Source organism: Zoogloea sp. (assembly GCF_041914405.1).
Classification (GTDB): Bacteria; Pseudomonadota; Gammaproteobacteria; order Burkholderiales; family Rhodocyclaceae; genus Zoogloea.
This window is the reverse complement of sequence record NZ_JAYSDK010000025.1, coordinates 1-56,348: the sequence shown is the minus strand read 5'-3', so window position 1 is coordinate 56,348 and position 56,348 is coordinate 1. Positions and strand designations below refer to the sequence as shown.

The following is a 56,348-nucleotide window of genomic DNA, read 5'->3' as shown; positions in this document are numbered from 1 at the left end:
TCCGCCGGCAATCCGGCCAAGCTGTTCGAACGGCTGCAAGGCCTGCTCCGCGCATGGGGCCGCAACAGTGATGAGGAAGGCGGCCCGAGCGTCGGCGACGGGCAGACTGCCGAGGCGGAGGGCCCGGCCACCGTCGAGCAGCCCCCCGTTTCCGGTTCGCCGCCGCCGGCCTACGCAGACCTCCTGGCGACGCTGCTGGACAGCCTGGCTGGCCAGCCCCAACTGGCCAACACCACTGTCGCCGCCGAAGCACGCGAGTTGGCTTGCCTGTTGCGCCAGCCCCCCGACGGGACGCCCTTCGCCACCTTGCTCGAACGCGTGGACAAGTTGCGCACCAGCCTCGAATGGGTTGCGGAAGACCAGCATGCGGTGCGCGACGCGCTGCAGCGGGTGCTGCAGTTGCTCCTCGAGAACATCAGCGAACTGGTTCTGGACGATCGCTGGCTGCGTGGTCAGATCATCCTGATGGGTGAGATGTTCGAGCGCCCGCTGGACGTCCGCACGCTGGGTGAGCTGGAAAGCCGTCTGCGCGACGTGATCCATCGCCAAGGGGCGATCAAGCTCGAACTGAACGACGCCCAGAGCCGGCTCAAGCAGATGCTGGCCAGCTTCGTTGACCGGCTAGGCGACTTCTCCGACGCAACCGGCGAATATCACGACAAGATCGAGCTGTGCGCGAAGCGCATCGAAGGTGCAGCCGACATCAGCGAACTAACCGACGTCATTGCCGAGGTGATGCGGGAAACCCGTACGGTTCAGGAATCTACGCTGCGCTCGCGCAACGAGATCGAGGAACTGCACGCGCGGGTCAATGATGCCAACGCGGAAATCACGCGCCTGCAACTCGAGCTGGAGCAGACCAGCGAACTGATCCGCCACGACCCGCTAACCGGCGTACTCAACCGAAAAGGGCTCGACGAAGCCTTGGCCCGGGAGACCGCCCTGGCCCGCCGCCGCGGCACGGCGCTGTGCATCGGCCTGCTGGACGTGGACAACTTCAAGCAGATCAACGACGTCCACGGCCACCAGACCGGGGACGAAGCCCTCCAGCACCTGGTGGACGTGGTTCGCGAGAACATGCGTCCGCAGGATTCGGTTGCCCGTTACGGCGGCGAAGAGTTTGTCATCCTGCTGCCGGACACCCCGCTGGAGAGCGCCGTGGCCACGCTGACCCGCCTGCAGCGGGCCCTCACCAAACGCTTCTTCCTGGCCCGCCAGCAGAAACTGCTGATCACCTTCAGCGCCGGTGTTGCCGAGCTGTACGAGCACGAGGCCCCCGAGGACGCCATCGACCGCGCCGACAAGGCCATGTACATCGCCAAGCGTTCGGGCAAGAACCGGGTCATCGCCGCCGGCACCTGAAGCCCGGCAAGCAGCGGATCGCGACGGCACCGCCGTCACCCCGCTTATGCTAAATTCATGTCGCAATGAAAATTCATTCGACATGTACCGTGCTGATTGCCGTATGCCTCGCAACGCCTGGACCGGCCTGCGGGGAAGGGCTCGGGCGTCTTTTCTTCTCGCCGGCGGAGCGCCTGCGGATAGACCGTGAACGGCACCTGCCGACGCACACGGAGCCTCCACCCCGGCTCGACGGCTTCATCATCCGCAGCGAAGGGGCACCCACCCTGTTCCTCGACGGGAAGGCCGTTCCCGCCTCTCCACGGCAAATCCACCCGCAGGACGCCTCAGTCAGCCTGACCGGCTCTGACGGACGCAACCATCGCCTGCAGGTCGGAAACCCTTCCCCCACCCCGCAGCCATGACAGCCCCCCGCCGGCAGCGAGGCATGATGCTTCCCATCCTGATCCTTCTACTGTCACTCGGCGGGCTCGGGTGGCTGCTGGCACGGACCGACAGCGGCGCCGATCGGGCGGCACGCCAGCTGCGGCGGGATGCGCAGACCACCCGCGCCCTCGAGACCGCCCGGGATGCGCTGCTGGGCTTCGCCGCCAACTACCGCAACCACGAACACCCCCACGCCGACTTCGGCTACCTGCCCTGCCCCGACCTCAACGGCGACGGCTCCTCGGAAACCTGCGGGACCAAGGATCAGCCGAGCATCGGCCGCTTGCCCTACCTGACCCTCAACCTGCCAGACCTGCGCGACGGCGCCGGAGAGTGCCTGTGGTACGCCGTATCTGGCAGTTTCAAGAACAACCCGAAGGCCGACGCCCTGAACTGGGACAGCGTCGGTCAGTTCCGCCTTCTTGACAGGGACGGCCAGCCGGTCGTGCTCGCCGGCGACCAGCTTGGTCTTGCGGCGGCCATCGTCTTCGCCCCCGGTCCGCCCCTCGGCCATCAACAACGTGGCCCCGGCCAGGGGCGTTGCGGTGATGGCCAGGCCGCCCGGCTCGAAGATTACGTGGAAGCCCTCGGCGCCACCCAAGACGGAATCACCGAAATACGCACCGACACGGCAGCCAGTAATGACCGGCTGATCAGCCTGAGCGGCGGCGAGATCTTCGCGCTGCTCAAGCGGCGGACCGACTACGCTCAGCAGCTCCAGTCCAGCCTGCAGGCCATCGCCGACTGTCTGGAAAAAGGCGGCCTGCCCAGTCCGGCCCAGGCCCAGCCCCACGGCCCCCTTCAACTCGGCAGTGTGCCCGCCCTCAACAAGCTGAACGGCCCGTGCACCGACGTTGAACGGCGCGACGCGTCCGGCAACTGGAGCGAGATGATGCGTTACGGGCGCTGCACCGACGGAAGCCCCTGCCTGGCCTCGCCCCAGGGGCCTTGCCGGGGCGTCCTGCTGTTCGGGGGCGAGCGACGCAGCCTGGCTCCTGTACAGCGCCGGATAGACCCGCAGGACAAGCAGACAACGACCGAGTACCTGGAAGCACCGACCTTGGCCGCCCTGGCTGCAGGCCAGTTCCACGCGCTCTCCCGACAGATCTCGCTGCCGTTCCAGGCCCCTACCGCAGCCACTTCGGAGGACGTAGCCCTGTGTCTGCCATGAAATTCCCGCCACGTCATTTCGCCGATGATCGTTCGGCGGGCTTCACGCTGGTCGAGATGGCAGTAGTGATGCTGATCCTCAGCTTGCTCGCCGGCGGGCTCAGCGCCGGACTGGGCGCCCAACTGGCCCGCCGCGCCGAAGCCAGCACGGATGAAGCCCTGGCTGAAGCCCGGGATGCCCTCCTCGGTTACGTCGTCCGCAAGGGCATGTTCCCCTGCCCTGCCAGGAGCGCGACGGACGGCAGCGAAGGCCGGGAGGCCGGCACCTGCCAGACCCACACCGGCCTGTTACCGTGGGCAAGCCTCGGCATCGCCGGCACCGACGGCTGGGGGCGCCGCCTGCGCTACGCCGTGACGCCGGTCTACACGCGCAAGATCGTGGCGCTGGACGACGGTGACATCGACATCTTCACACGCAACGGCAACGGCGATGTACTCAAGCTGACCACGGAAGGCGGCAGGACGCCGGCCGTGGTCCTGTCGCACGGGGTCAATGGCCTCGGCGCCACAACGCCGGACGGGCAGGTCTATCCACCGCCCGCCGGCGCATCCGACGAAGCCATCAACGCCAATGCCAGCGGACGCCAGTTCTACAGCCGCGTGCTCTCCGAAAACGTTAGCGCGGCCGGCGGGGCCTTTGACGACCGACTTGTCTGGCTGTCCCCCAACCTCATCGCCAACCGTCTCATCAGCTCAGCCCGCTTCCCCTGAAGGCCACCACAGCGCAGCAAAATTATGACATTTACATTATCATAATCACTCCACATCAACTCTGCCCGGAAGCCATATCGAGGCGGCCGGCACATCGGGAGCGCGTTCATGGAAAAAAGGCAGTGCGGCTTCACCCTGGTTGAAATTGCGGTCGTCCTGGTCATCATCGGACTATTGCTGGGCGGGGTTCTGAAAGGGCAGGAGCTGATCAACGGGGCGAAGGTGAAGAACGTGATGAACGACTTCCGCAACACCTCGACCTACGTCTTCGGCTATCAGGACCGTTTCCGCGCCATGCCCGGCGATGACGCGAGCGTCGCGAGTCGCCTTACCGGCGCCGTCAAGGCCAGCACGGGTGGCACGGTTGGCAACGGCCGCCTGGAAGGAAACTGGAACTCCACCACGGCCACCGACGAAAGCGTGCTGTTCTGGCAGCACGTTCGACTGGCCAATTTTGCGGGGGGTGACGGCCGCAATCCGGGTGGCGAGGGCATTACCCTCCAGGACTGGCTGCCCCGCAACGCCGTCGGGGGGCGGCTCGGTGTCACCGGCAGCAGCCCGATCACCGGCTGGGGAGGAAGCCTGTTCGTCTGCCAGGACAAACTCCCCGGCGGTTTCGCGCGACAGATCGACATTGCACTGGATGACGGCCAATCCGACAGCGGCTCGGTCCGCCTGCTGGCCGACGGAGCCGCCAATGGCGTGGCCATCGAGGCGGCCAAGCTAACGGACAGCGAGCTCTATACCGTCTGCGCGAGCTACTGAGGCCGGAAAACAGGACGAAGACGCCGCTTACAAACCCTTGAAGATGCGCGTCTCCGCGTTGGCCAGCTGCGATGGCGTACCGAGCAACACCAGTACGTCATCGAGCTCCAGGGTGGTCTCCGGCGTCGGCTCGTCCACGCGGACCCGCTGCCGCCGCAGCGCGCTGACCTCGACGCCCAGCTCATTCAGGCGCAACTCGGCGAGACTTCGGCCGATTGCATGTGTCCCAGCATCCAGCACCACCGAGTGCAGCCGGGTCTGCTGACGCTCTTCCAGCGCCTCCTCATGCAGATGTTCACCGCCCCGGTAGATGCCGCGCAGCAGGTGGTAACGCTCGGCGCGGATCTCCCGGATCCGCTTGAGGATCCGTGGCAAGGGCACGCCCAGCAGGGCCAGCGCGTGGGACGCCAGCATCAGCGAAGACTCGACCGCTTCCGGCACCACTTCCGCCGCGCCCGCTTGCTGGAGCTTTTCGAGGTCCATCTCGTCGGCCGTGCGGACCACCACTGGCACATCGGGCCGGCAGGAGCGCACCTGGCTCATGGCCCGCAGCGCTGCATCAGTGTCCGCGTAGGTAATCACCACCACTGACGCCCTGGAAATACCGGCCGCCATCAGCGTCTCGCGCTTCGCCGCATCGCCGAACACCACAGTTTCGCCAGCCGCCGCCGCCTCACGCACCCGCTCGGGATCGAGGTCGAGGGCGATGTAGGTGATGCCTTCCTGCTCTAGCAGGCGCCCCAGGTACTGCCCGTTGCGCCCGAAGCCACAGAGGATCGCGTGCTTGTCCACGAACATCGACTGGGTCGCGATGTTGGTGAGTTGCAGGGAGCGGGTCATCCATTCCGACGGCACCAGCCGCAGCACGATCTTTTCGCTGTACTGCACGATCAGCGGGGCAAGCAGCATGGACAGCACCATCGCCGCCACCACCACCTGCGATAAGGCCGGCGGCAACAGATGCGCCTCGTCGATCTGCGACAACAGCACGAAACCGAACTCCCCGCCCGCACACAGCCACAGGCCGGTCCGTGCCGCCGTACCCTGGCCGGCACCCAGCAACCGTGACGCGGCACCGACGATGAGGAATTTGCCGACCAGCAGCGCCGCCAGCATGGCCAGCACCATCGGCAGGCTAACGATGATCTGGCCCACATCGAGGAACATCCCCACCGTCACGAAGAACAGGCCAAGCAGTACATCGCGAAAGGGCTTTATGTCCTCCTCCACGTGATAGCGGTATTCGGTCTCGGAGATCAGCATGCCAGCCAAGAAGGCGCCCAGCGCCATCGACAGGCCAGCCACCTCGGTCAGCCAGGCCAGCCCCAGGGTGATCAGCAACACATTGAGCATGAACAGCTCGGCGGAACGCTGCCGCGCCACCAGGAAAAACCAGCGGCGCATCAGCTTCTGGCCGATGAAAAGAACCAAGCCGAGCACCAGCACCGCTTTGCCGGCCGCCAACGCCAGCGTGCCAAAAAGTTCGTCGGCGGGGCGCGACAGCGCGGGGATCAGGATCAGCAGCGGCACCACAGCCAGATCCTGGAACAGCAGCACGCCGATCGTCTCCCGCCCGTGCTTGGAATCCAGCTCCAGCCTGTCCGACAGCAGCTTGGACAGGATGGCCGTAGACGACATGGCCAGGGTACCGCCCAACGCAAAGCTCGCCCCCCAGTTGAGCCCCGTGATGGTGCCGACCAGCATGGTCAGCAGCGTCGTGCCCAGGACCTGCACGGCCCCCAGCCCGAACACCGTACGCTTCATGCTATACAAGCGCGGCAGTGAAAACTCGAGTCCGATGGTGAACATCAGGAACACCACGCCGAACTCGGCCAGGTAGCGGGCGCCATCAGAATCCTGCATCAGGCTCATGGCGTGCGGGCCGACGGCCGCCCCGACCATCAAGTAGCCGAGCACCGGCGGCAGGTTGAGCGACCGGAGGATACCGACTACCAGCACGGCACCGGCAAGAAGGACGAGCACCAGCTCGAGGGTGTTGATCATAGGCCTGCAAGGGTTCGCCCTGAATGGGCGAATTAGTCGATCTGATATACTGCCGTACCCGATTATACGCACCGTTCCCATGAGCCCAGCCCCGATTGCCGCTGCGCACGCCCGTGTTCTGGAGCTTGCGCGCCGCGTCCTCGACATCGAGGCGGAGGCGGTGCGCCAGCTTTCCATCCGCCTCGATGACAGCTTTGTCCAGGCAGTCAATCTGATCCTTGCCTCCCACGGACGAGTCATCGTGTCCGGCGTCGGCAAATCCGGCCATATCGGCCGCAAGTTCGCCGCCACCCTGGCCAGCACCGGAACACCGGCGTACTTCGTGCACGCCGCCGAGGCCGCCCACGGCGACCTCGGCATGATCACCGCCAATGACGTGCTGATCGCGATCTCCTATTCCGGCACCGGCGAAGAACTCCTGAAGATCGTTCCGCTGGTCAAGCGCCAAGGGGCCCGCCTGATCGCCCTGACCGGCAACCCCGAATCACCGCTGGCCCAGGAAGCCGACGTTCATCTGGACGGCGCCATCAAGGAAGAGGCCTGTCCGCTCAACCTTGCCCCTACCGCCAGCACAACCGCGGCCCTGGCCCTGTCGGACGCGCTGGCTGTGGCCCTGCTCGATGCCCGCGGCTTCGGGCCGGACGACTTCGCCCGCTCCCACCCTGGTGGCGCCCTGGGCCGACGCCTGCTGACCCATGTGGAGGACATCATGCGCAGCGGTGAAGCCATCCCCCGCGTTAGTGAAAACGCCCTGCTCAGCGACGCACTGATGGAAATAACCCGAGCCGGGCTCGGCATGACCGCCATCGTCGCCGACGATGATCACATCATCGGCATATACACCGACGGCGACCTGCGCCGCTCGCTGGCCAAAGGCTGCGACTTCAACACCGCGCGGATCGCCGACGTGATGAGCCGCAACCCCAAGACCATCCAGGCCAGCGCACTGGCGGTCGAGGCCGCCGAGATGATGGAGCGCCTGCGCATCAGCGAACTGCTGGTAACCGGCCCCGACGGCCGCCTGGTGGGCGCCCTCAACCACCATGACCTCATGCGTGCCAAGGTGATTTGATGACACGCACCTGTCGCCCTCCTTCGCCGGGTCAGCCATGAACGGACGCGGCCACAGCTTCTTTCCGCTCATTGTGCTGACCATCATGGCCGGCGTCAGCGTCTGGCTTGATCGGGTCACGCAGCAAGAGCAGGCCATCAAGACCGACAAGAATCGCCATGAGGCCGATTTTTCGGCGGAGAGCCTGACCCTGCGGCGCTTCGACCTGGCCGGCAAGATCCAGTACGTGCTGGTTGCCGACCGCATGGTCCATTACGGCGATGACGAGTCCACCGAGCTCGTCCGACCGCGCCTCGACTACCTGAACCGCCCCGAGCCGGTGCGGATCGAGTCCGAATTCGCGACGGTCAGCAAGGACGGTGCCACCGTCGTCCTGACCGACCAGGTGCTGCTGCGTCGCGCCGCCCATAACGGCAAACCCGAATCCACCCTGCGCACCGACCAGATGACCGTCTGGCCGGACGACGAGAAGATGCGCGCGGATAAACCCGTGAAGCTTACTCAGGGCCAGACCGTGATCACGGCCGAGCACATGGAAAGCGACAACATCGTCGGCGAAGTCCGATTGCACGGCCAGGTCCGCGGCATGCTTTATCGCACCAACCCGACGCCGAAACCATGAACAAGATCCTGCGGCAGCTCGTGCTGCTCACCCTTTCCCTGACCGCCCCACTGGCCATCGCCGAAAAGGCCGACCGCAGCAAGCCGGTCAACATCGAGGCCGACCGGGTAACGGTCGACGACAAGAACAAGATTCATATCTTCGAAGGCCACGTGGCCCTGACCCAGGGCACCCTGACCATCCGCAGCGACAAGCTGGTGGTGAGCCAGGACATGGAGGGCTACCAGCGCGGCATCGCCACCGGTGGTGACGGTGGGCTGGCCCGCTTCCGCCAGAAGCGCGAAGGCAAGAACGAATGGGTCGAAGGCGAAGGAGAGCGCATCGAGCACGATGCCCGCAGCGAACTGTCCCAGTTCTTCCAGCGTGCCCACGTGAAGAATGGCGACGACGAGGTCCGCGGCCAGTACATCCAGTACAACGGTCTGACCGAGACCTACGTGGTCACCAACGGTCCCAACGCAACCACGATACCCAGCCAGCAGGGCCGCGTTCAGGTCACCATCCAGCCCAAGAAGAAAGGCGAAAGTGCCTCGGCACCGTAGCCTGACGCCGCACCGCACGAGGCTGACAACCGCGCCAGCCCTTGCTTCGCAGCACTATTCACAATGCTTTTCAATTTTAAGAAATTTCTTTTTTTTCAATAAGATTAAAAACAGATAAAGATTTTTGTGCGGCGCAACAAATAGGTGTTGACAGCCCTCCCGACGCGAATATAATGGACCGCATGTTGCAACGCACCAACACGGGGCATTGCAAGACCGACGAGAATGCATTCCATCCATTCACTCAAGGAGATTGTTATGACCACCCCCGAGCAAATCGTTGCCGCCAACAAGGCCAATGTTGAATCCCTGCTGACCCTGGCCAACACCGCCTTCGCCAGCGCCGAGCGCATTGCCGCCCTGAACCTGAACACCGCCCGCGCCGTGCTGGAAGACAGCGTCGCCTCCGCCAAGGCCCTGCTGGCCGCCAAGGACGTGCAGGAACTGATCGCCCTGCAATCCTCCCTGGCCCAGCCGGTGGTCGAGAAGGCCGTTGCCTACTCCCGCAGCGTGTATGAAATCGCTTCCCAAACCCAGGAAGAGGTCTCCAAGCTGTTCGAAGCCCAAGTCGCGGAAGCCAACAAGAGCTTCGCTGCTGCCCTCGACAAGGCTGCCAAGTCCGCTCCCGCCGGTTCCGACGTTGCTGTGGCTGCTGTCAAGTCCGCCATCGCCGCCGCCAACTCCGCCTACGACAGCGTGACCAAGGCTGCCAAGCAAGTCGCCGAGATCGCCGAAGCCAACGTTGCGGCCGCCACCAGCGCCACCGTGAAGGCTGTCAGCGCCTCCACCCCGGCCAAGGCTTCCTCGAAGAAGGCTGCCTAAGCTACAAACCAGCGGGGAGGCCTTTCGCCTCTCCAGTCCGGTTGAAAAGCCCGCCCTGCATTGCAGGGCGGGCTTTTTTTTCGCCTGCCGCCCTTCCATTTCGGATGCCGGAAAGACGTTCCGACCGGTGCAATGAATCGGGAAGCATGCTATTTTGGAAGGCGTGCCTGAAAGGACACATCGGGGGGGCTAAGCGGCCCGCACCGTCACTGTCGTGACGCTCAAAATCAAAATTCGCAAGAGGGAAGACACAGAATGAGCACTGGACAATCGAAGATCATCTACACGCTGACTGACGAGGCGCCGCTCCTCGCCACCTGCGCTTTTCTCCCCATCATCCGGACCTTCACCAGCCCGGCGGGGATTGAAATCGAGAAGGCCGACATCTCCGTGTCCGCCCGTGTCCTGGCTGAATTCCCCGAGAACCTGACCCCTGAGCAACGCGTCCCCAACACCCTCGCCGAGCTGGGCAAGAAGACCCTTGAGCCGGACGCCAACATCATCAAGCTGCCCAACATCAGCGCCTCCGTGGCCCAGCTGAAGGCCTGTATCAAGGAGCTGCAGTCCAAGGGCTACGCGATTCCCGATTACCCGGAAAACCCGGCCACCGAAGAAGAGAAGGCCATTGCCGCTCGTTACGGCAAGTGCCTGGGCTCCGCGGTAAACCCCGTGCTGCGCGAAGGCAACTCAGACCGTCGCGCACCGCTCGCCGTCAAGAACTACGCGCGCAAAAACCCCCACTCCATGGGCGAATGGAAGCCCTGGTCGCGGACCCACGTGTCCCACATGCATCATGGCGACTTCTACCATGGTGAGAAGTCCCTGACCCTCGACAAGGCCCGCAACGTACGCATGGAGCTGATCGCTAAGGGCGGCAAGATCACCGTGCTGAAGCCGAAAGTCGCGCTGCAGGAAGGCGAGATCATCGACTCCATGTTCATGAGCAAGAAGGCTCTGTGCGACTTCTACGAGAAGGAACTGGAAGACTGCCGCGAAGCCGGCATTCTGTTCTCCCTGCACGTCAAGGCCACGATGATGAAGGTGTCCCACCCCATCGTGTTCGGCCATTGCGTCAAGATCTTCTACAAGGAAGCCTTCGAGAAGCACGGCCAACTGTTCGACGAACTGGGCATCAACGTCAATAACGGCATGGTCGACCTCTACGAGAAGATCAAGACCCTGCCGGAATCCAAGCGCGACGAGATCATCCGTGACCTGCACGCCTGCCAGGAGCACCGTCCGAAGCTGGCCATGGTGGACTCCGCCAAGGGCATCACCAACTTCCACTCCCCGAACGACATCATCGTCGATGCCTCCATGCCGGCGATGATCCGCCAGGGCGGCAAAATGTGGGGCGCAGACGGCAAGCAATACGACAGTAAGTGCGTGATGCCGGAATCCACCTTCGCCCGCATCTACCAGGAGATGATCAACTTCTGCAAGACCAACGGCAACTTCGACCCGAAGACCATGGGCTCCGTGCCGAACGTCGGTCTGATGGCTCAGAAGGCTGAGGAATACGGCTCCCACGACAAGACTTTCGAGATCCCCGAAGACGGCATCGCCAACATTGTCGATATCGACTCCGGCGAAGTGCTGCTGACCCAGAACGTGGAAGCTGGCGACATCTGGCGCATGTGCCAGGTCAAGGACGCCCCGATCCGCGACTGGGTCAAGCTGGCCGTCACCCGCGCCCGTAACTCCAATACCCCGGCGGTCTTCTGGCTCGATCCCTACCGTCCGCACGAAGCCGAACTGATCAAGAAGGTTCAAACCTACCTGAAGGATCATGACACGACTGGCCTCGAGATCCACATCATGTCCCAGGTTCGCGCCATGCGTTACACCCTGGAGCGCGTGATCCGTGGCCTCGACACCATCTCCGTGACCGGCAACATCCTGCGCGACTACCTCACCGACCTGTTCCCGATCATGGAACTGGGCACCTCCGCCAAGATGCTGTCCATCGTTCCGCTGATGGCCGGTGGCGGCATGTACGAAACCGGTGCTGGCGGCTCCGCACCGAAGCATGTCCAGCAGCTCACCGAGGAAAACCACCTGCGCTGGGATTCGTTGGGTGAATTCCTGGCCCTCGCGGTGTCGCTTGAAGATCTGGGCATCAAGACCGACAACAAGCGTGCGGTCCTGCTCGCCAAGACCCTCGACGCGGCGACCGGCAAGCTACTCGACAACCGGAAGTCCCCGTCGCCGAAGACCGGTGAGTTGGACAACCGTGGTTCGCAGTTCTATCTGGCCATGTACTGGGCCCAGGAGCTGGCCACCCAGACGGAAGATGCCGCACTTGCGGCGCACTTCGCCCCGCTGGCCAAGACCCTGAGCGACAACGAAGAGCATATCGTTGCCGAGCTGAAGACGGTCCAGGGCAAGCCGGCCGACATCGGCGGTTACTACAAGGCCGATCCCGAGAAGTGCAAGGCCATCATGCGTCCCAGCCCCACGCTGAACGCCGCGCTGAAGTCCTTCGGCGCCTGAGACTGACAAGCCCCCGCCCACAAGGCGGACCGGCAAGACAGCAAAAAGCCCTCTCGCAAGCGAGAGGGCTTTTCACTTTTGGGTGCAAGGTAACGTGTCGATGCGTCACCGCACCGGCATTACATCCGTTCGATCATCGCGTCGCCAAAGGCCGAACAGGACACCTCCGTCGCACCATCCATCAGACGCGCAAAATCGTAGGTCACGATCTTGTCGCCGATCGCCGCCTCCATGGACTTGATGACCATATCGGCCGCCTCGGTCCAGCCCAGGTGACGCAGCATCATCTCGGCGGACAGAATGATGGAACCCGGATTGACCTTGTCGAGCCCCGCATACTTGGGCGCCGTACCATGGGTCGCCTCGAAGCAAGCGTACTGGTCAGAAATGTTGGCCCCCGGCGCAATGCCGATGCCCCCGACCTGGGCCGCCAGCGCATCCGAGATGTAATCGCCGTTGAGGTTGCAGGTGGCGATCACGTCGTACTCGGCCGGACGCAGCAGGATCTGCTGCAGGAAGGCATCCGCGATCGCATCCTTGACGATGATCTCGCGGCCGCTCTTCGGGTTCTTGAACTTGCACCACGGACCGCCATCAATCGGCTCCGCACCGAAGTCCTCGCGAGCCACCTTGTAGCCCACGTCACGGAACAGGCCTTCCGTGAACTTCATGATGTTGCCCTTGTGGACGATGGTCACCGACTTGCGATCGTTGTCGATTGCGTACTTGATGGCCGCCCGCACCAGGCGCGTCGTCCCCTCGATAGACACAGGTTTAATGCCGATTCCGGACGTTTCAGGGAAGCGGATCTTCTTGACTCCCATGTCCTCGAGCAGGAACTTGATGACCTTCTTCGCCCCCTCCGACTCCGCCGCCCACTCGACGCCGGCGTAGATGTCCTCGGTGTTCTCACGGAAGATCACCATGTTCACCAGCTCCGGATTCTTCAGCGGCGACGGCACGCCCTGGAAGTACTGGACCGGACGCACGCACTGGTAAAGATCGAGTTCCTGGCGCAAGGCGACGTTGAGGGAACGGATACCGCCACCGACCGGCGTGGTCATCGGTCCCTTGATGGATACCGAATATTCCCGCAGGGCGTCGAAGGTCTCTTTCGGAAACCACTCGTCCGGACCGTAGAGCTGGGTGGATTTCTCACCCGCGTAGACCTCCATCCAGTAGATCTTCTTCTTGCCGCCGTAGGCCTTGCTCACCGCGGCATCGATCACTTTGATCATCACCGGCGTAATGTCCACGCCAATGCCATCACCCTCGATGTAGGGAATGATGGGATTATCGGGAATGGCCTGACCGGGGACGATTTTTGCGCCGCCCGCCGGCACCTTGATCAGAGACGTACTCATTCCAACCCCCTCAACTCGAATTGTGTTGCGGATGTATGGGTGAATCGGCCGGGTCCGGGCTTTCGCGCCGCGCGGCTTTCTGGTTCTTGGAGACACGTGCAACCCGGAGTCCCTCCATGGCCGCCGATCCACTGCCTACCCCACCGCGCCTCCTCCAGGCCGCGGCAAAGTGCGACGATTATGGCCGAAATGCCGGCCTGCTAGAAGCGTCACCGTCTCTCCGAAATCCTTACGGCAGGCCAGGCTCCGCCACCTCCCCCGACCAACCGGAGGGCGGTGCTAGACTCGGCAATCCGCCGCATCCGGCCTGCGCCACGGCTCAGGCGCGCTGCCCGCCCGAGGAGGAAAGATGGAAGCCCACAACACCGAAAACCCCGTCGCCCAGGCCATCGCCCAGGCCATGATCGAGGGTTTCAACAAGCACTACCGGATCTTTCGTGAAACCTCCCGGCGCGCCAAGGAGAGTTATGAAGCCGCCGACTGGCAGGGCCAGCTCTCTGCCGTGCGCGATCGAGTCCAGTTCTACGACGACCGCGTGAATGAAACCGTGCTACGCCTGCACGAGGAATTCGATGCGGAATCCATCGACGACGCCACCTGGCAGGCGGTCAAGCTTTACTTCATCGGCTTGCTGATCAACCACAAGCAGCCGGAACTGGCAGAGACCTTCTTCAACTCGGTAACCACCAAGATCCTGCATCGGGACTACTTCAACAACGCCTACATCTTTGCCCGCCCGGCCATCTCCACGGACTACATCGAGTCCTTTCCGCCCACCTACACCAGCTACTACCCCCAGGACGAAGGGCTCCGCGCCACCATCTGCCGGGTTATCGAGGACTTCGACTGGCAGCGCCCCTTCGAGGACCTCGACCGCGACGTGGACTACGTGATCCGTACCGTCGAAAAACACATCGGCGAGTGGCCGAAGATGGAGGTGAACTGCCAGATCCAGGTGCTTTACTCTGCCTTCTATCGCAACAAGACCGCCTACATCATCGGCAAGGCGATCAACGGCTACCAGGAATACCCTTTCGTGCTCGCCGTACGCCATGGCCAGTCCGGCAAGCTGTACCTGGACACCATCCTGCTCGACACCTGGCGGATCTCGCTGCTGTTCTCCCTGTCCCGGGCTTACTTCCTGGTGGACATGGAAGTACCGTCCGGCTACGTACAGTTCCTGCGCAGCATCATGCCCAACAAGCCGCGTTCGGAGCTCTACACCATGCTGGGCCTCGGCAAACAGGGAAAGACAATCTTCTTCCGCGACCTCATCGCCCACCTGCGCCACTCCAACGACCAGTTCATTGAGGCGCCAGGCATCCGCGGCCTGGTCATGCTGGTATTCACGCTGCCGTCCTACCCTTACGTCTTCAAGATCATCAAGGACGTGTTCGGTAGTTCCAAGAACATGGACCGAGCCACCGTAAAGCGCAAATACCTGCTGGTCCGCCAGGTGGACCGGGTCGGACGGATGGCCGATACCCTCGAGTTCTCCAACGTCGCGCTGCCGCGTAGCCGCTTCCACCCGGAACTGATTGTTCAGCTCAAGGAACTCGCACCGTCGGTTGTCGAGGAGGACGGCGACACCCTGGTCATCAAGCATCTCTACATCGAGCGCCGCATGACGCCGCTCAACCTCTACCTGAGCAAGGCGACGGACCAGCAGATCGACGAAGCCGTACGCGAATACGGCCAGGCCATCAGCGAGCTGGCCATCGCCAACATCTTCCCAGGCGACATGCTGTGGAAGAACTTCGGCGTCACTCGCTACGGGCGCGTGGTCTTCTACGACTACGACGAGATCGAATACATGACGGACTGCAATTTCCGCAAGATCCCGCCGGCGCCCAACGAGGAAATGGAAATGTCCGGCGAGCCCTGGTACTCGGCCGGTCCACGGGACATATTCCCGGAAGAGTTCGCCACCTTCCTGCTCGGCCAGCCAAAGATCCGCAAGGCCTTCCTCACCCACCACCGAAAACTGCTCGACCCCACATTCTGGCAGGACGCCCAGGACAAGATCCGCAACGGCTACGTGGAAGACTTCTACCCCTACCCGCAGGAACTGCGCTTCTGCAACAGCTTCGCCGCACCGGTGCCCCTCGCCACCGCCTCCCGTCCGGCGCCTTGAACGCCCAATAAGTACCTGCCGATTGGCGTAAACCCCAGTGTCATCCGCAGCCCTCTCCAACCAATATGAGTATGAAAAACCCTTCCGGCTTTTCACGCGACATAACAAGGAGGAGACACATGACATATCCTTTGCGCCAGTCAGCCTTGGCCCTCGCGCTCGGCGGCGCCTTGCTCCTGACCGCCTGCGGCGGCGGCAGTGGCGGAGGCAACCACAGCAGCACGGCAACCCTCAGCGGGTTTGCCGCCGAGGGTTTGGCAATCGCCAATCAGACCGTCACCCTCAAGGACGCCACCGGTACGACCCGTCAAGCCATCACCGACGCCAACGGCAACTTCAGCATCGACATCACGGGCCTAAGCTACCCCTTCATGCTGCAAGTCACCGGCAGCAAGGGCATCTGGCACGCACTGGTCACCGCCGAAGATGCCGGCAAACCCACCAACATCAACAATGCCACCAATAGCGTCGCGCTCCTGGCGCTCGGCATCAGCTCCGGCAGCGCCTTGCAGACGGCATTCACAGAGGGCAGCTTCAGAAACGTTAGCGGCACGGCCATCGCCAACGCCGACGGCAAGCTCCTCGATGCACTGGAGGCCGAGCTCGGCAAGCGCCCCGAAAGCCTGCGCAGCGCGCGCTTCACACCCGGCACGGCCGATACCGACGGCGACGAGACCGACCGCTTGCTGACCCTGGCCGATGTCCAGCCGAGCGGAAGCAGCTTCGTCACCTACAACGCGCTGCCCGAACGCGTGTGGGCCGATACCTATACGACCCATACCTACGATGGCAACACAGACGATCTTTTGACCGGCGGCCTCGGCAAATCAGGGCTCGGCAGCGCGACAGCCCCGCTCTATACCAACCCTGCCGCCCCCACCGCAGCAGAGCTGCGCCGCAACGCCATCTACAACAACTACCGGGCCTTGGTCGACGCCAACAAGAACACCGGCGGCTACGGCACTCTGTTCGGTCCCAACATCGACATCCACGGCAACGACACCCTTGGCGAAGGCAAGATCAGCGGCCTGGAAGCCATCGCCTACGCGAGCGACATGAGCGGCAAGCGCAAGGTAACCCTGATGGTTCAGGTCCCCGACAGCTTCGACACCGCCAATCCGTGCATCATCACGGCCACCTCGTCGGGCTCACGCGGCGTATACGGAGCCATCGGCACGGCGGGCGAATGGGGCCTGAAGCATGGCTGCGCAGTCGCCTACACCGACAAGGGCAGCGGCAACGGCATGCACGATCTGACGGCCGACACGGTGACGCTGATCGACGGCACGGTGGTCACATCCACTGCAGCCGGCAAGAGGTCCCTGTTCGCCGCCAACCTCAGCAAGAGCGCACTCGATGCCTTCAACCAGGCCTTCCCGAACCGCATCGCCTACAAGCACGCCCATTCCCAGCAAAACCCCGAGAAGGATTGGGGGCGAAATACCCTCGATGCGATCAGCTTCGCCTTCTATGTACTCAACGAGAAATACGGTACCACCGAAGCCAACGGCAAGAAACGGCGCACTATCCGGCCGGCCAACACGCTGGTCATCGCTTCATCCGTTTCCAACGGTGGCGGCGCGGCCCTGCTGGCAGCAGAACAGGACAAGCTCGGCCTGATCGACGGCATCGCCGCCGGTGAACCGCAGATTCAGCCGAAGGACGTCAGCGGGCTGTCCATCAAGCAGGGCAGCAACACCGTCACAGCCATCGGCAAGCCGCTGCTCGATTACTTCACCTATGCCAACCTGTACCAGCCCTGCGCAGCCCTCTCGTCGAGCATGGCCAACGGATCGCCAGGCGTGGCCTTCGTCGCCGCCTACGGCACCAACCGCTGCAGCGCCCTCAAGGTAAAAGGGCTGCTAAGCGGATCAACCCTGCAGGAACAAGCCGACGAAGCCATGCAGAAGCTGCACACCTACGGCTGGGGCAGCGAGCACGACCTCTACCACGCCTCCCATCACGCCTTCGCCACCACCGCCATCGTCGTAACCTACCTGAATGCCTACGGGCGCTTCAGCGTCGCAGACAACATCTGTGGCTTCAGCCTGGCGACCACAGTCGCGGCCGGCACAGACCTGGGCAAGGTGACAGCCACCAACCCACTCGTTCAGGCCGGCATCTTCGCCAGCGGCAACGGCGTACCGCCGACCGGCGGCATCAATCTGGTCTACAACGATGCAAGCGGTGGCCCGCTACGCGATGTGCTGGCGATCTCGCCGTCCACGAGCCTTGCAGACGGGGCGCTGGACGGGGCACTGTGCGCCCGCGCCTTGGCAACCGGGGTCGATCCGGTGAGTGGCGCCAAGCTCACCGGCACCCAACTGGCCCAATCTGAACGCATCAAGCAAGGCATAACCGAAGTTCAGGCGTCCGGCGCCCTGGGTGGAAAACCGACGATTATCGTATCCGGTCGTTCCGATACGCTGATCCCGGTCAATCACGCCTCGCGCGCCTACTTCGGCGTCAGCCAGAAAGCGGATGGCAACAAAAGCCAGTTGCGCTATTACGAGGTTACCAATGCGCAGCACTTCGACACCTTCATCGACAATGCACTGCTGGCAGGATATGACTCACGCCTGGTTCCCCTGCACGTCTACTTCAACCGGGCACTGGACCTGATGTACGCCCACCTGAAGACGGGCTCGGCCCTGCCGCCCTCCCAGGTGATCAGGACCACGCCGCGGGGTGGCGCGCCAGGCGCTGCGCCGGCGCTAACGGGCAGCAATGTTCCACCGATCGCCACCAGTCCGGCCGCAGCGGATACCATCATCTACAACAACGGGACCGTCAACGTTCCTGAATAGACTGTCGTCCGCCCTTGCTTGCCGGACTCCCCAGGAGCCGGCAAGCAAGGTCACGACCAACCGAATTCGCGAATCCACGGCCCCGCGCCGGCCAGCAGGGCATCTCGCACATAGGGCACGGTCATGGCCGGCAAGGTGCCACGTTCAAACCAGCGCAGATCATCGCACTTGTCCGGCTCCGCGATGTGCGGCGTCCCCGACCAGCGACGGGCACGCATAAAAAAATCGATCCGGTTCGTATCCGAAAGCCGATGCACCACGCCGACGATTTCGAGGTCCGCCACGGCAAGCTCGATGCCAAGCTCCTCGCGCATTTCCCGGACAGCCGTCTCCCGCACGGACTCTCCGTCCTCCACGTGTCCGCCCGGCAGGCTGTAAAGACCGTCGAAGAAACCGGTCCCGGCACGCCGCATCAGCAGCACAGCCTCGCCGTCCTCCAGCAACACATGCACGCCGGTCGGAATCCCCGCGTGGCGCATCAGTGCTTGCCCGTGCTGCCGAAACCACCCGCGCCGCGGTCGCTCTCCTCGAAGTTATCCACCACGTTGAAAGCGACCTGCAGGACCGGCACGATCACCAATTGCGCGATGCGCTCCATCGGCTGGATCGTGAAGCTGTCGTGGCTGCGGTTCCATGCCGACACGAAGATCTGGCCCTGATAATCGGAATCAATCAGCCCGACCAGGTTACCCAATACGATGCCATGCTTGTGCCCCAGGCCAGAGCGCGGCAGGATCATCGCTGCCAGCCCCGGATCGGCCAGGTGGATGGCAATGCCCGTCGGGATCAGCGTGGTATGGCCAGGTGTCAGCACCACCGGCGCATCCAGACAGGCGCGCAGGTCGAGTCCAGCCGAACCGCTTGTGGCGTAAGCCGGTGGTTGTGCCTTCAGGCGTTCGTCGAGAATACGGATGTCGATACGGTGCATAGCGTCGCCTCGCGAGTCGTCAGTGGTTCGGAAGAGATCAGGATGCCGGCAGCAGCGCCGCCAGATGGGCCACGATGGCGCGCGCCACCTCGGGCTTTGGCGCCTTCGGCAAAGGGTGACGCCCCTGTTCGTCGAAGAGCACGACCTGGTTGTCGTCCCCACCCAGACCATCCTGCACCAGGTTGCCGACGATCAACGGCAATTTCTTGGCCTTGCGCTTGCCTTCGGCGTAGGTGTCCAGATCCCGGCTCTCCGCCGCGAAGCCTACGCAGAACGGAGCCTGGGGCAGCGACGCCACTTCGGCGAGGATGTCCGGATTCGGTGTCAGCGTGAGACTCAGCTCCGCGCCGGATTTCTTGATCTTGTGCTCGGCCGACGTCGCCGGCCGGTAGTCCGCCACTGCCGCGACGCCAATGAAGACGTCCGCACCGGGCAGCACCTCGAAAACCGCATCGCGCATCTCCAGCGCACTGCGCACGCCAACCCTTTTCACTCCGGCGGGAACCGCCAGCGCGACCGGACCGCTGACCAGCGTGACCTCGGCACCGGCCTGCGCGCAGGCCCTGGCCAGTCCATAGGCCATCTTGCCGGAACTGGAATTGGTGATGCCACGCACCGGATCAATGGCTTCGAAGGTCGGCCCCGCCGTCATCACGATACGCCGCCCGGCCAGCAGCTTGGGCTGGAAGAAGGCAATTACCGCCTCGCACAACTCTTCCGGCTCCAGCATGCGTCCCAGCCCCACTTCGCCGCAGGCCTGTTCGCCGGCGCCGGGCCCCAGTAAGGCAACACCATCAGCCGCCAATTGCGCGACATTGCGCCGGGTTGCCGGGTTCTCCCACATCTGGCGGTTCATTGCCGGCGCCACCAACAACGGGCACTCCCGGGCCAAACAAAGAGTCGTCAACAGATCATCGGCCAGGCCATGGACCAACTTGGCCATGACATCGGCGGTCGCCGGCGCCACAAGGATGGCATCCGCGTCCCGGGTCAGGTCGATATGGGCCATGTTGTTATCCATCCGCGGATCCCACAGGTCGGACCACACCGGATTGCCGGACAAGGCCTGGAAAGTCACCGCGGTGACGAAACGCGCCCCGCCTTCGGTCAATACGACATGCACATCGGCTCCGGCCTTGCCAAGCAAGCGCACTAGCTCGGCCGCCTTATACGCTGCCACGCCGCCGGTCACGCCCAGCACCAATTTCCTGCCCTTCAGCTCGATCATGCCAATGGTATTATCTGTCACCTACGAAAGATTGGATTGTACACGTCATGGCGATCACCGATTGGCCGGCCGACGAACGCCCGCGAGAGCGCCTGCTGGCGCACGGTGCGGCAGCCCTGTCGGACGCAGAACTGCTGGCCCTGTTCCTGCGCGTCGGCATCCGCGGCAAGAGCGCGGTCGATCTCGCCCGCGACCTGCTTAAGCACTTTGGCGGCCTGTCGGCCCTGTGCAACGCCTCCGCCACCGCCTTCTCGGCCATTCCCGGCATGGGCCCAGCCAAATATGCACAGTTGCAGGCTGTCCTTGAGTTGTCACGGCGGGCCCTCGGCGAAGAAATGGCCAGACGTGACGTGCTCGATTCGCCCTCAGCTGTGCGGGACTGGCTGCGCCTTAAACTCGGGCAACTACCCCACGAAGTCTTCATGATCCTGCTCCTCGATGCCCAGAACCGCGTGATGGCATGCGAAGAGCTGTTCCGCGGCACGCTCACACAGACTTCGGTCTATCCCCGGGAAGTCGTCAAGCTGGTCCTCCAACGCAATGCCGCTGCAGTCATCCTGGCCCACAATCATCCGTCGGGCATCAGCGAGCCCAGCGCGGCCGACCAGGCCCTGACCCGCAGTCTCAGCCAGGCCCTATCCCTTGTCGACGTGCGGGTGCTGGACCACTTCATCGTCGCCGGCAACGCCCCACCGCTATCCTTCGCCGAACGCGGGCTGGCGTTACGCTGAACACTCGGAGCGCGCAGATCGACACGTCGAAGGTACCAAAGTATTGATTTGAGTACACATAGTTGTCTATAATCGACGGTCTTATCGAATCAAACCAGTTTGGAGCAACAAATGGCTCGCGTTTGCCAAGTGACCGGAAAAGCACCGATGGTGGGCAACAACGTTTCCCACGCGAACAACAAGACCAAGCGCCGCTTCCTGCCGAACCTGCAAAACCGCAAGTTCTGGAGCGAGGCTGAAAACCGCTGGGTGCGCCTGCGCGTATCCAACGCAGCCCTGCGCACGATTGACAAGAAGGGCATCGACGCCGTCGTCGCCGAGCTGCGCGCTCGCGGCGAAAAGGTCTAAGCCTTTTTAACCAGGAGATAAATCGAAATGGCAAAAGGCGGCCGCGAAAAGATCAAGCTCGAGTCCACTGCTGGCACCGGGCACTTCTACACCACGTCCAAGAACAAGCGCACCACCCCGAACAAGCTGGAATTCAACAAGTACGATCCTGTTGCCCGCAAGCACGTGCCGTACAAGGAAGTGAAACTTAAGTAATTGCTTCCGGCACGCGATTACCGCTTGTTGCACAGTCAAAAAACCCGCTCTTGAGCGGGTTTTTTGTTGCCGTTTTTCCGGCGCCCCTTTCTTACCCCTTACCCACCGCACACCCCGCTGTCGCCTTTCGTACAATACGCATCAAAAATGTGCGAAACCCTGTCGTTGGCGCACCACTCGACAGCATGCAATTACCAATAAGGACTCATCGGTGACTGCATATCCACGAGAGGCTATTTCAACCCGAATTAGACATACGCCAATTCATCCTGCGAAAACCCCAGAATAGGCGCCACAAAAAAAGAAACCGCCGATGCGCTTTCACGCATCGGCGGTCCAGGTCACGACGTCGGAGCGATTAACTCCAACAGGTCGGGAGCATCAAGCGCGCTGGATGTTCGACGCTTGCTTGCCCTTCGGGCCCTGGGTAACTTCGAATTGGACCTTCTCCCCCTCTTTCAGCGACTTGAAGCCGTTCATGTTGATTGCGGAGAAGTGGGCGAACAAGTCTTCGCTACCGTCATCCGGCGTAATGAAGCCGAAACCCTTGGCGTCGTTGAACCACTTAACAGTACCAGTTGCCATATTGCAAATTCCTTCTTGATTTCAGTAATACGTTCCGGACATCCAGCGTGCAATCGAGCCAAGACAAGCAAGAACTTTCGAAGGCATATATTCATATGCGCGACGCGAACCCGTCACCTAAAACTTGGCGCGAACACAGTTTTGCTTTTACGTGACTTGATTGACGTCGTCAACGCATTTATGAACCGGCACGGTTGTTGCAATACAGCATTCGAGCGGGCCTTATTTGTCACGTTTAATCCCACCCAGGAATAAAACCCTGTTTTTTTCGTGACTTAATTCCCTCTTGCAGCGCACCACGAAACGGCCGATGCGCTGCCCCAGGTTCCCTGGATGAGCGTGCAGGGTGGCTCTTGCACAATCATCGGGGTTGTTTAGAATGGTTCGCATGGTCATCAAAAAGCAGGAAGAGTCGGTCCTTGATACAGAGGTCACGCGGGTCAAGCCGCCACCGCTGTTCAAAGTCATGCTCCTTAACGACGATTTCACCCCGATGGATTTCGTGGTGACCGTGATTCAGAAATTCTTTGGGATGGACCGCGAACAAGCCACGCGGATCATGCTCAAAGTGCACAGAGAGGGCGTTGGTGTATGCGGAGTCTTCCCGCGGGACATCGCAGCCACCAAGGTCGAGCAGGTCATCGCGTACGCACGCCAGAACCAGCATCCCTTGGCTTGCGTCATGGAGGAAAACTGAAATGATCGCGCAAGAGCTTGAAGTCAGTCTGCACATGGCCTTTGTCGAAGCCCGGCAGAAGCGCCATGAGTTCATCACCGTGGAGCACCTCCTGCTTGCGCTCCTCGACAACCCTTCCGCTGCTGAGGTGCTGCGCGCCTGCGCCGCCAAGACCGACGAGCTGCGCAAGGAACTGACGAACTTCGTCAATGAGCACACGCCGAAAGTGGAAGGCACCGAGGACATCGACACCCAGCCGACCCTCGGCTTCCAGCGGGTCATCCAGCGGGCCATCCTTCACGTGCAGTCGTCCGGCAAGAAGGAAGTCACCGGCGCCAACGTGCTGGTGGCGATCTTCGGCGAGAAGGACTCCCACGCCGTGTACTTCCTCCAGCGGCAGAACATCTCCCGCCTGGATGTGGTGAATTTCATTTCCCATGGCATCACCAAGACGCCGCAGCAGGGTGCCAACCCGTCGCGTCCGTCGGGTGACTCCGAACAGGGCGAGCAGGAACAGGAAGGCGCAAGCCCCGGCGGCGCCCTCGACAACTACACGCAGAACCTCAATCAGCAGGCCTTGCTCGGCAAGATCGACCCGCTGATCGGCCGCGAGAAGGAAGTCGAACGCGTCATCCAGACCCTGTGTCGCCGCCGCAAGAACAACCCGCTGCTGGTCGGAGAAGCCGGTGTCGGTAAGACCGCGATCGCCGAAGGCCTCGCACGCCGCATCGTCGAAGGGCGCATCCCGGACATCCTGGCCGACGCCCAGGTCTACGCCCTAGACATGGGCGCCCTGCTTGCCGGCACCAAGTACCGCGGCGATTTCGAGCAGCGCCTGAAGGCTGTATTGAAGCAACTGGTCGAACACCCGAATGCGATCCTCTTCATCGACGAGATCCATACGCTGATCGGCGCCGGCGCGGCTTCGGGTGGCACCCTAGATGCATCGAACCTGCTGAAGCCGGCCCTCTCGTCCGGGCAACTCAAGTGCATCGGTGCCACCACCTACACCGAGTTCCGCCAGATCTTCGAAAAGGATCATGCGCTGTCGCGGCGCTTCCAGAAGGTGGACGTCGTCGAGCCATCGGTGCCGGAAACCGTCGAGATCCTCAAGGGCCTCAAGTCGCGCTTCGAGCAGCACCACGGCATCAAGTACTCCGCCTCGGCGCTGTCCAGTGCGGCAGAGCTGTCGGCACGCTACATCAATGACCGTCACCTGCCCGACAAAGCCATCGACGTCATCGACGAAGCCGGTGCCGCCCAGCGCATCCTGCCAAAGTCGCGCCAAAAGAAACTCATCGGCAAGGCCGAGATCGAGGAGATCGTCGCCAAGATCGCCCGTATCCCGCCACGCAGCGTCTCCAACGACGACCGCGCCTCACTGAAGACGCTCGAACGGGACCTGAAGAACGTCGTGTTCGGCCAGGATGCAGCCATCGAGGCTCTCGGCAAGGCCATCAAGATGTCCCGTTCAGGCCTCGGCAATCCGCAAAAGCCGATCGGGTCCTTCCTGTTCAGCGGCCCGACTGGCGTCGGCAAGACCGAAGTCGCCCGCCAGCTCGCCTACACGCTGGGCATCGAGCTGGTGCGCTTCGACATGTCCGAGTATATGGAGCGCCATGCGGTGTCCCGCCTGATCGGCGCCCCGCCGGGCTACGTCGGCTTCGACCAGGGCGGCCTGCTTACCGAGCAGGTCACCAAGAAGCCGCATTGCGTGCTGCTTCTCGACGAGATCGAAAAGGCCCACCCGGACATCTACAACATCCTGCTGCAGGTGATGGACCACGGCACCCTGACCGACAACAACGGGCGCCAGGCGGACTTCCGCAACACCATCATCATCATGACCACCAATGCCGGCGCAGAAACCATGCAAAAGGCAGTCATCGGCTTCTCTGCGAAGCGCGAGCAGGGTGACGAGATGTCCGACATCAAGCGCCTGTTCACGCCGGAGTTCCGCAACCGCCTTGACGCGATCATCTCCTTCAAGAACCTGGACCACGACATCATCACCCGCGTGGTCGAGAAGTTCCTGATGCAGCTGGAAGCTCAGCTGCACGAGAAGAAGGTCGAAGCCCACTTTACCGACAAGCTGCGCGACTGGCTCGGCGAGAAGGGTTTCGATCCACTGATGGGCGCCCGCCCGATGGCCCGCCTGATTCAGGACACCATCCGCTCGGCACTGGCCGACGAGCTGCTGTTCGGCCGTCTGGCCAACGGCGGCACGGTCACCATCGACCTGGACGCAGATGGCAAGGTGAAACTCGTGTTCGAGGAAATGGCGGAAGCTACGGTATAGTTTTTCCAACTGAGCTTTGCACCTTTGACGGGCGGCTGAGAGGCCGCCCGTTTTCATTTCACCGCTCTGATGGAGTCAACATGGAATTCCAGACCACCGATCTCTGCGACGCCAACGAAGGCAAGGTCCGCGCAGTCGCCCCAATGTTCCGCAGCTTTGGCGGCAAAACCCGTTTCGCCGGCCCGATCCGCACCCTGAAGGTCTTCGAGGACAACGCCCTCGTGCGCTCGACACTCGACACTCCGGGTAACGGCAACGTGCTGGTCGTGGACGCCGGCGGCTCCCTGCGCTGTGCGATGCTGGGCGATCAGCTCGCCCTGCTGGGCGTCAAGAACGGCTGGGCCGGCGTAATCATGTATGGCTGCATTCGTGACTCGGGCCCGATCGCCGGAATGGACATCGGCGTTTTCGCACTGGCCACCCACCCGATGAAGAGCGTCAAGAAGGGTGCCGGCGACGTGGACATTCCCGTCACTTTCGGCGGCGTAACCTTCGTTCCCGGACAGTGGTTATACGCTGACGAGGACGGGGTGATCCTGTCGGAAACCCCATTGCTGTAAACCCGTAGAAGGGACCGCAGCGCAGCGAGGCTTCATTTCACAATCGCCGACACCGTTTCACCATACAAAAAACGGGGCACAAGCCCCTGTTTTTTTGAATAAATTTATTTCTTATATCTTATATAAGACCTATTGCTGCCATGCACGATCATGCCTATACTTTCACTCACTGATCGACGTTTCCGAAGCGCTCCAAAGCCTACGGCAGCAGGATCAAGCGGCTCAGGAGTGAGCGCGAAGCACAGCCCGCAAGAGCAGACTTCCGCACCCCGGCTTCCCCTCCCCACTTGGTTAGAAAAGGATTACGTATGTCTCTGACTCGCGAACAGCAAATCGCCGCTCTGGAAAAAGACTGGGCCGAAAACCCCCGCTGGAAGGGCGTCAAGCGTGGTTACTCCGCCGCTGACGTCGTGCGCCTGCGTGGCAGCCTGCAGCCTGAGTACACCCTGGCCCAGCGCGGCGCCAAGGTCCTGTGGGATAAGGTGAACGGCGGCGCAAAGAAGGGCTACGTCAATGCTTTCGGCGCCATCACCGCCGGTCAAGCCATGCAACAGGCCAAGGCTGGCCTGGAAGCCGTGTATCTGTCCGGCTGGCAAGTTGCTGCCGACGGCAACACCTCCGAAACCATGTACCCGGACCAGTCGCTGTACGCCTACGACTCCGTGCCGACCATGGTTCGCCGCATCAACAACACCTTCAAGCGCGCTGACGAAATCCAGTGGTCGCGTGGCATCAACCCGGGCGACAAGGACTTCATCGACTACTTCCTGCCGATCGTTGCCGACGCTGAAGCCGGTTTCGGCGGCGTGCTGAACGCCTTCGAACTGATGAAGAACATGATCGCCGCCGGTGCTGCCGGTGTTCACTTCGAAGACCAGCTGGCTGCTGCCAAGAAGTGCGGCCACATGGGTGGCAAGGTGCTCGTCCCGACCCGCGAAGCCATCGAAAAGCTGATCTCCGCTCGTTTCGCCGCTGACGTCATGGGCGTTCCGACCCTGATCCTGGCCCGTACCGATGCCGAAGCTGCCAACCTGATCACCTCCGACTACGACGAGAACGACAAGCCGTTCCTGACCGGCGAGCGCACCCAGGAAGGTTTCTTCCGCGTCAAGAACGGTCTGGAGCAGTCCATCTCCCGCGGCGTGGCTTACGCTCCGTACGCTGATCTGGTCTGGTGTGAAACCGGCGTGCCCGACATCGGCTTCGCCCGCGAATTCGCCCAAGCCGTGCTGGCCGCCTGCCCGGGCAAGCTGCTGTCCTACAACTGCTCGCCGTCCTTCAACTGGAAGAAGAACCTCAACGACTCGCAGATCGCCTCCTTCCAGGAAGAGCTGTCCGCGCTGGGCTACAAGTACCAGTTCATCACCCTGGCTGGTATCCACGTCAACTGGTACAACACCTTCAAGTTCGCCCACGCTTACGCTCGCGGCGAAGGCATGAAGCACTACGTTGAAATGGTTCAGGAGCCGGAATTCGCTGCTCGCGAACAGGGCTACACCTTCGTGTCCCACCAGCAAGAAGTGGGTACCGGTTACTTCGACGACGTGACCACCGTGATCCAGGGCGGCTCCTCCTCCGTGAAGGCCCTGACAGGCTCCACCGAAGAAGAACAGTTCCACTAAGAAATCCGGTTGCCGGCATCCCTCGCCGGCACGCTTGGTTGAAAACCCCCGCGGGCTCACGCCCCGGGGGTTTTTCACGTTGGCGCCGGGCCGGAGCACGTTCATTCAGTAAAATGCCGAGGTTTCCTTCCACCGAAGTTCCCCATGCAATCCCTCTGGATGATCGTTGCCAGCCTGCTGTTCGCGTGCATGGGGGTGTGCGTCAAACTCGGCTCCGCACTGTTTTCCACCGGCGAACTGGTCTTCTACCGGGGGCTCGTGGGCCTGCTGATGATGATTGTCCTGTTGCGCCTGCAAGGCACGTCCTACGCTACCTCGCACTGGCGCCTGCAGTTGTCGCGCGGGCTGTCGGGCACCATCGCGTTGATGTGCTACTTCTTCTCACTCGGCATCCTGCCCCTCGCGACGGCCGTCACTCTCAACTATACCTCGCCACTGTTCGTCGCCCTGTTACTTGCCCTGTGGTTCAAGGAGCGCATCAGCCCCGCGCTGTTCGGCGCTGTCAGCCTGGGTTTTCTAGGCGTGGTCCTGCTGCTCAAGCCGACCCTGCAACCCAGCCAGTGGCCCGGGGCGCTGGGCGGCCTGGGGGCCGGTCTGATCGCCAGCCTGGCCTATGTCAACGTCCGCGAACTGGGGCGGGCCGGAGAGCCGGAGGCCCGCACGGTGTTGTGGTTCTCGCTGATCACCAGCCTCTTCGGCCTGACCTGGGCGCTGCTTGCCGGAGGACTGCATTCCATCTCGCTCGAAGGTGCGGCCATCCTGCTCGGCGTGGGCGGCTTCGGCGGCTGCGCCCAACTCGCAATGACCCGCGCCTACCGCTACGGCAAGACGCTGGTCTCGGCCAACCTCGCCTACAGCACGGTAGTCTTTTCCAGCCTGTTTGGCGTGCTGCTCTGGCAGGAGCACCTGCCGTGGACGTCGGTACTGGCCATCGTCATCATTATTTCCAGCGGCGTCCTGGTCTCACTGGCCTCCCGCAAACCCAACCCCGCGCTTGAGGCCGATTGAAGCGGGGCGCCGTCCGGCGCTACACTGCCACCATACTAGTCAGCCCAGAAAGGAAGCAGGCGATGATCACCACCGACAACAAGGACAGCCGCATCAACGTGACTGTCTTTGGCGAATTCACCCTGGCCGACTACAAGGAATTCGAAGAGCTCGTCAATTACAAGGTACAGTTCGAAGGCCCGGTCAGCCTGTTCTTCGACCTGCGCGAGATGACCGGCTTCACAGTAGACATGGCCCTCGAGGAGATCCGCTTTGCCCGTGCGCATGCGAACGACTTCGCACGCATTGCGATCGTCACCGACGACCAGTGGGTGACTTGGAGCGCCTGGCTGTCACAGATCTTCGTCAATGCCGACGTACGCGTCTTTGAAGACGCCGACGATGCCGAAGCCTGGATCAGCGGCATTCCGTCGCCGGTCGCCGACTGAGGATGCCTGGGGACATCGCCACCGTGCTACCGCTTTTCACGACGCTCATCACGGCGCAGGAACTGGCTGAGTCGGCTACGCCTGCATGGCGCATCTTCGATTGCCGTTTCGATCTACGCAACCCGGCCTTCGGACGACAAGCCTACGCCGACGGACACCTGCCGAACGCCCTCTTCCTCGACCTGGAAGAGGATCTGTCGGGCCCCTGCACCGGACACAATGGGCGCCATCCGCTGCCCGATCCGCAACTACTGGCCGACAAACTGGGCGCGCTCGGGGTTTCCAGCAACACGCAGGTCGTCGCCTACGACGACGTCGGCGGTATGTTCGCCGCTCGCCTTTGGTGGCTGCTGCGTTGGCTGGGCCATGATCGTGTCGCCGTGCTGAATGGGGGCCTGCAAGCCTGGACCGGGGGATGCCACCCACTCACCACCGTGCAGCCCGCCGTGGGGGAAGCACAAGCATTCCCCCTGAAGCGGCAGGACGCCATGAAGGTGGACGCTGACTACGTGCTCAGCCACCTGCACAGCCCGGAAATGCTGCTGATCGACGCCCGCGCGCCAGACCGCTTCCGCGGCGAGAACGAAACCCTCGACCCGGTCGGCGGGCACATCCCCGGCGCCCTCAACCGCTTCTTCAAGGACAACCTCAACGCCGACGGCTGTTTCAAGCAACTGTCTGAACTCCAGGAGGAGTTCGGCGCGTTGATCAAGGGTGGCGACGCCCACAACGTGGTGCTCCAATGCGGCTCAGGCGTCACAGCCTGTCACAACCTACTCGCCATGGAGGCTGTCGGCCTTGACGGCGCCAAGCTGTACGCCGGCTCCTGGAGCGAATGGTGCTCCGATCCGGCACGGCCGGTGGCAAGCGGTCCTGCCTGATCACGACGCCGGATCGGCTCGTCCCGGTTAAAATCATGGTTTTGCCTCCCGGCTGCACATCATGACCCAGGACGAACTCAAGCAACAGGCCGCGCTTCGCGCACTCGACTACGTTATCGAAGGCGAGGTGGTCGGCGTCGGCACGGGCTCGACGGCCAACTTCTTCATCGACGGCCTGGCCGCCCTGAAGGATCGCATCGCTGGCGCCGTGCCCTCCTCCGAGGCTTCGGCCCGCCGCCTGGCCGCCCACGGCATCCGCCTGCTCGACCTGAACGACGTCACCACCCTGCCGGTCTACATCGACGGCGCCGACGAAATCGACCACTCCCTCGCCATGATCAAGGGCGGTGGCGGCGCCCAGACCCGTGAGAAGATCGTCGCTGCCGTTGCCGGCAAGTTCATCTGCATCTGCGACGCCACCAAGCGCGTCGCCCAGCTCGGACGCTTCCCCCTGCCGGTTGAGGTCATCCCGATGGCCCGCGCCCAGGTCGCGCGCGAGCTCACCCGCCTCGGCGGCCGGCCGGCCCTCCGGGAAGGCTTCGTCACTGATAACGGCAACTTGATCCTCGACGTGCATGGTCTCGCCATCAGCGACCCGGTCGCCCTCGAGACCACCATCGACGGCATCGTCGGTGTCGTAACCAGCGGTCTTTTTGCCAAGCGCGGTGCCGACGTCCTGCTCCTGGCCACCGCCGAAGGCGTTCAAACCTTCGAACGGGCCTGACTGACACAAAAGAATCATATTTCCCTGTTAGCCTTCGGCAGTTTTCATTGCCTTCACCCACAGGACTTTCCATGACCGAGCACACCTCCAAGAAGTTTGATTCCGAGCTGGAAGGAATCCGCAACCGGGTTCTCCAGATGGGAGGCATGGTCGAACTGCAGATCGTGAAGGCAATGGAAGGCCTTGCCGAAGGTGATTTGCTGCTGATCGACCAGGTCATCGAGAATGACAACCGGGTCAACATCCTGGAAATCGAACTCGACGAGGCCTGCAATCAGGTCATCGCCAAGCGCCAGCCGACAGCGGTGGACCTGCGCATGATCAGCACCGTACAGAAGACCATCACCGACCTGGAGCGCATTGGCGACGAGGCCAAGAAAATTGCCAAGACCGCCAAGCAGCTCCACACCGGCGGCGCCGCCTTCATGCCGCAGATCCGCCTCGGGCACATTGCCGACGCGGTAGTGGACATGCTGCGCACCTCCCTGGACGCCTACGCCCGCCTCGACACCATCGCCGCAGCCCAGGTGGTGCGCCAGGACAAGGAGGTGGATGCCGAATTCAAAGGCATCATGCGCCAGCTCATCACTTACATGATGGAAGACCCGCGCACCATCTCCCAGGCCATCGAACTGATGTTCGTCGCCAAGTCGGTGGAGCGCATTGGCGACCACGCCAAGAACATTGCCGAGTATGTGGTGTACATGGTCAAGGGGCGCGACGTCCGCCACACCAGTCTCGAAGAGATCGAGCGCGAAGCCACCCGCTAAGCGCTGACGCAGGATCCTTCGCGGGCCCGGGGCGCCATTGCCCGGGCCCGCGAGCCATTTGGCGGCTCGCAAGCGCTCGGAGCAAGGAACGGACTGCTAAAATCCGTGCACTTCCCGCTCGCGGATCAACCACCGACACCATGCCGCTCAAGTTCGAACTCCTGCAGGCCGACGACTATTCCCGCTATCTGCTGCGCGGAAAAACAGACATCCTCTACAACCTGCGAGGACTTCTGCACAAGCGTGCAATGGTGAGCGCCTTCATCGACGCCAGCGCCGACTCCTTCCTGACGGCCATTCTGGCGATCACCCCGGACGAGCGCCACCTGATCCTGGACTCGACGAACGACGAAGCCATCAACCGGCGGGTTGCCTCGGCGGAACAGCTCATCTGCGTCACCCAGCTCGACAAGGTCAAGATTCAGTTTGCCGCACGCCAGATCGAGCGCTTTCCATTCGAGGGGCATGAAGCCTTCCGGGTCCCCCTGCCGGACGTCCTGCTGCGCCTGCAACGACGCGAGTATTTCCGCCTGACAACACCGAGCCAGCAAGGTCTGTCGTGCCTCATTCCGGTCGGAGAGGCGGAAGGCGACAAGGTGGTCTCGATGGAGGCCAATGTGCTCGACATCAGTGGCGGCGGACTGGCGATCGTGATCCCGCCCAATGGCGTGCAGTTTGCCGCCGACATGGAGTTCCACGATTGTCGCCTGATGCTGCCGGAGACCGGTCCGATCGCAGCCTCCCTGCGCGTACGCAACGTGTTCCGCATCACCAACCGGGATGGCAGCGTCACCGTGCGTGCGGGCTGCGAATTCATCAACCTGGCCAGCAACATGGCGTCTACCATCCAGCGTTACATCCTGAAGGCTGAACGCGAGCGCAATGCCCGCGAACGACAGCACTTCTGATGGCATGAACGAACAAAAATATAGCCGGCATTGCCGGCTATATTTTTGTTCGTTCCGTGGAACCCTGAGGCTACACTGACATATTCATGATGTCCTGGTAGGCCGTGACCAGCTTGTTGCGAACCTGCACCATCTGCTGGAAGGACAGGTTGGCTTTTTGCAGATTGACCATGACGTCCTGCAGATTGACATTCGGGTCCCCCGAGGAAAACCCCTTGGCCATTTCCTGGGCTTGCATCTGGGCAGAACTCACCTGGTCGATTGCGCTCTGTAGAACCTGACCGAAATCCGTTTCACCAGCGGCACTCGGCGCCTGGGCAGGCTTCCCCGACGCCACTTGGGAAGTGGCGCGCAGCTCCGACAACATCTGATCGATTCCGCGGGTATCCATGGTTCGGCTCCTTTTTCTCCACTATAGCAGAGCAAAGCACGTGCCAAGCGGCAGGCATCGGTCTCAGTCGCTGAAAAGCCCTTCTTCCCGATACTGCTGCAGCTTGTAACGCAGAGTCCGCTCGGAGATCCCAAGCTGCGCCACAGCGCGCTTGCGCGACCCCCCGACGTCCTTGAGCACCTGCAGGATATGCTCTCTTTCCAGATCCTTCATGTTGGCGGGACGGGATGCTTCCTTGCCTGCCGGTGGCGGCAAAGCGGCACCATTTGCCGCCTCACCGGCAAACGCCGCCGGCGCAACGGGGGCCAGCGGCACCATGCGCAGGGGCTCGCCGTTCCAGTGGGGCAGGCACAAGCGAATGGTGTCCGCCGACACGGCCTCGCCGCCACTGAGGATCAAAGCCCGCTGCACGGTATTTTCCAGTTCCCGCACATTACCCGGCCAATGGTAGGTCACCAGCACCGACTCGGCTTCCGGCGACAAGCGGGCTGTACGCCTGAGACGCTCGCCATGCATCGCCGCAAAGTGCCGCGCCAGCGGGATGATGTCGCCGGGGCGCTCGCGCAGGGACGGAATCTGCAGCGGAAAAACGTTGAGCCGGTAGAACAGGTCTTCCCGGAAGCGCCCCGCTGCCACTTCCTTGGTCATGTCCCGGTTGGTCGTGGCCAGTACCCGGATGTCGAGGGGGATCGCCTTCTTGCCACCAACCCGCTCCACTTCCCGCTCCTGCAGCACCCGCAACAGCTTGGCCTGCAAGCCAAGGGGCATCTCGGATATCTCGTCGAGCAACAGCGTACCGCCCTCTGCCTGCTCGAACTTGCCGGCCTGGGAGGTCGCCGCCCCGGTGAAGGCGCCTTTCTCATGGCCAAACAGGGTCGCCTCCAGCAGGGAATCGGGAATGGCTGCGCAATTGATCGCCACGAAGGGACCATTGCGACGCGGCGAGTGTTCGTGGAGGTAACGGGCGAAGACCTCCTTGCCGGTTCCGGACTCACCGTTCAGCAAGACCGTTGCATCGGTTTCTGCCACCTTGTCGGCCAGCGCGAGGAGATTGCGGGTGTGCGGGTCGGCCGCCACCATCCCCTCTTCCTGGGGCGTGCGCGCATAGCGCTGCACATGCTCCAGCAAAACCTTCGGCTCGAAGGGCTTCATCAGGAAATCGCAAGCACCGCCGCGCATCGCGTCGACGGCCTTCTCCACGTCACCAAAAGCCGTCATCAGCAACACAGGCAACTGCGGGACGCGCTGGCGCAACTCGGCAAGCAGCTGCAGGCCATCCATCGGCTGCATTTTCAGGTCTGACAAGACCAGGTTGAAGGCCTGCCGCTCCACCTCGACCATCGCCGCCGGCCCGTCACCCACACCGGTGACGTTGTGACCGGCCACTTCCAGCGTCAAGCATACCGCGTCGCGCAGAGGCGCATCATCTTCGACAACCAGGATGTTCAGCGTATCGGGCATCGGACTTCTCTCAAAAACTGGGGGTGCAACAGGGCGTCAGCCGCCCGTGGCGAGGGTCAGGGTGAAGGTGGTGCCACGGCCGGGCTCGGACTGGATGCCGATGTCCCCGCCATGGGCACGGGCCACCCCCCGTGCGATCGCCAGACCCAATCCCGTACCATCGGGTCGCGTTGTAAAAAACGGCTCAAAAAGCCTCGACTGAAGGGCCGGATCGATGCCCTTGCCGGTATCGGTCACGCTGAAGCGCACCAGCCCATCGTCGAGTGCCGCGTCGAAACGGATGCTGCCGCCAGCATCGGTAGCCTGCACGGCGTTCTCCAGCAGATTAGTCAGCGCCCCTGTGATGGCCTTGCGGTCACCCACCACCTGCGATACGCCACAGTTACAGTCCGGCTCAAAAGCCAGCCCTTTGGCACGGGCCACCGGCTCCAGCGTCTGCGCCAACTCGGCCACCAGTTCGCAGATGGCGAAGGGCTCGCGTCCCAGCGCCTCACCGCGCGCAAACAGCAGCATGTCGCGGATCAGCTTTTCCAGATGCCGCAGACGCTCGATGGCCCGGTTGCCGATCCGTTCCCGGTCGGCCGGCCCCATCTCCTGCTGGACCAAGGTCGCCGTGTAAAGCAAGGCAGCGGACAGCGGCGTGCGCAGCTGGTGGGCCAACCCGGCAACCATCTCACCCATCGCAGCCAGGCGTTCCTGGCGTTCAGCCGTCAAGCGCATGCGATGGGCCTCGGTCACGTCGGTCAGCAGCACAATGTGGCCGTCGCCGGACTCCAGCGGTGCATCAACACGGGTGACCCGCAGGGTGTCGCCACCGCTGACCAGCTGCCACTCGCCCGGCGTCTCGGTGGCCTGCAGGTGAGTCGCACAGAACGCCTCCCAGGGCACGCCGGCCAGCGAGGTCGCAAACATCGCCTTGACTGCCCGGTTGGCCTGCATGACCCGCCCTTCCCGGTCGAGGACCACAACCCCGGCCGGCAACGCGCCCATCAGCACGCTCAGGCGCTCGGTCAGTTGGCCGACCTGGGTCTGCAGGCCGGCATAGGCACCGGTCAGCGCCTCCGAGGCCTCGCTGAACTGGCGAAAGGCTTCGGCCAGCTGACGGGCGTCGAGACGGTCATCGGTGGCAGGCAAGGTCATGGGTAATCCGGGACGTTATTCACCGCCTCGCAGCTTAGGCCTGCCCAGCGTACGACAAGGCGGCAAATAAGCGGCAAAAAACGCCGCTTATCGCCGCCTTGAAACGGGCTAGCTGAAGGACAATGCGAGCATCCGATAAGAGGAAGTGTGTCCATGGCAGCAGAAGACGCCGCCGCTGCTCCCGTTCCGCCGCCCGCTTCGCCGCTGGCCCAGGTACTGGAAAACATCCGCAATCTGTCCCAGCGCCAGAAGATCGCCGCCGGCGCCGCGCTGGCGTTCGGCATTGCGTTGATCGTCGGCGTGCTGCTGTGGAGCCGGCAGCCGGAGTATTCCGTGCTGTTCTCCAACCTGGCCGAAAAGGACGGCGGCGCCGTCGTGACCAGCCTCCAGCAACAAAACATCCCTTACAAGTTCTCCGACAACGGCAACGCCATCCTCGTCCCGGCCACCCAGGTCCATGACCTGCGCCTGCGCCTCGCCGCCCAGGGCATCCCCAAGGGCGGCCTGGTGGGCTTCGAGCTGATGGAGAACCAGAAGCTGGGGCTGTCCCAGTTCCACGAGCAGATCAATTACCAGCGCGCCCTCGAAGGGGAGCTGTCGCGCACCATCTCGTCCATCGCCAGCGTCGCCGGTGCCCGCGTGCACCTCGCGATCCCGAAGCAGACCGCCTTCCTGCGCGACGAGCAGAAGCCCACCGCCTCGGTGATGGTCAACCTGCACACCGGCCGTGCCCTCGATCCATCCCAGATCGCCGGCATCGTGCACCTGATCGCCTCCAGCGTACCCAACCTGACCAACGACAACGTCAGCGTCATCGACCAGGACGGCAACCTGCTCACCAAGAAGCCCGATCCCTTGCGCGGCAATCTCGACGCCAGCCAGCTCAAGTACACCCACGAGCTCGAGGAAGGCTACATCGAGCGGGTGAACTCGATCCTCACCCCGCTGTACGGCAAGGGCAACTTCCGGGCCCAGGTGTCCGCCGACGTGGACTTCAACCAGACCGAGCAGACCGCCGAGACCTATCGCCCCAACCCATCGCCGGAACAGGCCATCCGCAGCCAGCAGAGCAACGAGAGCCAGACCCGTGATCAGGGACCTCAGGGTGTGCCGGGGGCGCTGACCAACCAGCCGCCGGTTCCTGCCACCGCGCCGGTCACCACCCCGGCGGTGCCGCCAACCACGGCCAGCGGCCAGGCTCCACTTACTTCCACCAAGAGCGCCACGATCAACTATGAAGTGGACAAGACCATCCAGCACACGCGCAAGGCGATGGGCCAGATCAAGCGCCTGTCGGTGGCGGTGGTGGTCAACAACAAGGAAGAAAAGGACAAGAACGGCAACGTTAAGTCAGTACCGATCCCGGAAGAAGAGCGCCAGCGGATCGAGAACCTGGTGCGCGAAGCCGTTGGCTACAGCAAGGACCGGGGTGACACCATCAGCGTGGCGAGCAGCGCTTTCGTCGTTTCCGACAAGGACATGCTGGAGACGCCGTTCTGGAAGGATCCGGACAACGTCGCCCTGTTCAAGGAACTGGCCAAGTACCTGGTCATTGCTGGCGTGATCGCCTTTGTGGCCTTCGGCGTCATCCGCCCGTTGATGAAACAGGTTCTGCCTCAACCGGAAGTCAAGGAAGAGGAAGAAAACGAAGGCGCCGCCGCCCGCACCGGGGAAGAAGGCGAAGAGGGTGAGGAAGGCGAGGAAGGTGAGGAAGGCGCTCAAGTCGCCCTGTCGCCGGAGGCGGCCGCACGCCTCGCCTACGACGAGAAACTCGCCAAGGCACTGGCCCTCGCCAAGGAAAATCCGCGAATGGTGGCGAATCTGATCAAGGAATGGATGGGAGCCAATGAGCAGCAACGATGAAGGGCTCGAAAAGGGCGCACTGCTTCTCTTGACCCTGGGTGCCGACGAAGCGGCCGAAGTGCTCAAGCAGCTCGGCCCCCGGGAAGTGCAAAAGCTCGGCGCCTCCATGGCCTCCATGCCGGCCCAGCCACGCGAACGGGTCGAGGGCATCCTCGACGAGCTGATCTCCTACGCGGAGAAGGGTTCGCCGATCGAGGCCGACCACGAGCACATCAAGGAAATGCTCACCAAGGCCCTCGGCGACGAGCGCGCCACCCACCTGATCAGCCGCGTGCTGCAGGGCTCCGACACTGCCGGCATCGAGAGCCTGAAGTGGATGGACGCGGCCACCGCCGCCGACCTGATCAAGAACGAACACCCGCAGATCATCGCCACGATCCTGGTGCACCTTGAGTTCGACCAGGCCGGGGACATCCTCAAGCACTTCACCGACCGCCTGCGCAACGACGTACTGCTGCGGATCGCCACCCTCGACGGTGTCCAGCCGATCGCCCTGAAGGAGCTCAACGATGCACTGACCCGCATGCTCTCCGGTGCGACGGTCAAGAAAACCGCCATGGGCGGCGTTCGCCACGCGGCCGAGATCCTCAACTTCGTCGGTTCGGCGGCCGAAACCGCCATCCTCGACAACGTGCGCGAGTACGACCCGGACCTGGCCCAGAAGATCCTCGACGAGATGTTCGTCTTCGAGAACCTGCTCGATCTGGACGACCGTGGCATCCAGACCCTGCTGCGGGAAGTCCAGAGCGACTCCTTGGTGGTCGCCCTGAAGGGCGCCCCGCCCGAACTGCGCGAAAAGATTTTCAAGAACATGTCCCAGCGGGCCGCCGAAATGCTGCGCGAAGATCTGGATTCCCGCGGGCCGGTGCGCCTGTCGGAGGTCGAGGCCGAGCAGAAGGAAATCCTCAAGACCGCCCGCCGCCTGGCGGAAGAAGGCCAGATCGCGCTGTCCAGCGGTGGAGGCGACGATGCCTTCGTATAATCCCGGGGTCCGCTCATGAGCATGGACCGCCACCAGGCCGTCGGCATCTACCGGCGCTGGACACCACCCTCCTTCGACGCCCCAGAGGCGCCGCCGGCCCCGCCCGAGCCGGCCCCGCCCCCCCCGGAAGTGGAGCCGGTCCTTGACGCCGCCCCGCTTGAACCGCCAGAGATGGACCTGGCGCCGGAGCCCGAGCCTGCTCTCGAAATGGCCGCGGACGAACCCCTGGACGACTCCCCCGTCTTCCAGCTCCCCACCGCCGAGGACATCGAACGCATCCACGAAGAGGCGCGTAAGGAAGGCTACGCCGCCGGCTACGAGGAAGGCACCGCCCGCGGGCGCTTGGAAGCCATGCATTTCCATAGCATGGTCGAAGGACTGGAAACGTCCCTGACCTCTCTCGACAAGGAAGTCGCCGAGGAAATCCTCGCGATGGCAACCGAGCTCGCCCGCCAGATGGTGCGTCACGCCATCGCCACTCACCCGGACGTGATCACCGACCTGCTGCGCGAAGCCCTCGGGCAAATGCCCCAGACCCATGCCCAGATCCACCTCAACCCGGAGGACATGGCGATGGCACGGGACTACCTCGGCGAGCACATGGCCCATGCCGGGCACCGCCTGGTCGAAGATGTGAGCATCAGCCGTGGTGGCGTGCGCATCGAAGCGGCTGGCAGCCAGATCGACGCCACCGTGCAGACCCGCTGGCGTCGCATCATGGACAGTCTCGGCCGTCACATCCCCTGGGAGGGGGAGGCGCCCTGATGAACCACGGCACCGAAACCTGGCGTACCTTCCTGGGTGACGCGCGCAAGCTCATCGGCGCGACGCCCCCTTATCAGGTGGCCGGCCGCCTGACCCGCATCAACGGCCTGGTCATGGAGGCCTCCGGCCTCAAGTTGCCCCTCGGCTCGGGCTGCCGGATCGTCATCCCTGGCGGCAGTTCGGTTGAGGCGGAGGTCGTCGGTTTCAACGGCGAAAAGATCTTCCTGATGCCGACCGACGATGTCTTCGGCCTGTCGCCGGGCGCCCAGGTATTCCCGATCGAGCCGACCCAGCCCCCTCTGATCGCCGGCGAGCGCATCGAGCCGCGCCGCCGCGCCTCCGACCGCGCCAAGCACCTGCCGATGGGCGACGAACTCCTCGGCCGTGTCGTCGATGGCGCCGGCCGGCCGCTGGACGGCCTCGGCCCGCTAAACACCCGCCATTCCCGCTCCCTCCAATCCCGCCCGATCAATCCCCTACAGCGCGCGCCGATCAGCCAGTCCCTGGACGTCGGCATCCGCGCCATCAACGGCCTGCTGACCGTCGGCCGCGGCCAGCGGATGGGCCTGTTCGCCGGCTCCGGCGTCGGCAAGTCGGTGCTGATCGGCATGATGGCGCGCTTCACCGCCGCCGACGTGATCGTCGTCGGCCTGATCGGCGAGCGGGGCCGAGAAGTTAAGGAATTCATCGAGCACAACCTCGGTGCCGACGGCCTGGCCCGCTCTGCCGTCATTGCCGCCCCAGCCGACTGCAGCCCACTGATGCGCCTGCAGGGCGCCTCCTACGCAACCGCCGTGGCTGAATTCTTCCGTGACCAGGGCAAACAAGTGCTGCTGATCATGGACTCCCTGACCCGCTACGCCATGGCCCAGCGCGAGATCGCACTGGCGATCGGCGAACCGCCGGTGACCCGCGGCTACCCCCCGTCGGTTTTCGCGCGCCTGCCGGCCCTCGTCGAACGGGCTGGCAACGGCCCGGACGGCGGCGGCTCGATCACCGCCTTCTACACGGTGCTGGCGGAAGGCGATGACCAACAGGATCCGATCGCCGACTCGGCCCGGGCCATCCTCGACGGTCACATCGTGCTGTCGCGCAACCTTGCCGACCAGGGCCATTACCCGGCCATCGACATCGAGCAATCGATCTCGCGGGCCATGCACAACCTGGTCAAGAGCCAGCATTTCGACGTCGTGCGTCGCTTCAAGCAACTGTTCTCCCGCTACCAGCGCTCCCGCGACCTGATCGCCGTCGGCGCCTACCAGTCCGGCGCAGACCCGATCCTCGATCAGGCGGTGGCCATGTACCCCCGCCTGGAAGCCTTCCTGCAGCAACGCATCGATGAGTGCGAACCCTACGACTCGGCGGTCGAGAAGCTCTACACACTCTTCGGCGCAACGCCGTAACAGGGCGGCGGACGCGAGGCGATGCTTCGCCCCCGTAAAGATTCCGACCCACGGTCCGATAACGCAGAAAGCATCTGAAAATGCCCGAGCCTTTCCCGCTTCAGCCCTTGCTGGACTTGGCCACCAACCGGATGGACGAGGCTGCACGCAAGCTGGGCGAACTGATCGCCAGCGAACGGGCCGTCGAGGAGAAACTCGCCCTGCTGGTGGACTACCGCAAGGAATACCAGGCACGCTTCGTGGAGGCCGCACGCAATGGCATCGGCCCGGACGCCTGGCGCAACTACAGTGCCTTCCTCCTCAAACTCGACGATGCGATCTCCGTCCAGCAGCGAGTGGTGGACGACTCCCGGCGGCGCGTCGAACTGGGGCAGCAAGCCTGGGTGGACCAGCGCAACAAGGTCAAGGCCTTCGACACCCTGTCCCAGCGCCACCAGAGCCAGCAGGCCCGCAAGGAAGCCCGGCAGGAACAGAAGCTCACCGATGAACATGCCGCCAAGCAGTTCCGTGACCGGGGCCAGGACGACTAAGATCCGCCCGGCCGGCCTCTGGCATGGCGTTTGCTGGGAACCGGTGTCTGCATCCTTTTCGGGAATACAATCATGTCCGGACCGGCTTTGAACCCTCTCGCGAACATTGCCACTGCGGCCAAGAGCACCGACGTATCGCGGAGCGACAGCGCCCTGACGTCCTCGACTGACGCCGCCGACTCCGGCTTCGCCCGCGAACTGCAGCGCCAGATCGATCGAGACACCAAGCCGGCCAGCAACACCGGCTCCGCATCCCCCACCAAGGCCGACAACAGCACGCCCCCTGCAACCGGCAAGACAGCCGGCGAGGCACAGGACGCCAGGGAAAAAGCCCCCGAGGATGCGCAGGCCGCGGACGTGGCTACACTGCTGGGCAGCCTGCTGGTCCAGAACGGCGCCGGCGGCCAGCCTGGCGATAATACAGCCACCACCGAAGACACCACGCAGGCCACCTCGCTCCCCTCCGACACAGCGCTCGCCGCCCTGGTCGCGGCCAACGAACGCCCGCTGCAAGCCCCCCCGACGGTCACGCTGGCCGGCCAGGCCTCCGACGCCGCCGGTGACAGCCGGAAAGGCCCCACCGTCACACTGTCAGGGGCTACCTCGGATACGCTTGCCGGCGGGCTGGACAGCGGTGCCGGCAAGCGCTGGTTCGCCAACGCGGACCAGCCTGCCGGCGCTGCGGCAGGCCACGATGCGTCAGCCATCGCGGCACCTGCGGACACCGCTGCGGCAAGAATTGCCGCCACGAGCGAAACTGCCGGCAAAAACCCGGAGCTCACAGCGGAATCCACGCCCGTCAACAACTTCGCCGGCATCCATGCCGCGGCCCTGGCCCATCTACGCGGCGAGGCGACACCCCAGGCTCCGTCACCCGTCCCCCTCCACGTGGCCACCCCGGCAGGCAGCCCCGGCTGGCCCGAAGAAGTGGGCAGTCGCGTCAGCTGGATGGTCGGCCACGACGAAAGCCACGCACAACTCACCCTTACCCCGCCGCAACTGGGCAAAATCGAGGTGTCGATTACTGTCAGCGGCGACCAGACCAGTGCACAATTCGTGGCCGCGACCCCGGCGGCCCGGGAACTCATCGAACAGAGCCTTCCGCGCCTGCGCGAAGTGCTCGAACAAAGCGGGATCAACCTCGGTCAGACCGACGTCGGCACTTCGAGCCAGTCGAACAACTCCGGCGACGAACAGCGCCGCAACGGCTGGGGCGCCCCGCGCAACAACGATGACGGGACGGCCCCCCGGAGCATCTCCCCGCAGTGGAGCCGGCGCGGGGACGGACTGGTAGACACGTTTGCCTGAAACACGGTAAATGGAGGGCGATCACGCCCCTATTTACGGCTTGGCAGGTGGACGTGATGGATAACAATGCAATGAAATAAGGAGCGATCCAGCATGTCGAAAGCACCGGCCAAGGCGGAAGCCGCCGAAGGCGAAGTGCCTGCCAAAGGCGGCAAGAAGAAACTCATCGTCATTATCGCGGCGGTGCTGATCCTGGCGATCGCCGGCGGTGGAGCCTTCCTGCTGCTGGGCAAGAAGAAGCACGCCGAGGGCGAAGAAGGCGAGGAGGAAACCGCGCACGAGCCGCCGAAGGTCAAGGTCGACCCGGCTCACCCGCCGGTCTTCGTCCCGCTGGAGCAGTTCACGGTCAATCTGGCACCGGAAGAAGGGGAGCACTTCCTGCAGTCGACGATGGTGCTGCGGGTCGCGGATGCCAAGATCGGTGACTCCCTGAAGCTCTACATGCCGGAACTGAAACACCGCATCATCATGCTGCTGTCTTCCAAGAAGCCCTCCGAGCTGGCCACGGCGGAAGGCCGGGAACAGCTTGCGGACGAGGTCAAGGACGAGGCCAACGACGTACTCGGCTATGCGCCCAACCCCAAAAAGAAGAACAAGCGCAACCGTCCCGAGGACGATGGCCCGGTACTGGCCGTCCTGTTCAACCAGTTCATCGTGCAGTAACGGGGTTTCATCATGGCCCAGGATTTTCTCTCCCAGGAAGAAGTTGACGCCCTGCTGAAGGGCGTCACGGGGGAGAGCGAGGAAACCGACGTCGCCGAGGAGCACGGCAGCGGAGTACGCGATTACAACCTCGCGACCCAGGAGCGCATCGTCCGCGGGCGCATGCCCACGATGGAGCTCATCAACGAGCGTTTCGCTCGTTATCTCCGGGTGGGCCTGTTCACGTACATGCACCGCAACGTCGAGGTGTCGGTCGGACCGATCAAGGTCCAGAAGTTCAGCGAGTTCGTGCGCAACCTGGTGGTGCCGACCAACCTCAACCTCTTCATCGCCAAACCCCTGCGCGGCACGGGACTGATCGTCCTCGATCCGAACCTGGTCTTCCTGGTGGTGGACAACCTGTTCGGTGGCGACGGGCGCTTCCACACCCGCGTCGAAGGGCGCGACTTCACGCCGACCGAACAGCGGATCATCCAGGGCCTGCTGAAGGTCGCCTTCAGCGAGTACGAGAAAGCCTGGCTGCCGGTCCGGAAACTGGAATTCGAGTACGTCCGCTCGGAAATGAATCCCCAGTTCGCGAACATCGCGACCCCCAGCGAAATCGTTGTGGCCGCATCGTTTACACTGGAATTCGGCGGCTCCCAGGCGGAAATGCATTTCTGCTTCCCGTATTCGATGCTGGAGCCGATCCGTGAGACGCTCTACTCGACGATGCAGAGCGACCACATCACCCAAGACAACCGCTGGGTCAGCATGATGGGCAAGCAGCTACAGAGTGCCGAAGTCACGCTGACGGCACGCCTTGGCTCGGCCCGGGTGACCCTTGGCGACATCGTCAACATGAAACCAGGCGACGTCATTCCACTGACGATTCCGCCCCTCATCCAGGCCGAGGTGGATGGCATTCCGTTCATGGAATGCCACTATGGCGTGCAGCGCGGCCAATACGCCCTCAAGGTGGAGCGTTTCCTGGCGCAGGAAGAAGAAGTAGCCCCCAAGGGCTAGGAGCACGAGATGTCAGAAACAGACACACCAGACGACGACAACCAGATCAGTGACGACGATTGGGCGGCTGCCATGCAGGAGCAGGCCGCCGCGGAAGGCCTGACCGACCCGGCCCACCCCGGCCTGGCCGAAGAGTCCCCCTACCAGGCCAAGCCGGCCAGCCAGCTATTCCCTGACTTCGGGCAGGCGGGCACCAAGGCGGGCTCCATCAACGACTACGACATGATCCTGGACATCCCGGTGCAACTCACCGTGGAACTGGGGCGCACCAAGATCGCGATCCGCAACCTGCTTCAGCTCGCCCACGGCTCGGTGGTGGAACTCGACGGACTGGCCGGCGAACCGATGGACGTGCTCGTCAATGGCACGCTGATCGCCCAGGGTGAAGTGGTCGTGGTGAACGACAAGTTCGGCATCCGTCTGACCGACATCATCACGCCCGCGGAACGGATCCGCAAACTGCGCAACTGATCAGGCAAACGCACACAACAATACCGGCCCCCGCGGCCGGTATTTTTTCATTCAGCCCCCACAAGCAACACTCAAGGCATCGCCGCATCCCCGTGCAGACGGGACAGCACGGAGCGCACCGGTCGCCGGTCCGGCGCATTGGCCCGGTGGAGCAGCCAGCGTTCGCCCAGGATCTGCAGCGCCCGCTGACGCTTGGCTTCATAACCCACGGAAGGCTCGACCGCCTCCGCTTTTCCTTCAGACGCGCCAGCCTTTGGCTGGATGTCACGATGCCAGAGCAGCATGATCACACCTCCAGGACGTGTTATGCGTTGTTTGAGTGTAGGGATAGCATGCGGTTCTGAGGCATGAACTGAAAAGCATGAAAAAATACCGTTTTGGGCGCTTAATCCAGCCTTCACTTCGAAGCCGCCCCGACTAATCTCGTCTATTAGACTCCCATCGTGCATCAACCCACCATGCGCCCCACCCCGCTCGCCATTGGCCTGCTGGCTCCGAGCACGCTTGCCCTGGCCGCCGACGGCACCCTCGACGTCGCCGGCAGTGTCCTCCAGATGTTCCTGGGGCTAGCACTGATCCTCGGGCTGCTCTATGCCACGCTGCTCTTTCTGAAGCGCTTCGGCGCCGGTGCGGGCGGTGGCGCCAACCTGCTGAAGGTCCGTGGTGCCGCCCCGGTCGGCCCGCGGGAACGGGTCGTACTGGTGGAAGTGGCGGGCAAGGTGCTCGTCCTCGGTGTCGCCCCGGGGCGGATAACCCAGCTGCACACTCTCGATGCAGCCGAACTGCCCCCGGCTACGAACGAGACGACACGGCTCCCCGGCGGCAAGGATTTTCAGACCTGGCTGAAGCAGACCCTGGAGCGCCGGCCATGATGCGCCTGCTTACATTGATGCGCCGCCTCGCGCCCCTATGCCTTCTTGCGCCCCTGCCGGTCCTGGCCCAGGCCATGCCTGCCGTCACCAGCACGCCGGCGGGCGGTGGCGGCACCCAGTACAGCCTGTCGATCCAGACCCTGCTGCTGCTCACATCCCTGAGCTTCCTGCCGGCCATGGTGCTGATGATGACCTGCTTCACACGCATCATCATCGTCATGTCCCTGCTGCGCCACGCCCTCGGCACCCAGACCTCGCCGCCTAACCAGGTGATGATCGGCCTGTCCCTGTTCCTGACGTTCTTCATCATGTCGCCGGTGGCCGACAAGGTCTACACCGATGCCTGGGTACCGCTGTCGGAAAACCGCATCACCTTCAATGAAGCCCTCGACCGCGCCACGGTGCCGGTCAAGAGTTTCATGCTCAAGCAGATCCGCGAGCCGGACCTGAACCTGTTTGCCAAGCTGGCCAAGACCCCCCGCGTCGAGAAGGCGGACGATCTGCCGATGCGCGTGGTAATTCCGGCCTTCGTCACCTCCGAACTGAAGACCGCCTTCCAGATCGGCTTCATCGTCTTCATCCCCTTCCTGATCATCGACATGGTGGTCGCCTCGGTGCTGATGTCGATGGGTATGATGATGATGAGCCCGGCCACCGTCGCCCTACCCTTCAAGATCATGCTTTTCGTGCTGGTGGACGGCTGGGATCTGCTGATCGGCTCCTTGGTACGTAGTTTCGGCTGAGCGAGGACTCCACCATGACCCCCACCACAGTCATCGACCTGGGTCGGCAGGCCCTCGAGCTCACCCTGCTGGTATCGGCTCCACTGTTCATCGCCGCCCTCGTCACCGGCCTGATCGTGTCGATCTTCCAGGCTGCCACACAGATCAACGAACAGACCCTGTCCTTCGTACCCAAGCTGATCGCCACCTTCATCACCCTGGTGCTGGCGGGTCCGTGGATGATCACGATGATGACGGACTTCATCCGCCGCCTGTTCGACAGCATTCCCACACTGATCGGCTAAATCCGCCGTCCCGCGATGCTGTCCCTCACCTCCGCCCAGCTCGACGCATGGCTGGCCATGCTGGCCTATCCCCTGGCACGCATCCTCGGGCTGGTCAGCACCGCACCGATTTTCGCTAACGACGGGATTCCGCGGCGGATGCGGCTGCTGGCCGGCCTGGCCATCGCCATCGGCCTGGCTCCGGCCCTGCCTGCCGTGCCCAGCGTTCCGCTAGGCTCGTGGGACGGTCTGCTGATCATCGGCCAGCAAAGCCTGATCGGCCTTGCGATGGGGCTGACAATGCGGATCGTGCTGGCGGCCCTCGAACTGATGGGGGAACTGGTCAGCCTGCAGATGGGCCTGTCCTTCGCAACATTCTTCGATCCGATGGCGGGCGGCCAGACCGCGGTCGTCGGCCAGTTCCTGACCCTGATGTCCTCGCTGATTTTTCTGGCCCTCAACGGCCACCTGCTGCTGGTAGACGCATTGGCGCGCAGCTTCGAATGGCTGCCCATCACCGCCGCCCCGGTGCGCGGCGACGGCTGGCTGTTGCTGGCCCGCTCCGGCGCCATCATCTTCGGCAGCGGCCTGCTGATGGCCCTACCCATCGTCACCGCACTGCTGATCACCAACATCGCCCTCGGCATCCTCACCAAGGCCGCCCCCCAACTCAACCTCTTCGCCATCGGCTTCCCGATCACCCTGACCGTGGGTCTCGGCATGCTCGTCATGACCCTGGAACGCATGGCGCCCCTGCTGCAACGCCTATACGACATGGGCTTCGAAAGCATGGCGCAAGTAGTGCGTGGCACACTGTGAAACCGACGACAGGCGAGAAATCAGCGATACTTAATTTCCCGGGGCATTGACCGATATCCCCTCTTGTACGCGCCACGCTTCACAAAGCAGCGCACCTGCGGAGCCCCCATGGCCATAGTCATCGTCGACGACACCCCTATCAACCTGACCCTGATCCAAGCCCTGGTACGCAAACTCACACCGGCCGGCACGGAAATCCACGCCTTCATCTCTCCAGTAGAAGGTCTGAAGTGGTGCGAGGACAATGAACCCGACCTGATCATCGTTGATTACATGATGCCCGACATCAACGGCATCGAATTCATCGAGACTGTCCGCCGGAGCCACCCTGCCGACGCAGTCCCCATCCTGATGGTGACGGCCGCCCACGAGAAGGAAATCCGCTACCAGAGCCTGACCGCGGGCGCCAACGACTTCCTGACCAAACCGATCGACCGCCACGAGTTCGACCCCCGCGTCCGGAGCATGCTGGCCCTGCGTGAAAGCCACAAGCGCATGCGCACCTGGAACGCCGACCTCATCGAGGCGGTCACGCGCAAGACGGCGGACATCATCGCCCGCGAACGCGAAACGGTTACCCGGCTGGCCCGCGCCGCCGAATACCGCGACCCGGAAACCGGCGCCCACATCCTGCGCATGGCCCACTACTCCGAACTGATCGCCCGCCAGCTGGGCCTCGACGATGAGTATTGCGAACGCATGCTCAGCGCGGCCCCCATGCACGACGTGGGCAAGGTTGGCACACCGGACAACATCCTGCTCAAGCCGGGCCGCCTCACCGATGAGGAGATGGCCATCATGCGCCTCCATGCGACCATCGGACACGACATCCTCAGCGGATCCAGCTCGCCAATGATCCAGCTCGCTGCCGAGATCGCCCTCAACCACCACGAGAAATTCGACGGCAGCGGCTATCCAGCCGGGCTGGCCGGAGAGGCGATTCCCCTGTCGGGACGCATTGTGGCAGTGGCCGACGTGTTCGACGCCCTCACCTCCGCCCGCCCCTACAAACAGGCCTGGGAGCTGGACCGGGCGGTCAGCTTCCTGAAGGACGGACGCGGTACTCACTTCGATCCGTCGTGCGTCGACGCCTTCCTTGAGCAATGGCCCGCCGTGCTGGCTATTCGTGAGCGCTACCAAGACCAGGAATGAGCGCACCGTTCCATAACCTGGCCTCCCGCCTCGGGCTGCGCTCCCTTGGCCAGCAGCTCACCTTCCTGTTCGCGGTCCTACTGACGCTGTCGATCGGCGCTTACTCCCTCTATATCGGCCTCGAACAGGCAGCCTACGTGGAGCGCCTCGAACGCCGCCACGCGGACGAGCTCGGCCAGCAGATGGCAACGGCCCTGGAGCCGCACCTGGCGACCGGCAACGCCCCCCAGGTTCTGTCCCACCTGCTCCAGCTCAAGACGTCCCCGAGCATCCGGCGCGTGACGGTCACGGACCGTCAGGGCGTCCCCATCGCCAGCGCCATCCGCAAGCACGAGCAGGCACCGCTGGAGGCCGAGGCCATTGACGCCACACCGCTGATGCCCCCGACTGACAACCGCCAGGCGACCACCCTGCCCGCCGACACCAGCGCCCAAACGCTGCTGTCCTGGTCGGGCATCGGCGAACATGCCCCGCTCGGCTGGCTGCGTGTCGAGATGAAACCGGTTGCCGCCAACGAGAGCTTCCAGCACATCATCGAGGACAGCGCCCTGGCCAGCCTGCTGACGCTGCTCACCGGCACGATAGCGATCCTGTATTTCCTGCGCCCGCCGCTGCGCAGCCTCGAGCGCGCCACCAATTTCGCCGAATCCCTCGAGAACAGCCAGGGAGCCGTGCTGGCCGAATCCAGCAGCATCAACGAGATCCGCAAGCTGGTGGACGCCCTCAACTGGACATCCATCCGCCTCTTCGACGGTCAGGCCGCCCTCAGCGCCAGCGAGTCCCGCAACCGGGCAATCACCCAAGCGGCCCTCGACTGCATCATCACGGTGGACAGCGAAGGGCGCATCATCGAGTTCAACCCGGCCGCCGAACGCACCTTCGGCATTCCACGCAGCGAGGTGCTGCACCAGTCCTACACCCGCCTGTTCTTCCCCGAACGCCTGCGCGACGCTCAAAGCGCCGAACTTGCCAAGCTGCTCGCCGACACCCGCCCAGAAGGCATCGGGCAACGCATCGATGGCATCGCAGTGCGCCAGAGCGGTGAAGAATTTCCGGTCGAGGTGGCCTTGGTTGCCGTGGAAAGCGACGGCCAGCGGCTCGTCACCGCCTACCTGCGGGACATCAGCGAGCGCAAGGCGGCCGAGGCCTACATGCGTGAGGCCAAGGAAGCAGCCGAAGCCAACAGCCGGTTGAAGGGCGACTTCCTGGCCAACATGAGCCACGAGATCCGCACCCCGATGAACGCGATTCTCGGCATGACCGACCTGGCCCTCGACACCGAACTGGACCAGGAGCAACGGGAATACCTGCTGCTGGTCAAGAGTTCCGCCAATGCGTTGCTGGGCATCATCAACGATATCCTCGACTTCTCGAAGATCGAGGCCGGCAAGCTGGATTTCGAGCACATCGACTTCAGCCTGCGCGACTGCATCGCCCTGGCGGTGCGCACGCTGCAGCAGAAGGCTGCCGAGAAGGACCTGCAACTCACCGCCCAGGTCTCGCCCGACGTACCGGACAATCTGGTCGGCGATCCCCATCGCCTGCGCCAGGTGCTCATCAACCTGCTCACCAACGGCATCAAGTTCACCTCGGTCGGCGGCGTGACGCTGATCGTTCAGCCTGGCCAGGTACCCAACATCGATGGCAAGGCCGCGATCCACTTCCGCGTGCAGGACACCGGCGTCGGCATTCCCGCCGAAAAACAGAGCCTGATCTTCGATGCCTTCTCCCAGGCCGACACCTCCACGACCCGCCGCTACGGCGGCACCGGACTGGGCCTGACGATCAGTGCCCAGCTGGTCCAGGCCATGGGTGGCCGCATCAAGGTGGAAAGCACGCCCGGCGAAGGCAGCACCTTTCACTTCACGGCCCATTTCGATCACGGCCAGCAACTCGCTCCGATCGACGAGGATGCACATCTGGACAATCTGCCGGTGCTCGTCGCGGTGGACAACCCGTCGGAGCGAGCCATGCTGGTAGAGCTCCTCAATCAGTGGCGGATGTCGCCACTGGCGCTGCCTGACGCGGCCAGCAGCCGCCGCCAGCTGGGCGATGCTTGCGCCGACGGACATCCGTTCCGCGTCGTCATCGTCAGCACCCAACTCCCCGATGCCGAGGGCTTCGAGCTAGTCCAGGAGATTCCGCGAGTCACCACGCCGCAACCGTGCATCATCATGCTGGCCGGCGAAGGCCGGCGCGGCGATGGGGCACGCTGCCGGGAACTGGGGGTCTCTGCCTACCTGCCGATGCCCGTGCAGGCATCTGATCTGCTCAACGCCATCCTGCTATCGGTCGAACCCATAGAGGCGGCAGAGCAGGAACGCTCGCTGATCACCCGCCATAGCCTGCGCGAACAGCGGCGGCAGTTGCGTATTCTGCTCGCCGAGGACAACATCGTGAACCAGACGCTCGCCCTGCGCCTGCTCGAGAAGCTCGGGCACCAGGTCGAAATCGCCAACAACGGGGCGGAAGCCGTCGAACTGCATGCCAGCGGACATTTCGACATCATCCTGATGGATGTCCAGATGCCCGTCATGGGCGGCGTCGAGGCCACCGCCAGGATTCGTGAGAGAGAGAGCGCCGGCATGCCCCGCACGCCAATCATTGCAATGACCGCCCACGCCATGAAAGGCGACCGGGAACGCTGCCTGGAGGCCGGCATGGACGGCTACCTGTCCAAGCCCGTCCACGCTCCCGACCTGGTCGAGGTGTTGATCAACAACGTCGGACACGACGAGCCGTCGCCGCCACCTGCGCCAGAATCGGCTCCAAGTGGAGCCCCGGTTTTCGACCGGGAAAAGGTCCTCGCCAACCTGGGCGATGATGAAGAGTTGCTGAACCAGCTGATCGAGATGTACAGCGAGGACGAGCCACGCATGCTGGCCAGCGTGGATGCTGCCGTCGCCGCCGGCGACGCGGAGTCGCTATACAGTTCGGCTCATGCGCTGAAGGGCGCGGTCTCCAATTTCTGCGCCGAGCGCGCCCAGGCCAAGGCCCAGCAACTGGAGCGAATGGGGCGCGAGAAACAACTGAACGATGCGCCCGCCGTCCTTGCCGAATTGCACGACGAGCTCATCGCCCTGCGGGAAGCCTTCGGTCTCCCGCCCCGGTAACAGGTTCAGGTCTTCGCCTGGATCAGTTCGACCTTGTAGCCGTCCGGATCCTCGACGAAGGCAATCACCGTGGTGCCGTGTTTCATCGGGCCGGCCTCGCGGACGACCTTTCCGCCGCGTGCCTTGATCGCCTCACAGGCGGCGTAGGCGTCGGGCACTTCCAGCGCGATGTGCCCGTAGGCCGTGCCCAGCTCGTAGGACTCGACGCCCCAGTTGTGGGTCAGTTCGAGAACCGCCCCTTCCGATTCCTCCTGATAGCCGACGAAGGCCAAGGTGAATTTGCCTTCAGGATAGTCATGCCGGCGCAGCAGGCGCATGCCGAGCACCTCGGTGTAAAAGGCAATGGAGCGGTCGAGATCGACGACGCGGAGCATGGTGTGCAAAAGGCGCATGGAGCTTTCCTCGGTTCAAATGTGTGGAAGGGAAGCCGCCACCTGGCGGAGCGCCTGGCGGGCGGCAAGGTGATCGGGATACAAAGACTCCACTACGGACCAGAAGCGCGGCGAGTGGTTCATCTCGACGAGGTGGGCCACCTCGTGAGCCACCACGTAGTCGATCAGGCCCAGCGGCAGATGGATCAGCCGCCAGTGCAGGCGGATGCCGCTGCGGCTGCTGCAACTGCCCCAGCGCGTACGCGCATTGGTCAGCCCAACGACCGGCACCGGACGCCCGAGACGCAGGCAGAACTCCTCTACCCGATTTGAAAATAGTTCCAACCCGCGCTGCTGCAAGCCGCGCAGCAGTAACTGGCGGGCATCGCCGCCGCTACGTAGGGCCAGCTCAAGAATTCGTTCGGAACCGGACTCATGCCACAAGACCCGGTTGTTACCCCGCCCGAGGCGGAGATGCCAAGTATCGCCGAGCAGCGGTAGGGTTGCCCCCTCCTCGGGAACAAAAGCGGGCCGCTGGCTGGCTGGCGGACGCTTGTGCAGCGTGTCCAGCACCCAGTCGGCGTGGCTGCGGATGAAGGCCTCCACATCCCGCAGCAAGACCCTCAGCGGGACGCCGACCGTCAGACCACGATCGTCGATACGCAGCCCGAGGGTCTTGCGCACGCTGCGCCGCAGCCGATAAACAACCCGCTGCCCGTTAAGGACAATTTCGCGGGTCTCGACAGCGGCAGAAGTCACGCCTGGGCCGGCTCCTTGCGGGAGTGGCCGCGATAGTGGTGCGGGAACAGACGGCGCATCTCGGCCTCGATCCACTTCTCGGCACGGGCATTGATCTCATCAGCAGTCAGGCCAGTGGTATCGATCACCGGCCCGACGCTCACAACGACCTCGCCCGGACGCTTGAAGAAGGCGTTGCGCGGCCAGAACTCGCCGGCATTGTGGGCCACCGGCACGACCGGCGTACCGGTCTGCGCGGCCAACCAGGAGCCACCGGCCTTGTAGCGCTTCTTGCTGCCCGGCGCAACGCGGGTGCCCTCCGGAAAGATCGTCACCCACAGACCGTCGGCCAGGCGCTCACGCCCCTGGGCTTCGACCTGGGCCAACGCATCCTTGCCGGCGGCCCGGTCGATGGCGATCATCGGCATCTGCGCAATACCCCAGCCAAAGAAGGGCACCTTGTGGATTTCCTTCTTCATCACGAAGACCATCGGCGGGAAGATGTCCTGCAGCATGATGGTTTCCCAGGCCGACATGTGCTTGGACACCACGATGGCCGGGCCCTTGGCCGGAATATTCTCGGCACCGATCAGGCGGTAGGGAATCCCCAGTACGTGCTTGATCACCCAGCCCATGATGCGTGGCCAGCCACGGATGATCTTGTGGCGGGTCTTCGGGCCGAAAGGAAAGGTGGCCATGGCAATCACCGCATACAACGGGGTGAAGACGCCCAGGGCCAGCATGAACAACAGATTGCGGATTAGAACCACGGAACGAACACCTTCAGGCGGTAAGCTGCGCGACGACGGCCGCCAGATCGGGGTGGATTTCGGTGCCCTCGGGCAGCGCCGGATCGGACTGGGTCTTGGCGCCCTTGCCGGTCAGCACCAGATAGGGCTTGCACCCCACCGCGACACCGGCCTGCAGGTCGCGCAGACTGTCGCCAACCACCGGCATACCGGTCAGGTCCACGTTGAAGCGCTCGGCGATCTGGATGAACATGCCCGGCTTGGGCTTGCGGCACTCACAGGTGGAATCCGCCGGGTGCGGGCAGAAGAAGATCGCGTCCAGCCGGCCGCCGACCTGGGACAAGGCCTTCGTCATCTTCTCGTTGATGGCATTGAGGGTGTCCATGTCGAAGAGGCCGCGCCCGACCCCCGACTGGTTGGAGGCCACCACCACCCGCCAGCCCGCCTCGTTGAGGCGGGCGATGGCTTCCAGGGAACCCGGGATCGGCTTCCACTCCTCGGGTGACTTGATGAACTGGTCGGAGTCGAAATTGATGACCCCGTCCCGGTCGAGCACGATCAGCTTCATGAACAGGCCTCAGGCGGACAGGCGGGAAATGTCGGCCACCTGGTTCATCAGGCCGGCCAGCTGGTTCAGCAGGGCCAGGCGGTTCTGACGCACCAGCGGCTCCTCGGCCATCACCATCACCTCGTCGAAGAAGCGGTCCACCGCTGCACGAAGGCCGGCAAGGACACGCAACGCGTCGGTGTAGGCCTCGTTCTGAAAGTGGGAGCGAGCCAGCGGCGCGACGTCGACGATGGCGTGGAACAGGGCCTTCTCGGCCTCTTCCACCAGCAGCGCCACGTCGGGCTCGCCGATCGGACCTTCGGCCTTCTTGAGGATGTTGACGATCCGCTTGTTGGCGGCAGCCAGCGCAGCCGCTTCGGGCAGCTGCTGGAAGGCCACGACGGCTTCGAGCTTCGGCACCACCAGGTCGATGCGGGTCGGCTTGAGGGCCAGCACCGCGTCCACCACATCCTGAGCGTGGCCGGCATCGCGCAGGGTGTTGCGCAGGCGCTCGAGGATGAAGTCGTACAGCGGGCCATCCACCTCGGCGGTCAGCACGCCGGGCTTGAAGGCTGCAGCGGACAGCTGGATCAGCTCGGCCAGGTCGAGGGGCAACGGCGCTTCCATCAGGATACGCAGCACGCCGAGGGCCGCACGGCGCAGGCCGAACGGGTCCCGATCGCCGGTCGGGATCTGGCCGATGCCGAAGAAGCCGATCAGCGCGTCCAGCTTGTCGGCCAATGCCAGGGCGCGGCCGATGTTGCTGTCGGGCAGCGCATCGCCGGCGAAACGCGGACGGTAGTGCTGCTCGATGGCCTCGGCGACCACCGGCGCGGCACCTTCAGCCAACGCGTAGTAGCGGCCCATGGTGCCCTGCAGCTCGGGGAACTCGCCAACCATGTCGGTCAGCAGGTCGGCCTTGGAGAGCAGCGCAGCGCTGTTGGCCTGGTTCTCGTCAGCGCCCAGCAGGCCGGCGATCTTGCGCGCCACGGCGGAGAGGCGCTCGACGCGCTCGCCGAGGGAACCCAGCTTGTTGTGATAGACCACCGAGCCGAGCTTGACGACACGCGGCGTGAGGCCGGCCTTGATGTCCTGCTCGAAGAAGAAGCGTGCATCGGACAGGCGCGGACGCACCACGCGCTGGTTGCCGGCGATGATGTTGGACGGATCGGCCAGCTCCATGTTGGACACGATCAGGAAGCGGTTGAGCAGCTTGCCGGCCTCGTCGAACAGCGGGAAATACTTCTGGTTGGCGCGCATCGTGAGGATCAGGCATTCCTGCGGCACGGCCAGGAACTCGGCCTCGAACTCGCCGACGTAAACCGTCGGGTGCTCGACCAGCGCAGTGACCTCGTCCAGCAGGTCGGCGTATTCGCCCAGCGTGGCATGCTGGCGGCCGGCTTCAGAGACGAGTTGCTTCTCGATGTTGGCGCGGCGCTCGGCAAAGTCGGGGATGATCTTGCCTTCGGCCAGCAGCGTCGGCTCGTAGGCGTCGGCAGTGGCGATCTCGATGTCACCCTTGCTCATGAAGCGGTGGCCGCGGGTCGTGCGGCCGGACTGGACGTCGAGCACCGAACCGGGCACCACGTTGGCGCCGTGCAGCAACGTGAGCTTGTGGGCGGGACGCACGAAGGTCGCATCGCCGTCGCCCCAGCGCATCACCTTGGGAATCGGCAGCTGCTTCAGCGCATCCTGCACGATACCGGCCAGCACGTCGGCCAGCTTGGCGCCAGCCACGGTCGAGGTATAGAACAGCGCTTCGGCCTTGCCATCCATGCGGCGCTCGAAGTTCGCCACGGCGGACAGCGGAATCCCCTTGGCTTCCAGCTTCTTGCTCAACGCAGGGGTCGGCTGACCGTCGGCGGAGAGCGCCACGGACACCGGCATGATCTTTTCGGTGACGTCCTGGGCGGCAGCCTCGGGCAGCACATGGGCAATGCTCACCGCCAGCCGGCGCGGCGTGGCGAACCAGCGGAAGGCGCCATCGGCGGCAGCAAGGCCGCGCGCGCGCAGGCCGGCGACGATGCCATTTGAGAAGGCCTGGCCAAGCTTGGGCAGGGCCTTGGGCGGGAGTTCTTCGGTCAGCAGTTCAACGAGCAGGGTCGCGCTGGTCATCACGCGGCCTCCTTCTTCAGCATCGGGAAGCCGAGGGCTTCACGGGAGTTGTAATAGGCCTGGGCCACTTCACGCGCCAACGCACGCACGCGGCCGATGTAGGCGGCGCGCTCGGTGACGGAGATCGCCCCGCGGGCATCGAGCAGGTTGAAGGTGTGGGAACACTTCATGACCATCTCGAAGGCCGGCAGCACCAGCGGCACGGCCAGCAGACGCTTGGCTTCGGACTCGTACTCGCCGAACAGGCGGAACAGCCATTCCACGTTGGAGTGCTCGAAGTTGTAGGTGGATTGCTCTACCTCGTTCTGGTGATAGACGTTGCCGTAGGTAACCGGCGTACCATCGGGGCCGATCGACCACACCAGGTCATAGACGTTCTCGACGCCCTGCAGATACATCGCCAGGCGCTCGAGGCCGTAGGTGATCTCGCCGAGCACCGGCTTGCAGGACAGGGAGCCGACTTCCTGGAAATAGGTGAACTGGGTGACTTCCATGCCATCCAGCCAGACTTCCCAGCCCAGGCCCCAAGCGCCAAGCGTGGGCGACTCCCAGTCGTCCTCGACGAAGCGGATGTCGTGGGCGTTGGGATCGATGCCCAATGCGCGCAGACTGTCGATGTAGAGCTCCTGGATATTGGCCGGCGACGGCTTGAGCACCACCTGGTACTGGTAGTAGTGCTGCAGGCGGTTGGGGTTCTCG

The 56,348-nt window shown here is 63.5% G+C and carries 55 protein-coding genes (1 of these 55 running past the window's edge); 39 read left to right on the top strand and 16 right to left on the bottom strand.

The window, feature by feature from the left end:
- The 4 genes from ACE3RX_RS15370 to ACE3RX_RS15355 all read left to right on the top strand — a co-directional run.
- Positions 1-1,362: the 3' portion of a diguanylate cyclase gene (locus ACE3RX_RS15370; RefSeq protein WP_374485550.1), read on the top strand. 405 nt of this gene lie to the left of the window's left edge; only the last 1,362 of its 1,767 coding nucleotides appear in the window; its start codon lies off the left edge, out of view; the stop codon is at positions 1,360-1,362.
- A 427-nt stretch (positions 1,363-1,789) separates the two neighbouring features.
- Positions 1,790-2,959 (top strand): hypothetical protein, encoded by a 1,170-nt coding sequence (locus ACE3RX_RS15365; RefSeq protein ID WP_374485548.1) that lies wholly within the window; start codon positions 1,790-1,792, stop codon positions 2,957-2,959.
- A complete protein-coding gene (locus ACE3RX_RS15360; protein ID WP_374485546.1) occupies positions 2,956-3,669 on the top strand; it encodes a type II secretion system protein in 714 nt (237 codons plus the stop codon). The genes ACE3RX_RS15365 and ACE3RX_RS15360 overlap by 4 nt, the downstream gene beginning before the upstream one ends.
- Positions 3,670-3,777: 108 nt before the next feature.
- Complete coding sequence (locus ACE3RX_RS15355) at positions 3,778-4,434, top strand: prepilin-type N-terminal cleavage/methylation domain-containing protein (protein ID WP_374485544.1); 657 nt, start codon at positions 3,778-3,780, stop codon at positions 4,432-4,434.
- 27 nt (positions 4,435-4,461) lie between these two features.
- Here the strand turns inward: ACE3RX_RS15355 and ACE3RX_RS15350 are convergent, their stop codons facing one another.
- Positions 4,462-6,438, bottom strand: coding sequence for a monovalent cation:proton antiporter-2 (CPA2) family protein (locus ACE3RX_RS15350; protein ID WP_374485539.1), 1,977 nt, complete (start codon positions 6,436-6,438; stop codon positions 4,462-4,464).
- Positions 6,439-6,517: 79 nt separating this feature from the next.
- Here ACE3RX_RS15350 and ACE3RX_RS15345 point away from each other — a divergent pair, with 79 nt between their 5' ends.
- The 5 genes from ACE3RX_RS15345 (at position 6,518) to ACE3RX_RS15325 (ending at position 11,989) form a co-directional block, all read left to right on the top strand.
- Positions 6,518-7,510 (top strand): SIS domain-containing protein, encoded by a 993-nt coding sequence (locus ACE3RX_RS15345; protein ID WP_374485535.1) that lies wholly within the window; start codon positions 6,518-6,520, stop codon positions 7,508-7,510.
- 37 nt (positions 7,511-7,547) lie between these two features.
- Positions 7,548-8,132: an LPS export ABC transporter periplasmic protein LptC gene (gene lptC, locus ACE3RX_RS15340; RefSeq protein ID WP_374485530.1), complete on the top strand. Its 585-nt coding sequence runs from the start codon at positions 7,548-7,550 to the stop codon at positions 8,130-8,132.
- Positions 8,129-8,674, top strand: coding sequence for a lipopolysaccharide transport periplasmic protein LptA (lptA, locus tag ACE3RX_RS15335; RefSeq protein ID WP_374485527.1), 546 nt, complete (start codon positions 8,129-8,131; stop codon positions 8,672-8,674). The genes lptC and lptA overlap by 4 nt, the downstream gene beginning before the upstream one ends.
- Positions 8,675-8,932: 258 nt before the next feature.
- Positions 8,933-9,496: a TIGR01841 family phasin gene (gene phaP, locus ACE3RX_RS15330; RefSeq protein WP_374485525.1), complete on the top strand. Its 564-nt coding sequence runs from the start codon at positions 8,933-8,935 to the stop codon at positions 9,494-9,496.
- Positions 9,497-9,751: 255 nt separating this feature from the next.
- Positions 9,752-11,989 (top strand): NADP-dependent isocitrate dehydrogenase, encoded by a 2,238-nt coding sequence (locus tag ACE3RX_RS15325; protein ID WP_374485523.1) that lies wholly within the window; start codon positions 9,752-9,754, stop codon positions 11,987-11,989.
- A 119-nt stretch (positions 11,990-12,108) separates the two neighbouring features.
- On the opposite strand, the gene icd is transcribed toward ACE3RX_RS15325, so the two are convergent.
- Positions 12,109-13,353 (bottom strand): NADP-dependent isocitrate dehydrogenase, encoded by a 1,245-nt coding sequence (icd, locus tag ACE3RX_RS15320; RefSeq protein WP_374485521.1) that lies wholly within the window; start codon positions 13,351-13,353, stop codon positions 12,109-12,111.
- A gap of 349 nt (positions 13,354-13,702) precedes the next feature.
- On the opposite strand from icd, the gene aceK reads away from it, so the two are divergent.
- A complete protein-coding gene (aceK, locus tag ACE3RX_RS15315; RefSeq protein ID WP_374485519.1) occupies positions 13,703-15,487 on the top strand; it encodes a bifunctional isocitrate dehydrogenase kinase/phosphatase in 1,785 nt (594 codons plus the stop codon).
- 119 nt (positions 15,488-15,606) lie between these two features.
- Complete coding sequence (locus ACE3RX_RS15310; protein WP_374485517.1) at positions 15,607-18,294, top strand: 3-hydroxybutyrate oligomer hydrolase family protein; 2,688 nt, start codon at positions 15,607-15,609, stop codon at positions 18,292-18,294.
- A 50-nt stretch (positions 18,295-18,344) separates the two neighbouring features.
- Here ACE3RX_RS15310 and ACE3RX_RS15305 read toward each other — a convergent pair whose 3' ends face one another.
- Genes ACE3RX_RS15305 through coaBC form a run of 3 tightly spaced genes read right to left on the bottom strand, consistent with a single transcriptional unit; the run spans position 18,345 to position 20,450 of the window.
- Positions 18,345-18,773, bottom strand: a complete 429-nt coding sequence (locus ACE3RX_RS15305; RefSeq protein ID WP_374485515.1) for an NUDIX domain-containing protein — start codon at positions 18,771-18,773, stop codon at positions 18,345-18,347.
- On the bottom strand, positions 18,773-19,222 hold the full coding sequence (gene dut, locus ACE3RX_RS15300; protein WP_374485513.1) for a dUTP diphosphatase: 450 nt from the start codon (positions 19,220-19,222) through the stop codon (positions 18,773-18,775). The genes ACE3RX_RS15305 and dut overlap by 1 nt, the downstream gene beginning before the upstream one ends.
- Before the next feature lie 37 nt (positions 19,223-19,259).
- Positions 19,260-20,450 (bottom strand): bifunctional phosphopantothenoylcysteine decarboxylase/phosphopantothenate--cysteine ligase CoaBC, encoded by a 1,191-nt coding sequence (gene coaBC / locus ACE3RX_RS15295; RefSeq protein ID WP_374485511.1) that lies wholly within the window; start codon positions 20,448-20,450, stop codon positions 19,260-19,262.
- Positions 20,451-20,497: 47 nt separating this feature from the next.
- Here coaBC and radC point away from each other — a divergent pair, with 47 nt between their 5' ends.
- From radC to rpmG, 3 genes are all read left to right on the top strand, one after another.
- Positions 20,498-21,181 carry a DNA repair protein RadC gene (radC, locus tag ACE3RX_RS15290; protein WP_374485509.1) on the top strand — a complete coding sequence of 228 codons (684 nt, stop codon included), beginning with the start codon at positions 20,498-20,500 and terminating at the stop codon, positions 21,179-21,181.
- Positions 21,182-21,292: 111 nt separating this feature from the next.
- Positions 21,293-21,529: a 50S ribosomal protein L28 gene (gene rpmB / locus ACE3RX_RS15285; protein ID WP_079433361.1), complete on the top strand. Its 237-nt coding sequence runs from the start codon at positions 21,293-21,295 to the stop codon at positions 21,527-21,529.
- A gap of 27 nt (positions 21,530-21,556) precedes the next feature.
- Positions 21,557-21,724, top strand: coding sequence for a 50S ribosomal protein L33 (rpmG, locus tag ACE3RX_RS15280; protein WP_015434855.1), 168 nt, complete (start codon positions 21,557-21,559; stop codon positions 21,722-21,724).
- Between the two features lie 381 nt (positions 21,725-22,105).
- Here the strand turns inward: rpmG and ACE3RX_RS15275 are convergent, their stop codons facing one another.
- Positions 22,106-22,309: a cold-shock protein gene (locus tag ACE3RX_RS15275; RefSeq protein WP_079433360.1), complete on the bottom strand. Its 204-nt coding sequence runs from the start codon at positions 22,307-22,309 to the stop codon at positions 22,106-22,108.
- Between the two features lie 388 nt (positions 22,310-22,697).
- Between ACE3RX_RS15275 and clpS the strand changes: the two genes are divergently transcribed.
- The 10 genes from clpS (at position 22,698) to ACE3RX_RS15225 (ending at position 32,185) form a co-directional block, all read left to right on the top strand.
- A complete protein-coding gene (clpS, locus tag ACE3RX_RS15270) occupies positions 22,698-23,006 on the top strand; it encodes an ATP-dependent Clp protease adapter ClpS (protein ID WP_374485506.1) in 309 nt (102 codons plus the stop codon).
- Position 23,007: 1 nt separating this feature from the next.
- A complete protein-coding gene (gene clpA / locus ACE3RX_RS15265; RefSeq protein ID WP_374485504.1) occupies positions 23,008-25,284 on the top strand; it encodes an ATP-dependent Clp protease ATP-binding subunit ClpA in 2,277 nt (758 codons plus the stop codon).
- Positions 25,285-25,364: 80 nt separating this feature from the next.
- Positions 25,365-25,844: a ribonuclease E activity regulator RraA gene (gene rraA, locus ACE3RX_RS15260; RefSeq protein WP_374485502.1), complete on the top strand. Its 480-nt coding sequence runs from the start codon at positions 25,365-25,367 to the stop codon at positions 25,842-25,844.
- 308 nt (positions 25,845-26,152) lie between these two features.
- Positions 26,153-27,466: an isocitrate lyase gene (aceA, locus tag ACE3RX_RS15255; protein ID WP_374485500.1), complete on the top strand. Its 1,314-nt coding sequence runs from the start codon at positions 26,153-26,155 to the stop codon at positions 27,464-27,466.
- A 144-nt stretch (positions 27,467-27,610) separates the two neighbouring features.
- Positions 27,611-28,474, top strand: a complete 864-nt coding sequence (locus ACE3RX_RS15250) for a DMT family transporter (RefSeq protein ID WP_374485498.1) — start codon at positions 27,611-27,613, stop codon at positions 28,472-28,474.
- A gap of 62 nt (positions 28,475-28,536) precedes the next feature.
- Entirely contained in the window at positions 28,537-28,902 is a 366-nt protein-coding gene (locus ACE3RX_RS15245; protein ID WP_374485496.1) for an STAS/SEC14 domain-containing protein, read from the top strand.
- A 2-nt stretch (positions 28,903-28,904) separates the two neighbouring features.
- Positions 28,905-29,783, top strand: coding sequence for a sulfurtransferase (locus tag ACE3RX_RS15240; RefSeq protein WP_374485494.1), 879 nt, complete (start codon positions 28,905-28,907; stop codon positions 29,781-29,783).
- Positions 29,784-29,844: 61 nt separating this feature from the next.
- Positions 29,845-30,507 (top strand): ribose-5-phosphate isomerase RpiA, encoded by a 663-nt coding sequence (rpiA, locus tag ACE3RX_RS15235; RefSeq protein ID WP_374485492.1) that lies wholly within the window; start codon positions 29,845-29,847, stop codon positions 30,505-30,507.
- 71 nt (positions 30,508-30,578) lie between these two features.
- A complete protein-coding gene (phoU, locus tag ACE3RX_RS15230) occupies positions 30,579-31,277 on the top strand; it encodes a phosphate signaling complex protein PhoU (protein ID WP_374485490.1) in 699 nt (232 codons plus the stop codon).
- Between the two features lie 140 nt (positions 31,278-31,417).
- The gene (locus tag ACE3RX_RS15225; protein ID WP_374485488.1) at positions 31,418-32,185 is read left to right on the top strand and encodes a flagellar brake protein; all 768 of its coding nucleotides are present in this window, start codon (positions 31,418-31,420) and stop codon (positions 32,183-32,185) included.
- Between the two features lie 70 nt (positions 32,186-32,255).
- On the opposite strand, the gene fliE is transcribed toward ACE3RX_RS15225, so the two are convergent.
- From fliE to ACE3RX_RS15210, 3 genes are all read right to left on the bottom strand, one after another.
- On the bottom strand, positions 32,256-32,576 hold the full coding sequence (gene fliE / locus ACE3RX_RS15220) for a flagellar hook-basal body complex protein FliE (RefSeq protein WP_374485485.1): 321 nt from the start codon (positions 32,574-32,576) through the stop codon (positions 32,256-32,258).
- A gap of 63 nt (positions 32,577-32,639) precedes the next feature.
- Complete coding sequence (locus ACE3RX_RS15215) at positions 32,640-34,037, bottom strand: sigma-54-dependent transcriptional regulator (RefSeq protein WP_374485480.1); 1,398 nt, start codon at positions 34,035-34,037, stop codon at positions 32,640-32,642.
- A 36-nt stretch (positions 34,038-34,073) separates the two neighbouring features.
- The gene (locus ACE3RX_RS15210) at positions 34,074-35,177 is read right to left on the bottom strand and encodes a PAS domain-containing sensor histidine kinase (RefSeq protein ID WP_374485477.1); all 1,104 of its coding nucleotides are present in this window, start codon (positions 35,175-35,177) and stop codon (positions 34,074-34,076) included.
- A gap of 153 nt (positions 35,178-35,330) precedes the next feature.
- Between ACE3RX_RS15210 and fliF the strand changes: the two genes are divergently transcribed.
- From fliF to fliN, 9 genes are all read left to right on the top strand, one after another.
- The gene (fliF, locus tag ACE3RX_RS15205) at positions 35,331-37,040 is read left to right on the top strand and encodes a flagellar basal-body MS-ring/collar protein FliF (protein ID WP_374485474.1); all 1,710 of its coding nucleotides are present in this window, start codon (positions 35,331-35,333) and stop codon (positions 37,038-37,040) included.
- Positions 37,024-38,022 carry a flagellar motor switch protein FliG gene (gene fliG, locus ACE3RX_RS15200; RefSeq protein ID WP_374485470.1) on the top strand — a complete coding sequence of 333 codons (999 nt, stop codon included), beginning with the start codon at positions 37,024-37,026 and terminating at the stop codon, positions 38,020-38,022. Before fliF ends, fliG begins: the two co-directional genes overlap by 17 nt.
- Positions 38,023-38,037: 15 nt before the next feature.
- On the top strand, positions 38,038-38,787 hold the full coding sequence (locus tag ACE3RX_RS15195) for a flagellar assembly protein FliH (RefSeq protein ID WP_374485468.1): 750 nt from the start codon (positions 38,038-38,040) through the stop codon (positions 38,785-38,787).
- Positions 38,787-40,190, top strand: a complete 1,404-nt coding sequence (gene fliI / locus ACE3RX_RS15190; RefSeq protein ID WP_374485465.1) for a flagellar protein export ATPase FliI — start codon at positions 38,787-38,789, stop codon at positions 40,188-40,190. Before ACE3RX_RS15195 ends, fliI begins: the two co-directional genes overlap by 1 nt.
- Positions 40,191-40,270: 80 nt before the next feature.
- Complete coding sequence (gene fliJ, locus ACE3RX_RS15185; protein WP_374485463.1) at positions 40,271-40,720, top strand: flagellar export protein FliJ; 450 nt, start codon at positions 40,271-40,273, stop codon at positions 40,718-40,720.
- 72 nt (positions 40,721-40,792) lie between these two features.
- The gene (locus ACE3RX_RS15180) at positions 40,793-42,028 is read left to right on the top strand and encodes a flagellar hook-length control protein FliK (protein ID WP_374485461.1); all 1,236 of its coding nucleotides are present in this window, start codon (positions 40,793-40,795) and stop codon (positions 42,026-42,028) included.
- A 93-nt stretch (positions 42,029-42,121) separates the two neighbouring features.
- The gene (fliL, locus tag ACE3RX_RS15175) at positions 42,122-42,691 is read left to right on the top strand and encodes a flagellar basal body-associated protein FliL (RefSeq protein ID WP_374485459.1); all 570 of its coding nucleotides are present in this window, start codon (positions 42,122-42,124) and stop codon (positions 42,689-42,691) included.
- A gap of 12 nt (positions 42,692-42,703) precedes the next feature.
- Positions 42,704-43,696 carry a flagellar motor switch protein FliM gene (fliM, locus tag ACE3RX_RS15170; RefSeq protein WP_374485457.1) on the top strand — a complete coding sequence of 331 codons (993 nt, stop codon included), beginning with the start codon at positions 42,704-42,706 and terminating at the stop codon, positions 43,694-43,696.
- A gap of 9 nt (positions 43,697-43,705) precedes the next feature.
- Positions 43,706-44,167 carry a flagellar motor switch protein FliN gene (gene fliN, locus ACE3RX_RS15165; RefSeq protein ID WP_374485453.1) on the top strand — a complete coding sequence of 154 codons (462 nt, stop codon included), beginning with the start codon at positions 43,706-43,708 and terminating at the stop codon, positions 44,165-44,167.
- 71 nt (positions 44,168-44,238) lie between these two features.
- Here fliN and ACE3RX_RS15160 read toward each other — a convergent pair whose 3' ends face one another.
- Positions 44,239-44,451: a hypothetical protein gene (locus ACE3RX_RS15160; RefSeq protein WP_374485449.1), complete on the bottom strand. Its 213-nt coding sequence runs from the start codon at positions 44,449-44,451 to the stop codon at positions 44,239-44,241.
- Positions 44,452-44,625: 174 nt separating this feature from the next.
- Here ACE3RX_RS15160 and fliO point away from each other — a divergent pair, with 174 nt between their 5' ends.
- From fliO to ACE3RX_RS15130, 6 genes are all read left to right on the top strand, one after another.
- Positions 44,626-45,039 carry a flagellar biosynthetic protein FliO gene (gene fliO, locus ACE3RX_RS15155; protein ID WP_374485445.1) on the top strand — a complete coding sequence of 138 codons (414 nt, stop codon included), beginning with the start codon at positions 44,626-44,628 and terminating at the stop codon, positions 45,037-45,039.
- Positions 45,036-45,782, top strand: coding sequence for a flagellar type III secretion system pore protein FliP (fliP, locus tag ACE3RX_RS15150; RefSeq protein ID WP_374485442.1), 747 nt, complete (start codon positions 45,036-45,038; stop codon positions 45,780-45,782). Before fliO ends, fliP begins: the two co-directional genes overlap by 4 nt.
- A 14-nt stretch (positions 45,783-45,796) precedes the next feature.
- Entirely contained in the window at positions 45,797-46,066 is a 270-nt protein-coding gene (gene fliQ, locus ACE3RX_RS15145; protein ID WP_374485440.1) for a flagellar biosynthesis protein FliQ, read from the top strand.
- Between the two features lie 15 nt (positions 46,067-46,081).
- Positions 46,082-46,864, top strand: a complete 783-nt coding sequence (fliR, locus tag ACE3RX_RS15140; protein WP_374485438.1) for a flagellar biosynthetic protein FliR — start codon at positions 46,082-46,084, stop codon at positions 46,862-46,864.
- A gap of 108 nt (positions 46,865-46,972) precedes the next feature.
- Positions 46,973-48,016 (top strand): HD domain-containing phosphohydrolase, encoded by a 1,044-nt coding sequence (locus ACE3RX_RS15135; protein WP_374485435.1) that lies wholly within the window; start codon positions 46,973-46,975, stop codon positions 48,014-48,016.
- Positions 48,013-51,129, top strand: a complete 3,117-nt coding sequence (locus ACE3RX_RS15130) for a response regulator (protein ID WP_374485432.1) — start codon at positions 48,013-48,015, stop codon at positions 51,127-51,129. Before ACE3RX_RS15135 ends, ACE3RX_RS15130 begins: the two co-directional genes overlap by 4 nt.
- A gap of 5 nt (positions 51,130-51,134) precedes the next feature.
- On the opposite strand, the gene gloA is transcribed toward ACE3RX_RS15130, so the two are convergent.
- The 6 genes from gloA to glyQ form a co-directional block, all read right to left on the bottom strand.
- Entirely contained in the window at positions 51,135-51,521 is a 387-nt protein-coding gene (gloA, locus tag ACE3RX_RS15125; RefSeq protein ID WP_374485429.1) for a lactoylglutathione lyase, read from the bottom strand.
- A 15-nt stretch (positions 51,522-51,536) separates the two neighbouring features.
- On the bottom strand, positions 51,537-52,259 hold the full coding sequence (locus tag ACE3RX_RS15120; protein WP_374485427.1) for a M48 family metallopeptidase: 723 nt from the start codon (positions 52,257-52,259) through the stop codon (positions 51,537-51,539).
- The gene (locus tag ACE3RX_RS15115; RefSeq protein WP_374485425.1) at positions 52,256-53,008 is read right to left on the bottom strand and encodes a lysophospholipid acyltransferase family protein; all 753 of its coding nucleotides are present in this window, start codon (positions 53,006-53,008) and stop codon (positions 52,256-52,258) included. The genes ACE3RX_RS15120 and ACE3RX_RS15115 overlap by 4 nt, the downstream gene beginning before the upstream one ends.
- A gap of 13 nt (positions 53,009-53,021) precedes the next feature.
- Positions 53,022-53,555, bottom strand: coding sequence for a D-glycero-beta-D-manno-heptose 1,7-bisphosphate 7-phosphatase (gene gmhB / locus ACE3RX_RS15110; protein WP_374485422.1), 534 nt, complete (start codon positions 53,553-53,555; stop codon positions 53,022-53,024).
- Positions 53,556-53,564: 9 nt separating this feature from the next.
- Positions 53,565-55,649, bottom strand: coding sequence for a glycine--tRNA ligase subunit beta (gene glyS, locus ACE3RX_RS15105; RefSeq protein WP_374485417.1), 2,085 nt, complete (start codon positions 55,647-55,649; stop codon positions 53,565-53,567).
- Positions 55,649-56,348, bottom strand: a 700-nt coding sequence (gene glyQ, locus ACE3RX_RS15100; RefSeq protein WP_374485413.1) for a glycine--tRNA ligase subunit alpha, incomplete at its 5' end; no start/stop codon positions are given. The genes glyQ and glyS, both read right to left, overlap by 1 nt.

Coding starts and splice junctions, on each gene's coding strand:
- ACE3RX_RS15225 (WP_374485488.1), top strand. CDS start 31,418: ATGCCGCTCAAGTTCGAACTCCTGCAGGCCGACGACTATTCCCGCTAT.
- fliN (WP_374485453.1), top strand. CDS start 43,706: ATGTCAGAAACAGACACACCAGACGACGACAACCAGATCAGTGACGAC.
- lptC (WP_374485530.1), top strand. CDS start 7,548: ATGAACGGACGCGGCCACAGCTTCTTTCCGCTCATTGTGCTGACCATC.
- gloA (WP_374485429.1), bottom strand. CDS start 51,521: ATGCGCCTTTTGCACACCATGCTCCGCGTCGTCGATCTCGACCGCTCC.
- ACE3RX_RS15195 (WP_374485468.1), top strand. CDS start 38,038: ATGAGCATGGACCGCCACCAGGCCGTCGGCATCTACCGGCGCTGGACA.
- fliL (WP_374485459.1), top strand. CDS start 42,122: ATGTCGAAAGCACCGGCCAAGGCGGAAGCCGCCGAAGGCGAAGTGCCT.
- ACE3RX_RS15355 (WP_374485544.1), top strand. CDS start 3,778: ATGGAAAAAAGGCAGTGCGGCTTCACCCTGGTTGAAATTGCGGTCGTC.
- ACE3RX_RS15325 (WP_374485523.1), top strand. CDS start 9,752: ATGAGCACTGGACAATCGAAGATCATCTACACGCTGACTGACGAGGCG.
- fliO (WP_374485445.1), top strand. CDS start 44,626: ATGCGCCCCACCCCGCTCGCCATTGGCCTGCTGGCTCCGAGCACGCTT.
- ACE3RX_RS15245 (WP_374485496.1), top strand. CDS start 28,537: ATGATCACCACCGACAACAAGGACAGCCGCATCAACGTGACTGTCTTT.
- ACE3RX_RS15365 (WP_374485548.1), top strand. CDS start 1,790: ATGATGCTTCCCATCCTGATCCTTCTACTGTCACTCGGCGGGCTCGGG.
- clpS (WP_374485506.1), top strand. CDS start 22,698: ATGGTCATCAAAAAGCAGGAAGAGTCGGTCCTTGATACAGAGGTCACG.
- ACE3RX_RS15250 (WP_374485498.1), top strand. CDS start 27,611: ATGCAATCCCTCTGGATGATCGTTGCCAGCCTGCTGTTCGCGTGCATG.
- phaP (WP_374485525.1), top strand. CDS start 8,933: ATGACCACCCCCGAGCAAATCGTTGCCGCCAACAAGGCCAATGTTGAA.
- fliQ (WP_374485440.1), top strand. CDS start 45,797: ATGACCCCCACCACAGTCATCGACCTGGGTCGGCAGGCCCTCGAGCTC.
- fliP (WP_374485442.1), top strand. CDS start 45,036: ATGATGCGCCTGCTTACATTGATGCGCCGCCTCGCGCCCCTATGCCTT.
- ACE3RX_RS15160 (WP_374485449.1), bottom strand. CDS start 44,451: ATGCTGCTCTGGCATCGTGACATCCAGCCAAAGGCTGGCGCGTCTGAA.
- ACE3RX_RS15305 (WP_374485515.1), bottom strand. CDS start 18,773: ATGCGCCACGCGGGGATTCCGACCGGCGTGCATGTGTTGCTGGAGGAC.
- coaBC (WP_374485511.1), bottom strand. CDS start 20,450: ATGATCGAGCTGAAGGGCAGGAAATTGGTGCTGGGCGTGACCGGCGGC.
- ACE3RX_RS15240 (WP_374485494.1), top strand. CDS start 28,905: ATGCCTGGGGACATCGCCACCGTGCTACCGCTTTTCACGACGCTCATC.
- dut (WP_374485513.1), bottom strand. CDS start 19,222: ATGCACCGTATCGACATCCGTATTCTCGACGAACGCCTGAAGGCACAA.
- phoU (WP_374485490.1), top strand. CDS start 30,579: ATGACCGAGCACACCTCCAAGAAGTTTGATTCCGAGCTGGAAGGAATC.
- ACE3RX_RS15135 (WP_374485435.1), top strand. CDS start 46,973: ATGGCCATAGTCATCGTCGACGACACCCCTATCAACCTGACCCTGATC.
- ACE3RX_RS15180 (WP_374485461.1), top strand. CDS start 40,793: ATGTCCGGACCGGCTTTGAACCCTCTCGCGAACATTGCCACTGCGGCC.
- fliM (WP_374485457.1), top strand. CDS start 42,704: ATGGCCCAGGATTTTCTCTCCCAGGAAGAAGTTGACGCCCTGCTGAAG.
- ACE3RX_RS15210 (WP_374485477.1), bottom strand. CDS start 35,177: ATGACCTTGCCTGCCACCGATGACCGTCTCGACGCCCGTCAGCTGGCC.
- aceA (WP_374485500.1), top strand. CDS start 26,153: ATGTCTCTGACTCGCGAACAGCAAATCGCCGCTCTGGAAAAAGACTGG.
- fliG (WP_374485470.1), top strand. CDS start 37,024: ATGAGCAGCAACGATGAAGGGCTCGAAAAGGGCGCACTGCTTCTCTTG.
- rpmB (WP_079433361.1), top strand. CDS start 21,293: ATGGCTCGCGTTTGCCAAGTGACCGGAAAAGCACCGATGGTGGGCAAC.
- aceK (WP_374485519.1), top strand. CDS start 13,703: ATGGAAGCCCACAACACCGAAAACCCCGTCGCCCAGGCCATCGCCCAG.
- lptA (WP_374485527.1), top strand. CDS start 8,129: ATGAACAAGATCCTGCGGCAGCTCGTGCTGCTCACCCTTTCCCTGACC.
- fliR (WP_374485438.1), top strand. CDS start 46,082: ATGCTGTCCCTCACCTCCGCCCAGCTCGACGCATGGCTGGCCATGCTG.
- rpmG (WP_015434855.1), top strand. CDS start 21,557: ATGGCAAAAGGCGGCCGCGAAAAGATCAAGCTCGAGTCCACTGCTGGC.
- glyS (WP_374485417.1), bottom strand. CDS start 55,649: ATGACCAGCGCGACCCTGCTCGTTGAACTGCTGACCGAAGAACTCCCG.
- ACE3RX_RS15345 (WP_374485535.1), top strand. CDS start 6,518: ATGAGCCCAGCCCCGATTGCCGCTGCGCACGCCCGTGTTCTGGAGCTT.
- ACE3RX_RS15350 (WP_374485539.1), bottom strand. CDS start 6,438: ATGATCAACACCCTCGAGCTGGTGCTCGTCCTTCTTGCCGGTGCCGTG.
- ACE3RX_RS15275 (WP_079433360.1), bottom strand. CDS start 22,309: ATGGCAACTGGTACTGTTAAGTGGTTCAACGACGCCAAGGGTTTCGGC.
- ACE3RX_RS15215 (WP_374485480.1), bottom strand. CDS start 34,037: ATGCCCGATACGCTGAACATCCTGGTTGTCGAAGATGATGCGCCTCTG.
- rpiA (WP_374485492.1), top strand. CDS start 29,845: ATGACCCAGGACGAACTCAAGCAACAGGCCGCGCTTCGCGCACTCGAC.
- fliI (WP_374485465.1), top strand. CDS start 38,787: ATGAACCACGGCACCGAAACCTGGCGTACCTTCCTGGGTGACGCGCGC.
- clpA (WP_374485504.1), top strand. CDS start 23,008: ATGATCGCGCAAGAGCTTGAAGTCAGTCTGCACATGGCCTTTGTCGAA.
- fliF (WP_374485474.1), top strand. CDS start 35,331: ATGGCAGCAGAAGACGCCGCCGCTGCTCCCGTTCCGCCGCCCGCTTCG.
- ACE3RX_RS15360 (WP_374485546.1), top strand. CDS start 2,956: ATGAAATTCCCGCCACGTCATTTCGCCGATGATCGTTCGGCGGGCTTC.
- radC (WP_374485509.1), top strand. CDS start 20,498: ATGGCGATCACCGATTGGCCGGCCGACGAACGCCCGCGAGAGCGCCTG.
- rraA (WP_374485502.1), top strand. CDS start 25,365: ATGGAATTCCAGACCACCGATCTCTGCGACGCCAACGAAGGCAAGGTC.
- icd (WP_374485521.1), bottom strand. CDS start 13,353: ATGAGTACGTCTCTGATCAAGGTGCCGGCGGGCGGCGCAAAAATCGTC.
- ACE3RX_RS15130 (WP_374485432.1), top strand. CDS start 48,013: ATGAGCGCACCGTTCCATAACCTGGCCTCCCGCCTCGGGCTGCGCTCC.
- ACE3RX_RS15310 (WP_374485517.1), top strand. CDS start 15,607: ATGACATATCCTTTGCGCCAGTCAGCCTTGGCCCTCGCGCTCGGCGGC.
- fliE (WP_374485485.1), bottom strand. CDS start 32,576: ATGGATACCCGCGGAATCGATCAGATGTTGTCGGAGCTGCGCGCCACT.
- gmhB (WP_374485422.1), bottom strand. CDS start 53,555: ATGAAGCTGATCGTGCTCGACCGGGACGGGGTCATCAATTTCGACTCC.
- fliJ (WP_374485463.1), top strand. CDS start 40,271: ATGCCCGAGCCTTTCCCGCTTCAGCCCTTGCTGGACTTGGCCACCAAC.